Genomic DNA, 56723 nt, shown 5'->3' with positions numbered 1-56723 from the left:
GCCGGCACCGGCGCGCGCAGACCACAGGAAGAGACAATGAACCGACGCGAGTTCCTGCAGGTGCTGGCCATCGCCGGCGCCGGCGGCATGGCCTTTCCCGCCACCGACGCCCAGGCCGCGCAGGCTGCCGGCAAGCTCTACGACGTGCCGCGCTTCGGCAACGTGCACCTGCTGCATTTCACCGACTGCCACGCCCAGCTGCGCCCGCTCCATTTCCGCGAGCCCAGCGTCAACCTCGGCGTGGGCGACTACGCCGGCAAGCCGCCGCACCTGGTCGGCCAGGCGCTACTGCGCCACTACGGCATCGCGCCCGGCAGCGCGCAGGCGCATGCGTTCACGTACCTCGACTTCACCGAGGCCGCGCGCCGCTACGGCAAGGTCGGCGGCTTCGCCCACCTCGCCACGCTGGTGCGGCAGCTCAAGGCCGGCCGGCCCGGCGCGCTGCTGCTCGACGGCGGCGACACCTGGCAAGGCTCCGCCACCGCGCTGTGGACGCGCGGCCAGGACATGGTCGACGCCGCGCTCGCGCTCGGCGTCGACGTGATGACGCCGCACTGGGAAATGACGCTCGGCGCCGAGCGCGTCACCGAGATCGTCGAGCGCGACTTCAAGGGCAAGGTCGCCTTCCTCGCCCAGAACATCAAGACCGCCGACTTCGGCGACCCCGTCTTCGACCCGTTCGTGATCCGCGAGATGAACGGCGTGCCGGTCGCCATCGTCGGCCAGGCCTTTCCCTACACGCCCATCGCCAACCCGCGCTACTTCGTGCCCGACTGGACCTTCGGCATCCAGGAGGAAAACCTCCAGCAGGTCATCGAGCAGGCGCGCGCCAGGGGCGCGCAGGTGGTCGTGCTGCTGTCGCACAACGGCATGGACGTCGACCTCAAGCTCGCCTCGCGCGTGCGCGGGCTCGACGCCATCCTCGGCGGCCACACCCACGACGGCATGCCCGCGCCGGTGGCCGTGAAGAACGCCGGCGGCACCACGCTCGTCACCAACGCCGGCTCCAACGGCAAGTTCCTCGGCGTGCTCGACTTCGACGTCAAGGACGGCAAGGCGCGCGACTTCCGCTACCGCCTGCTGCCCGTGTTCGCCAACTACCTCGCCGCCGACCCCGGCATGGACGCGCTCATCGCCCGCGTGCGCGCCCCCTACGAACAACAGCTCGGCGAAGTGCTCGCGCGCAACACCGGCCTGCTGTACCGCCGCGGCAACTTCAACGGCACCTTCGACCAGCTCATCCTCGACGGCCTGATGGACGTGCAGGGCGCCGAGATCGCCTTCTCGCCCGGCTTCCGCTGGGGCACCACGCTGCTGCCCGGCGAAGCCATCACGATGGAAAGCCTGATGGACCAGACCGCCATCACCTATCCGCACACCACCGTCGCCACCATGACGGGCGAAACCATCAAGACCATCCTGGAAGACGTGGCGGACAACCTGTTCAACCCCGATCCCTACTACCAGCAAGGCGGCGACATGGTGCGCGTGGGCGGCCTGCAATACACCATCGACCCCAACGCCGGCATGGGCCGCCGCATCACCGACATGCGCCTCAAGGGCCAGCCCGTCGACGCCGCCCGCACCTACAAGGTCGCCGGCTGGGCACCCGTCTCGGAAGAGGCCCGCCACGCCGGCAGCCCGCCAATCTGGGACCTGATGGCCCAATGGCTGCGCGCGCGCGGCGAGGTCACGGCCCGGCCGCTGAACCTGCCGACGGTGCGTGGCATGGAAGGCAACGCCGGCATGGCGGCATGATGCACAGGTGATTGATGCGGCGGTGAAAACTACGCTACAATCTCCGCTTACGGGCCGATAGCTCAGCTGGGAGAGCGCTGCGTTCGCAATGCAGAGGTCGGGAGTTCGATCCTCCTTCGGTCCACCAGAATTTCCCTTGTAAAACAACGCACTACGTCTAGCGATGTGGTGCGTTGTTTTGCTTTGGGATGCGGAGTTTTGCACTTCGGGTGTGGCAGATTTGTGGCATCTGACCAACGTGCCACACCTGACGCGGTGCATGACACTGCGCAACACTGCTGCTAGACTTTGCTCGCCTGCTACGCGGGCATACGTACCTGACGCCGTGACTTCACACCCACAAGGCCGGGCTTCGGTGTCGCCCAGGTCAACTACCGGCCAACTGCGCCCTGCGCAGTTGGTTCGATGACTACAGAGCCCCGTCTGTACTGCGGGCTCCCCTCGACATCGTGATTTCACACACACACAAGGCCGGGCCCCGGTGTCGCCCAGGTCAATCACCGAGTAGTCCAACGGCGCAACTGCTCGATGACCCTAGCCGGCTTACTGGGTTATCGAAATAAGACAGTCATCTGTCGCGATGCCGGCCGTCCTCCTGACGGTCGATCAACTGGCGCAATGCCTCCACAAGTCCGTCGCGAGCGTTCGTAGCGACGCTACGCGTAATCCGCAATCCCTTCCCCCCATCTGCCGGCTTCCTGGTACGAGACGGCTGTTATGGCGTGCTGAGGATGTCGAGCAATGGCTGGCGCAACATGTTTCTCTGCCCGCGGGCAACGAAGATTCTTCTGAACCTCAATTGCGGCAATCGCGACGGGGTCGTCCGACTAAGGCAGAGCAAGTTGCCAGGCAGAGGCAACAGAACTTCACCGGAGGTGCCACGAGTCCGTTGCTTAACGTGAGGGTTGGGCGATGACTGTCCTTGCGGAAGATCTGACTGACGTTGCACAACTCAGAGACCTGGATCCGATTGCGAGGCTGCATCAAACAGCTGCCGTCGCGGCCAAGCGCCTGGCGGCAAGAAGGGAAGCAGAGGCGGCCTCACCAACGCAACTCTTCTTACCCGGATTAGAAGATTTTATGCGCGCGATGCCAAACCATCTTGCAAGGTCGAGCCTGTATGCGCCGGTGGCGAGAAAGGAAAAGCGTATTTACAAAGATACTCTGCTTGTCAGTCGTCGCGACGCGGTTATTTGGTTCTCAGGCGAACAGCTTGATGAATCCCAGGCCGACGTTTGGATGCAGGCCATGCATGAGGCATCAAAGGTTCCTCTCGGGATACCCGTCCCCATCAATCGGAAAAAGTTCCTGGAAGCCATTGGACGACATAGCGGTCGTTGGGAATACGATTGGTTGCATCGAACGATGAAGGCGTTGAGCTTCGCTATGCTCTCTATCGAGGTACGAGATGGAGACCGGGTCAAGCTTCAGATCGGTAGGACGCCGAGAAGTAGCGTGCTTCATCTGATCGAGGGCTTCGACCTTGATCCCGAGACCAATGAATACATGCTTCGCATCGATCCAAGGTGGCCTCTCATGTACGGGAATAGAGAGTGGGCCATGATCGACTGGGACAAACGCATGCAAATTGCACAAGGGCAGGATATGGCCAAGGCGTTGCAGCGCCTCATCGCAACGTCAAGCGATGCGACGCAAAGGTTTGAGCTGGGTTGGCTCAAGGCCAAACTTCATTACATGAGCCCAATGCGGAAATTCAAGAAGTCCTTGATGGGAGCAATTCTGGAACTGGAGCGCTTGGAAATCGTGGCGCGGACACGTATCGAGCTGAGCAAGAGAGGAAAGGAGCAAATCTCTTGGAATAAGCTTTAGCGAACGGGGTAGCCTTCCGCGCGGATCGGGGTTGCCTTCCACTTCTTCGGGGTAACGTTCCGCCTTTTCGGGGTTGCGTTCCAGGTCTGTGCTGGAAAGCCAAGCTAGTGTTGGCTTTCCGGGCATCGCCCAACCCCTCTACCTTTCTTCTACCTATCTCTACCGTGGGGAGCTTGTGGATAAGTGCTTTCCGCAGCCTTCGCTGCTCGTGCCAGCCGCTCCCGAAGCGTCAATAGAACTAGTTTCCTACGTATCACCACCCGTCTCGCTGGCTGTCGAAGGAGCGAAATCAGGATCCGACGCTTGTTCCGGAATGTTCTGGGGTGAAGAAACTGTCGGATTTCGCGCTCTTCCCGGATGCGTTCGGCTAGATATCTGCGAGCAGTCATGTGGGTCATGTAGCAAGTAGCTGCAGCGGTAGCGACAGCGGTCAGTTAGGCCGTTCACGGCATGCGTGCGTCTACGCCGAATCGCCCCCCCAGCGTTGTTCCAAATGCTAAACGGCTGCCTCACGCCGAATACACCCCCTCCTGCCCTCCCTGAGGGAAAGGGATGCGCCGGCACATCCGTCGACTCGTCTGGGCGGTTTACGTCGGGCAATAAAGTTATTGTAAAGGTTCGGTAGCATTGCGATAAAGCTCCGATGCTGCATCGATAAAGCTTCCCGAGAATGCCATCGTGCTTGTCTAAAGGAAAAATAAAGGCGAGAACCACAGGCAGGATATGTGAAGTTAGCTAACCGGCAAGCCGGCCAGCTACCTTCGCTTTCCCTCATTCGCGCCAAGGGCGCTCAACGGGAATCCTGCTCTGCGACGCAAACAGCTACCGCCGAATTTTTTTAGCCGCTAAAGTTTTGGCCACGGTCCTCGTCGACTTGCCAGCCGGTGGCCCAGACTGGACTCAGACGATCGAAATTTGCGCTCGAAGTCCCTTGTTCACCCGAAAGACGCACCTACGCGGCGTTGGGTACACCGGCGGCTGGGCTGATCTTCACGATTTCTTGCACGATGCGTATGTGATGCGCATCAAGGGACTGGATCGTGCCACCGAAGGCTTGAGCACATGCCTTGGCGGCATCGAGGAAAAACAGGCTCGAGAACATCGTCATCATTCGGGAGTAAGCCCAAGCCTCCGTTCCCAAGCGCACTTGCACGTCTTGCGACATCTCCTGGGAAATGAGGTAGTTGATCGTGTCCTCGCCGGTTAGATGACATGCACCACTGAGGCGGTGGTAGCACTCGAAGTAGGCCTCCTCGCGACCCAAAGCCTGAAATCGATGGAGCAATTGCTTTGGCCAAGGGGAGCTGGATCGCTCCGCTGCCAACCCACAGTGGACTTCGGCGCCCTCAAGGTACGTGGTTAGCGGTCCAAGCAGGCTCTGACGGATGTCGATGCGATCGAGCACTTCAGGCGGAGCACTGTCCGCGATTAGCTGCCTCCAGTCGGTGAGCTTCTTCTTGTGCTCGGATACCCACGAATGAAGAAAGTTGAGCAGCATTCCTGGATTCCCTTTCGCAGCAAGATAGGTCACGTTGATGGCGCCCTCAATGACGGTGCGGCCCAGGACCTCTGAGCTAGCAGGTGACCCCGTTACACTGGCGACCAGCATTGCCTGCGCATGCTCGTACGTGCGGGAGAGTAGATTGAACAGCGTCTGCGCTCGAAAGCCCACCGCTGGGGTGTCCCAGTCATCGCCCCAAACGGCCGCGTACGCCTCGCTCTGAGCGTCGTATATTGCCTCAATCAACGGTGCGGCTTCGCTGAGGTTGAGAGTCTTGTCGATCTTGAATGCATTTGCGAAATGCGGTGATGTGATTGGTCGTCATGCTGGACATTCTGCGGGACAGTAGGGTGACGAGATTAACGCAGTCTGAGGTCCTGTTTGGGCTCACCAACCACAAGCACTGTTCGGTGTGTACGAAGATTGCCCAGTTCTTCTCGTGTTTCCAAGCTTCGTTCTTCGAGTGTCAGGTGGCGCAAACGAAAGCCTCCCACGTCATGCCGCTCATACAGCGCAAGCAGGTAAGCTTCATGTGAGGCGTGACGTTAAGATGCAACATATCTCCTGGTCGCAAAGATGAGCTCAACAGGCGCCGGAAATTCTCGTCAAAGCTGATCAAGCCGAGGTCGAACATCCGGTCGAGATTCAGGATGAGAAGCAAGTCGTTTGCGACGTCGAGGCGCTCACGCGCGGTCTCGCATTGACTCCAGGGCTTGATGTGGCTGGTTACCAGAACGGCCGCGACTCGGCAGCCAGTGACAGAGCAACCCTTCCAATGCGCGAAGAGCGCATCGCGATAGGCGTCCTGGCCAATCCTCGAATTGGCGAGCGTGAACTGTTGCGTTTCCACTAGCGTCGCCGGCGCGACGATGGATCTCGATTGAATCGTAGCTAATCGGTAAGCCGGTCATTTAACTTCGCCGCCCGTTCGCGCAAGATGCGCTCAAGGGGGCCGGCCCAGTGGGGGCCGGCTACCGCCGCCTAATTGTTAGCCCTCAACGATCTGTGCTGGGCCGCTTGAAACTTGCGGGTTGGTAAATCTGTAGCGCGGCCCGCAGCGGTCTCCAACGCGCTCTTCAGCTGCTAAAGCTTGTGGTGTCTATAGAGGCTCGTCGGCCTACGTGGTGTTCGGAATTGCCGTGGAAGGGGCCAATTAAAGTCCGGCGCAGCTCCTCTTGGCGTCAATGCGTGGCTCCGGGCTTCTTGGCGCTGCCCTGGCGCGTAGGGCTCGCCGCGTCGTAGATGAGCACCGTAAGCTGCTCTGATATGCGCGTGATGCCCCTTTTTTCAGAGTTGGTAGCCCCTTCGCAGGAACGTCCGTGGACAAGCGCTGGACATGCCTCATCGCTGGATGTCCTATAAGCTATTGATTTACATATATTTTTTGCACAACAAAGAAAATCGAGGGGGCAATGGTAGTATCGGTAATAAATTAAGCTGTGTGACATCGACCACCACCATGCATAGTATCGAAGACTACTTGGAAGCCGAGGGACCGCAGCTGTCCTCCTCAGTGGCGGCATGGCTTGTGTCGCAGGGTGTCTCAGCCGATGCCGCTCGCAAGCGAGTTTCGCGCATTAGGCCCCCAATTCGGACATTCCCAGTGCCGCTTCTGCCAAAGGGTGCACGCTTCATGTATGCGGAGGCTCAGCGTACTGAAGAGCGATTCTGGCAAGCGCTTCAGCGGGACCTTCGAAGTACAGGCTCAGTGTACGGAATGGCGCTTGATGGCGTGCTTGCGCGCCGGGGTGCTGTGGAATCGAAAGAGTTTTCGGTCGTAAGCGGTGCCACCTGCCGCCCGGTAAAAAAGCAGGTCACGGCCGAGACAGTGTTGGACCGATTAAACTCCGCCGGGCTGCTGTCTGAGAGACACATCGGGGATACTCGCGTCGTGGTAGTTGGACGTTACGAAATTGGTCATGCTGACGTCGATGGCATGAAGCCGCGTGGTGTAGCCGAGCGAATCATCTTGGACGGGCTCAGGGAGTGGGCACGCCGCATTGGTGCCGCGTCGTACAATCAGATTCGAATTCGAGGAGAACCAGAACTTGAACCTATTCAGCAGTTCAATTTCGACCTAGCAGGTCCCAGCTATCTGTTGTCGCTACGACGCGGCAAGGTAGCCAATCCCGGCTTCTTGGTCGCCGATGTCTTTTCGGAAGGGATACTTGATGAATACCAGGTTCGTTATTTCGTCAGGAAAGCCCAAGCATTGCACGCAACCCTTACTGGAGGCACGGTACTCCCGGTTCTAGTTGCAGATGGGTTTACCGGCCAGGCGTTGACCACCGGGCATGCAGCCGGAGTGCTAATGGCCACGCCGAGTGCTCTCTTCGGTCCGCGCGTCGGCCAAGCACTCAAAGCTTTGCTTGAGACAATGAACCGCGCGGCGGCCTATGCCTCTTCGGACTCGTCCGACAGACTCGTAGGGCTCATCAACAATCTAAGCGAAATCGAAGGCCGCGCAGGCAACCTCCGCGGGCCACTATTTGAGCTGATGGCCGCCTATCTCGCGAGGCGGGACGCAGTTTCCATAGACATGGGCATTCGCGCAATGGACCCCAAAAGCGGGGCCCAGGCCGACATTGACATCTTGAAGATTACCGCCCAAAAGGCCGACTGCACTGCAATCGAGTGCAAGGGCCGCGAGCCAGGAGGAGAAGTCACGGACGCTGAGGTCGGCAAATGGTTGTCGAAAATCCCCACGATGCAGGCTCACCTCAGGACACAACCCCATCTAAGAGAAGCCAACTTGACGTTCGAATTGTGGACTTCGGGAGAATTCTCTACGGATGCCCGCGCGCGGCTCGAAGCCGAACAAAAAAAACGGACGAAATATCCGATACGGTGGAAGAGCGGCTCAGAGATTCTGGCGTTGGCCATTGAGCACAAGGAAAAAGCAGTTGCAAACGCTCTGCGGGAGCACTTCCTCAAACATCCCCTGAGTGGGGTGAAGCCGTAGCGGTACCGGCCACGGCGATGGAAAGCCTGGCGAAGCCGGAGGTGTGGCTTCCTCCTACCCGCACTCCGAGTCCTCACATCTGAAAGCTAGCAATCAACTAGAGTTGTCTTACATCGATAGAAACTCGCGAGACGTTCCAAGCGGATACGTCGCCTGGCTTTGCGATCGCAGGTTCGAAGAGTGCAAGATTAATTCCGTCGCTCATCGAGCTTCGATACACAACTCCGTTCCACCCTGCCTTTTTAATAAACTCACAAAGGTACTGACTCGGCACATACTCAACCGCGGCCCCTTGCGGCACCACCGGTCGCGTTAGCTCGTCCCCGAGCCTCTCCAAGAAAGCGATATCGCTTCGAAGGGCGCCGATTTTATCCTCGTCACCGATCTCAAAAGGAGAAATATGTTCCTTTGGAGCGCGCAAATCGACGAGTCGCAACGTCGCTGGATCTATTAAAAAATCCGCGACAGAAACCAATTCCCCCGTGTGCGGCCGAATTTCTGCAATAGCCGTCTGCGGAGATGATCCAATATAAAGATAGGGTATTCCGGGCGGATTCGCCCGGCCGTGGGATGCTACCCGACCTGGGGGTGCTCCCATCTGATCAATAGGGAAAACTACTTCACCGGGTTGTATGCGAGCCCGATACCAGCGAGTCGGCATATTTTCAGCCCTTAAAAACCCTAGCAGTTCTTCTAGACGCCCTTTATCCAATTGCGCATCGGGGAAATATCGATTGGTATTTCTCAATTCATCGCGAAGCTTCTCCCAGCGAACCAATCGGTCGCTCTTGAATCTTTCGGATGGGATAAATGTACGGCGCCCAATATCGTCGATGCCCGTGATAGCGGCCAAAAGGTCTTTTGCGCGAAAATCGTCCATCCGCGGATGGCGAAAAATAGCCCAATCCGTCCGCATCCACTCGACAAGCCCTTTTCCCGCCGGATCCTCGTCATAGATGTTAATTACCGCAGAGAAAATATCACCCAAGCCTTCGGGCTTGGCCAGGAGGACGTTCTCTGTATCGCAGTAACTACACCTGCCGTTCGCTTCAGCCTTGGATGGAAATATTCGATCAAGTCCGAGATCGCCGAAACAATTTGCGCAACAACGCATCCGAATCACCGATCAAGATAGTCCGCTAACGTCTCAATATGATGCTGCATTGAGAGTTTTTTAACATATCCCAAACCAGGATAATGCCCTTTGCGATGTAGTTCGCGGAACTCCTGAACGGCTTGCGTTTCCAAGACTGGGCTGTCTGGCCGGTCTAGTTCTATTATCATCGCCCTCAGCGCTTCAGCAAATTTCCCCGCTGGGTCAGTCGGAGTATCTTGGCGTTCTGAAAGGAAATGATGCACGAACATTGCATCGTCATTGTTCGAGTCAATGAAGGTCAAATGGATGGCGATGGCATAAGCCGGGCCTCCACCTTCAGAAAAATCGTCACCAACCGTCAAGTAGTCGCCGAACCCGTTCATTCCCTCCTCTTCATATGTGACGTGAAGATCCGAGAAAAATTCGACAGGGGGGTGGTCCTTATTTCGCCGTTTCTGAAAGCCATCTCTAACGAGAATTTGCTGATTGCTTCGAAAATTTCGACGATAAAGCCGACCGGACTGATCGTCCAAGAAAATATGTCGTATCTCCCCAACCCTGCGACCGAGTTGGTCTGCAAGTTGCACCCCTTCAGTAAACCCGGCGTGAATTAACGTCGGATTCGCTCTTTCGTGGAGCGCGAAGCAGCGAAGAGCATCTTCGATCGTTGTTTGCTCTTTTAGTAGAATTCCCGGCGAGATACTAGCATTTTCGGCGTATTGATCCTGCAGCAGCGCAGTAATTCCGTCGCCGCGACCTGCGTGCTCACCGTGGTGAGGGTTGACAATAACAATCGCTCGTCCATCCTTTTCAAGGAGGGCGGCAAGCGCACGGTCGAGTCCTGATAGCGCTTCTCGAACTGGCTCAATTATTGGAGTAAAACCCGATTCAGAGATAAGTTCTGCATTTTCTCTGATAGTAATAAGTTCGTACTGCTTTCCACGAAAATAGGGATGGTACATTTTTTACTTATAACCAGCGAAGTGCTCGTTCGAGGGGGGTATTAACCGCGCGTATCAAGTTGTCATGCAATTTCCTAGGCAAATTCAATGTCAATGCGGCAGCGTGTAAAGAGCGGGGTAATTTCTCTACCAAATAGCCCAGAGGTATCAGGCTACGGGACGACTTTAGGACTTTCACCATTTGTTCATGTGCTGCCGTAGGATCCAAACATTCAAATTGCGCTCGGAGTGCAGAATGTAACTGCGTATTTGGCACTGAGGGAATCTCAACGCCAAGATTGCTCAGGATCTGCTTTGCCTCGCTGATGCGAATCGACTCGAATAGTGCAACGGGAGAAACTCTGCCTGGCGCGTTTTGAGGCTTCCTAACAGTTGTAATTCTATGTCGTCCGCACAAAGCCAGCACCCCAACATCGGTGGGGGCAAGCTGTAAAGTTCGATCGATAAACTCTTCCGACGCGATGACGCACACTTGGGCGAATACTTTCCGGTATGCGTCCAATTGGCTTTCCAACCGTTTAAGTGAATCCCGCTCCGACTTTATCTCGTAAACCGTGGCAGTGCCGTTGAGTATGATCAAATCCGCTCTCGACAGCCCCACGCGGAACTCCGTCAACATCGACGCCGTATTTAGAGAATGCCTTCCAAGTAAAATCTTGCTCGTCAGAGCTGACTTATAAATATACTCGTCGCGATTGCCAACAGCGCGTAGAAACGAGAACACTTCATCGAACGCATCAGCTACGCTGAGGCCGCGATCCATGCCCTGTACGCCCGTCTCATTCAACAGACGGGCGAACAAGGCGGACTCCCCCTTCTTTGACATCTCTTTGATGACTGCTGAAGAAAACATACGAGATGCCGCCGAAAGCTGGATCTCTGTTGGATTCACGGAGTGTCCCTTAACATTTCAAAATTCCGCTATCAATGGTCTAGGGAGGAGGTTTCCCTTCAATTTCAAGGGCTTGCGACAAACAAGCCTCGTTGACCGTTCAGCCGATTTTAGGTGGCTTCACGACGTATGTCACGGCGACGTCGCATGACGACCTCACGCAAACTTCCTTGTCAAATCCTCCGCGCGAGGGTGGTAGTAGCGCATCAGCATGCGCGGATCTCGGTGGCCGGTGATCTTTGTCAGTTCGTGCAAGGGGAAGATCGACGCCAACCGCGACGTGGCCTCATGCCGCAGATCGTGAAACCTAAGGTCGGCCAAGAATTTAGGGGCCGCTTGCAGGTTTGCCGCCTCACATTCATCAAGATAGAGCTTGCGCGCCCGCGTCACGGCGCGCTCGAAAGCTCGAGTTACCGCATCAGCCCGAATCGGGAAGACAAGCCCAGTCCCCACGGCGGCGCGCCTTCTTTCTTGTTGGAGCACGCCTAAGACGTTGACGGCGCGAGGTGAGAGGGGCACATCTCTAGTGCTCCCGTTCTTTGTAGCAGGCAGGTGGGCCACACGCCTATCGAGGTCGATGTGCTCCCATTTTAACCCCACAATCTCCCCACGCCGCATTGTGGTTTCTACGGCGATCCAAATGATTGCCGGGAGTTGCCGCGACTCACTTGCCGCGACTACGCGCTCAAGCTCGCCTTCATTGGTTCGACGTTCTGAGTCAGCGTCAGACATGCACTCCGTCTGAGCGCTCGGTGCGCATATCGCGATTCGTCGGGTCCGACCATTGTTGGGTGCTGGCTTACGGACTAGCTCGACTGGATTGGAAAGGCTTTCCATACCCCATTCCTTACGGGCGACATTAAACAGGTGCGATAGGACAGCTAGCCTCCGGACGACAGTGGCTGGCTTGTACAGCTTCAGCCACTCATCTCTGACGCCAGCAATGTCCGCACTCCGTACGGTTGCGAGGGCGCGTCGGGACATCGGAAGTCCCATCCAGGTACGGACGACTGATCGCTCGGGATCTGCTCCTCGCTTACTTGGAAGTACTTCCCTTTCATAGCGATCAAGGGCCTCATGGAGCGAAGTTGCCTCCGCCTCCGCCCGGCTCGTCCATACTCCACGCGCCATCTCTGATTCGATTACCGCCGCCCAAGCCTCTGCCTCCGCCTTGCTATTGAAGGTTTTGCTCTACGCGGGGTATCCCTTCCGGCGGATCTGAGTTTCCCACTGGTAGGGGCCACGCTTGCGAATTGTTGCCATGCGTCAGGCGTCTTCTGGTTCACTGTGGCAAGATTGTGGCAAATAAGCCAAAATGACGCTAGATCTATTGCTGCATATGAGTGGACTTTTAGATTCGCAATGCAGAGGTCGGGAGTTCGATCCTCCTTCGGTCCACCAGGATTCAAAGTCAAAGGCCAACCGCAAGCGGTTGGCCTTTTTCATTGCGCGCCCGCCATTGTGCACAAGCGCGTACCCACATCACCCGCCCTCACGCCCCTGCGCGCAGCGGCTGCGGTAATCCGCCTCCAGCGCATGCGCCGCCGACTCGCGGGCCGCGCTGGGGCTGGTCAGCCCGGGGATGGCCTCGATGGTGCGCCGGGTGCCGACCAGCGACTGCTGTGCCTGCGCGGCGCGCACTCTCTGCAGCAGCGCTTCGCACGCGGCGCGCACGGATTCGCTGTCTTCGCCGGCCGCGGCGGGTGGCATGCGATAGGGCGTCTCGCCGCGCTGCACCGCGCTGGAGATGGCGTCGCTCACCGCGGCGCTGGCTGCGGTGGGCATCGTCGGCTGGGCATGGACCGGGCCGGCCAGCCCCAGCAGGGGCAAGGCGAGCAGGGCGGAAATGCAAGGCACGCGCATCACATCGTTCTCCACCGGCAGCTTGGGCTCTTTCAGTGTAGGCGTTCGCGCACTTGGGCACAGGACAATTGTGTCCGCATGGACACGCACAGCCGCGCATCCGGCGCCTGACCCGCAATGCTGAAGTCTCGACCATAGATACCAGCGCACCCGATTGTGGATAACTACGCCGCCGCCTGGGGATAAGCGTGCCGGAAAGCTGTGTCCCGGCTGGGGGCGGGCTGTGGGACGTATACGTACAACTTCGCGGCGGCGGAAGCCGCCCAGGCATACGTTTCGAGATATCCCCGTGCCTAAGGGTATTCCCTAGTGACTTATCTTTTCCGCAAGTCACTGACTGGAAAGGGAAAAACCGGCTTATCCACGCGGGAAGGCCATGTTTACCTACTACTACTATCTATGTATACGTAAACAATACAGAAAGACATAAGGCGACCATTGCCGGGAACGGACGTAAACGAAGCGGCGCGGCACATATGCACCCCTTGCCCGCCTGTTTCTGTTTACGTCCGTTCAGCGCGGAACCTTGAATGCCTTGCGCGCCCGCAAGACTTCCTCGCGCGTGGTGCAGCCGTCCTGGTGGTCGTTGACGAGTCCCATCGCCTGCATCAGTGCGTACATGGTGGTGGGCCCGACGAAGCGCCAGCCGCGTTTCTTGAGGTCTTTGGACAGCGCCGTGGATTCGGGCGAGATCGCCATCGTGCGCAGGACTTCGGGCGTCAGCACCGTGGGCCGGCTGGCCGGGTCGGGCTCGAAGCGCCAGAAATAGGCGGCCAGCGAGGACTCGGTTTCCAGCAGCTCGCGGGCGCGCTGCGCGTTGTTGATGGCCGCCTCGATCTTGCCGCGGTGGCGCACGATGCCGGCGTCGCCGAGCAGGCGCTGGATGTCCTTCTCGCCGAAGCGCGCCATTTTCTCGATGTCGAAATTGGCGAAGGCGCGCCGGAAAGCTTCGCGCTTGCGCAGGATGGTCAGCCAGCTCAGGCCGGCCTGGAAGCCCTCCAGGCAGAGCTTCTCGAACAGGCGGCGGTCGTCGTCGACGGGGAAGCCCCATTCGTGGTCGTGGTAGTGGCAGTAGTCTTCCAGCGTTCCGCACCAGCCGCAGCGCTGGCGTTCCGGCGGGGTGGCTTGCTTCCTGGCAGGCATCGTCGGGTTTCTCTTCTCGGCATGAATGCGCCATCTTAAGGCGGCGCGGCGGCGCTGTCGTGTGCGCGCCGCGGCACGGGCATTTTGATACGATGCGTGCCAGCGGCGTGCGCGCCCGACCCCTCAACTTGTGAACATCGACATGGAACCACGACTCGCCACCCTGGAAGACGACGGCTGGCAGCTCGACGACGGCGAAGCCATCGCCGAGGCCTATCCCGAGACCTTCTGGGTCCCGCCGCCCGAAGTGCGCCAGGCGCTGCAGCCGGGCCAGGCCGTCAAGCTGATCTTCCGCATCCTGACCACCGACGAGCAGGACCGCGACGAGCAGCACGTGGAGCGCATGTGGGTGGTCGTCACCGGCCGCGAGGGCGATCTCTACCGCGGCGAGCTCGACAACCAGCCCTATTGCACCGACGAGATGGCGCCCGGCATGCCGCTGTGGTTCGCGGCGCGGCACGTCATCAACATCCACGGCGACGACGACGACAACGAGACGTAGCCGGCAAAGGCGCGAGCGCCATGCCGCCACGAAAGCAAAAAGGCCAACCGCGCGGTTGGCCTTTTTTGTGTCAGCGTGCGCCGGCGGACCTGCGTGCCGGCCCGCCGCGTCACTGCAGCGGCTTGCCGGTGCGGTCGTGCATGAACAGCAGCGCGATGAAGCTCACCGCGGCGGCGGCGATCACGTAGTAGGCCGGCGCCAGCTTGCTGCCGCTCGAGGTGATCAGCCAGGTCACGATCAGCGGGGCGAAGCCGCCGAAGATCGTCACCGCGAAGTTGTAGGCGAGCGACAGGCCGGTGGAGCGCACTTCGGTCGGGAACTGCTCGGCCAGCACCGCGGGCGCCGGGCCGGTGAAGGCCGCCAGCAGGATGCCCAGCACGATCTGCACCTCCAGCAGCGTCTGCGTGGTCGGCGAGACGTTGAGCCAGTGGAACAGCGGATAAGCCAGCACGCCGATGGCCAGCGCCACGGTGCCCAGCATGCGCTTGCGGCCGACGCGGTCGGACAGCATGCCCATCAGCGGGCACAGCACCAGGATGATGGCGCCGCAGATGGCGGTCGACTGGAACGTGGCGCCCAGCGGCAGGCCGAGCTGCTGCTTGGCGTAGGACGGCATGTAGAACACCAGCACGTAGGTGCAGACCGTCCACAGGATGGTCACGCCGAGGCCGGCCAGCACTTCGCGCGGGTGGTCGCGCAGCACCTGCGTCAGCGGCGAGAACTTGACCTTGCTGGCCTTGCGTTCGGCGCGGCGCGCCTCGAACGCGGGCGGCTCCTCGAGGTGGGAGCGGATGTACATGCCGACCGGGCCGATCAGCAGGCCGAACAGGAACGGGATGCGCCAGCCCCAGGCGTCGACCTGCTCGGGCGCCAGGCCGTTGATCACCAGCGCGCCCATCGCCGCGCCGAGCATGAAGGAGATGCCCTGGCTGGCCTGCTGCCAGCTCGCGTAGACGCCGCGCTCCTCGTCGGGCGCGTGCTCGATCAGGAACGCGGTGGCGCCGCCGACCTCGCCGCCGGCCGAGAAGCCCTGGATCAGGCGGGCCAGCACGATCAGCGCCGGCGCCCACAGGCCGATCGACGCATAGGTGGGGGCCAGGCCGATGATGGCGGTGCCGAGCGCCATCATCAGGATGGTCAGCGTCAGCGCCGCCTTGCGGCCCACGCGGTCGGCGTAGACGCCGAGCACGATGGCGCCGACCGGGCGCATGAAGAAGCCCACGCCGAAGGTGGCGACGGTCAGCAGGAACGAGGTGAGGTCGTTGCCGGTGGGGAAGAACAGCTTGGCGATGATGAGCGCGAAGAAGCTGTAGACGGTGAAGTCGAACCACTCGAGGCCGTTGCCGATGGTGGCGGCCAGGATGGCCCTTCGTCGCTGGGCTTTGGAAATGTCCGGAATCCGGGAGTTGGCAGCGTTGGCTTGCATGATGCTTTTGGTGCGATGGGAAAGGATTGCGGTCCGTGCCCGGCGCGGGCGCCGGGGCGGACGGAAAGGCAGCATGGTAAAGGATTCGCCGGCCATGCCCCGCGTGGGCGCCTTCGGGGAGACATCCAGGAGGCCTCCGGATGGCGCGGCGTACCCCGCGTGTGCCCGCCAGATTACACCCGTATGACACGGGCATGCAGCGTGGCAAGGCGGGCAGGCGGGCGCGCGGCAGCGCTGCCGGAGTACCGGCGGGACGCCGGCGCGACGCCTTCAGCCGGCGCGGTGCGGGGTGTGGTCGTGGGGCTCGGCGGCGGCGTCCGCCTGCGATTGCCTCGGGTCCTGCGGCGCGGCGTCGCGCCGGCGCGTGAACCACAGCCACGCGGCGCTGGCCAGCCAGCCGGCCACGAATACCGTGTCGCCGCCGTGGTTGAGCAGCGCGGCGACGTTCGGCAGGTTGAACAGGTCGGCCAGCCACGGCGCCGGCAGGCGCGCCGCGATCCACAGGAGCACGGCCGGTCCGCTGGCATACACGCCGGGCCGCCACCAGTTCGCATGGGGCAGTCTCGGGCTGCGGGCGGTGCGCTTGACCACGATGTTCTCCGGACCGGACGCGCCGGGGCGCGCGTCGTCACCTTGGGCTGCGGGGCAGGCCGGTGCGGGACCGCGCCCCATGCCTGCCATCATAAGCCGATTGCCAGGGGCATGCCGGACTGTTTGAAGCGTTGTGTGGGCCACCCCACGCTCATGCGCCGGCACGGGGGCGCGCCGGCTTCAAGATTTTTGACGGAGGTATCCGCAAATGGCCGCCGCCAGCGGCGCCGGGCTTTGCCACACTGGTGCGTATCCATGAATCAGAAGGCAGACATCATGCTTCCCGCCATCTATGTGTCCCACGGCTCGCCGATGCTCGCGCTCGAGCCCGGCCCCAGCGGCGCCGCGCTCGACGCGCTCGGCGAACAACTGCGCGCGCGCCGCCCGCGCGCGGTGCTGGTGATCTCGGCGCACTGGATCTACAGCACGCTGGTGGTCGGCACGCGCGAGCGGCAGGAGGCCTGGCACGACTTCGGCGGCTTCCCGCGCGCGCTCTATGAACTGCGCTACGACGCGCCCGGCTCGCCGGCGCTGGCCGGCCGCGTCAAGGCGCTGGTCGAGGCCGCGCGCGTGCCCGGCGCCGCGGTGGTGCTGGAGGACGAGGACCGCCCGCTGGACCACGGCGCGTGGATGCCGCTGCGGCGCCTGTTCCCGGCCGCCGACGTGCCGGTGGTGCAGCTCGCGCTCAACCCGTACCTGCCGCCGGCGGCGCAGATCGAGATCGGCCGCGCGCTCGCGCCGCTGCGCGGCGACGGCGTGCTGGTGATGGCTTCGGGCAGCTTCACCCACAACCTGCAGGAAGTGTTCGGCGCGGGCGGGCGGCGCGAGCAGCACGGCGGGCCGGCCGAGCCGTACGTGGACGCCTTCCGCGGCTGGATGGTCGATGCGCTTGGCGAGGCGCTCGCCAGCGGCGACACCAGCCGCATCGCCGACTACCGCGCGCAGGCGCCCTACGCGCGCCGCGCGCATCCGACCGACGAGCACCTGCTGCCGTTCTTCGTGGCGCTCGGCGCCGCGCTGGGGCCGTGCGATGCCGCGCCGGCGCCGCAGCCCGCCGCCGTGGCGCGCGTGGCCGACGACGTCACCTACGGCGTGCTGGCGATGGATACCTTCGTCTTCGAGGGGCTGGGCGCGCGCATGCCGGCGGCGCTCGGCGCCGCGGCCTGAACCGCGCCATCTGCGGCCCGGCGCGCTATTCGCCGGTGTCGCGGGTATTGCGGGTATTGCGGGCGCCGAGGTAGGGCCGCGCCAGGCGCGCGCCCGCCAGCGCGATCCAGCCCATCGTGAGCGCCACCACCCCGAGCCCGTAGCGCAGGCTGCTGGCGTGGGCCACGCCGCCGATGATGACCGGGCCGAGCAGCAGGCCGATGTAGGCGAAGCGCGCCACCCGCGCGATCGCCTCGGCCGGCGCCACGCCCGGCAGGCGCGACGCCGCCACGAAGAACACCGGCACCATGTTGGCCGCGCCCAGCCCCATCAGCGTGAAGCCGGCCAGCGCCGCCAGCGGCACCGGCCACAGCAGCGCCAGCGCGATGCCGGCGAAGGCCACCCAGGCGCTGATCCTGAGCGTGCGCGCATCCGTCCAGCGCGCGCGCAGGCGGTCCCCGCCGAAGCGGCCGCAGGCCATGCCGGCCGAGAAGGCGGCGTAGCCGGCGCTGATCCACGCCGCCGGCGCCAGCGCCACGTCGCGCATGTAGACGCTGGTCCAGTCGTACATGGCGCCTTCGCCGACCAGCCCGAGAAAGGCCATCACGCCCAGCAGCCAGAGCGCCTTCACGGCGTGGTCGCGGTGGTGCGCGGACGGCGGCTGCACCGGATGGTCGGCCAGCAGCCACGGCGCCACGCCGGCGGTGACGGCCGCGGTCAGCAGCGCCATGCCGGCGGCGTGCGCCAGCGGCGGCACGCCCAGCCCCATCAGCAGCCCGCCGGCGGCCGCGCCGGCCATGCCGCCCAGGCTGAACATGCCGTGCAGCGCCGACATCACCGGCCGCGCGCGGCTGTTCTCCACCGTGGCGGCCTGCGCGTTCATGCCGACGTCGAAGGCCGCGTTGGCCATGCCGAACGCGATCAGCGCCGGAATCAGCAGCGCGAACGACGGCATGGCGAGGATGGCGGTCGTGGCCACCGCGTACACCAGCCCGCTCAGGCGCGAGGCGCGGGCGCTGCCCACGCGCGCCACCCAGCGGCCCACCGGGCCCATCGCCGCGATGGCGCCGCCGGCCACCGCCAGCATGGCCAGCGACAGCACCGCGTCGGACAGCCCGAAGCGCGCCTTGATGGTCGGGATATGGACGCCCCAGGTGGCGAAGGTGGCGCCGTTGACGAAGAACAGCGCCATCGTGGCGCGCGCGGCGTGCTCCACGCGGCGCGCGCTGTGCGTGGCGGCGGAGGGAGGGGAAGCGGACGGGCGGGTCAGGCCGGCGGGGGAGGAATCAGGCATGTTGGCGAAGGGCGCGGACAGCCGCGCCGGTGTGGCGCGCCGTGCCCCGGGGAGCGCTGCGGAATGTTCGAGCCCCGCATCGTCGCACATCGGCCGGTCGCGCGCATGACGCGCGCGGCCGGCCGGACTACGCCGGCATCGTTCCGGTTTCATCCCGGCGGCATGCGTGTTTCACGCCAGCACGTTACGCCAGCACGTTACGCCAGCGCGGCATCGGCCGCGCGCAGCAGGCCGCGTTGCTGCAGCGCGAAGGCAAAGGCGCCCAGCGCGGCCAGCGCCAGCGCCACCATCACCCACAGCATCAGCCAGTAGCCGCCGGCGGCGCGCCACAGCAGCGCGCCCAGCCACGGCGCGGCGGCCTGCATCAGCAGCACCGGCGTCATCATCAGGCCGTTGAGCGTGGCGTAGTGGTGGCGCGAGATCAGCTCCGGCATGGCCATCGCGCGCAGCATGGTGTTGATGCCGTTGGCGCAGCCATACAGCAGCGCCGCCGCCATCAGCCACTTGCCGTAGCCGAGCGCGAAGCACAGCAGGCCCACGCTCATCACCGCGTAGACCGGCAGCGACAGGCGCAGCGGATGGCGCACCGGGAAGCGCATCATCACCAGCCGCCCCAGCACCTGCGCCGGGCCGATCAGCGCCGCCACGATCAACTGCTCGCCCAGCGGCAGGCCCTTCTCGGTCAGCATCGGGATCAGGTGCGCGCCCAGCAGCGAGGCGATCACGGCCAGCGCCGTGAAGGCCAGCACCACCGCCCAGAACACCGGCTGGCGCAGCGCCACGCGCGCGATGCCGGGCGGCGCCGCGCCGGCCTGCGGCACCGGCGCCGGCGCGGCGGCGTAGCTGGCATGCGCCACGTAGCGCAGGCGCGCGTGCAGCGGCGCGCAGACCAGCAGGTTGAGCGCGGCGAAGCACACCAGCGTCTCGCGCCAGCCCAGGTGCAGCACCAGCCATTGCGCCAGCGGCACGAACACCGTGCTGGCGAAGCCGGCCATCAGCGTCACCGTCATGATGGACTTCTGGTAGCCGTCGCCGAAGGCCTGGCGCAGCACCACGAAGGCCGGCTCGTACAGCGTGGTGGACATGGCCAGCCCGAGCGGTATCCACATCAGCAGGAAGACCGCCGGGCCCGGGCTCCACGCCCACAGCAGCAGCCCGGCGCCGGCCAGCGCGGAGCCGCTGGCCATGACCACGCGCGCCGGCACGCGGTCCAGCAGGCGGCCCACCGCGAACGAGCACATCGCCCACACCAGCAGGCCCAGCGAGTAGCCGCCGGCGAGGAAGGGTTTGGAGTAGCCCAGCGCCGCGCTCATCGGCCCGATGAAGACGGTGAAGGCGAAATACAGCGTGCCCCAGGAGATGGTCTCGGTGACGCCGAGGGTCCAGACCAGCTGGCGCGGCGAGATGGGCGGGCGGCCCGAGGCAGCAGAGTCGGCAGCGGTGGAAGCCGGGCGGGGCGCCGGGCCGGGAGCAGCGTCTTGAGGTGTCATGGCGCGCCTGGCGCGGCGGCGGGGGAAGCGGGAATTGTAGGGGGAAGCGGGCCGCATGCCTAGTTCGCGTCACCCGTCATGTCTGCGTTGGCGGCCCTTTCAGCTCGACCACGTTGCCGTCCGGATCGCGCACGTAGATCGACGGCCCCTTGCCCTCGGCGCCGAAGCGCATCTCCACCGGCCCCGGCGCCACGCCATGCGCGCGCAGATGGGCGCCCAGGGCGTCGGCGTCGAACGGGTCGAGGCGCAGGCAGAAATGGTCGAGGTTGCGGCCTTCGGCGCCCGGCCCCGCGCCGCCGGCGCGCCCGAGCGGGCCGTCCAGCGTGACCAGGTCGATCAGGCCGCTGCCGGCGCGCAGCTGGGTCAGGCCGAAGGCGGGCTGCTCGCGCTCCACGCTGCAGCCCAGCACGTCCACGTAGAAGCGCCGCAGCGCCGGCACGTCGGCGCTGCGCAGGACCAGGTGATCGATGGCTAGGATGCGGAACATGATGGCCTGCCGATGGCGCGATGCGCCTACAAATCCGGGATCAGCCGCTTGCCGAGGCTGACCGCCTCGTCCTGCGCGTACCCGAGGCTGCGGTAGAAATCGATCACCCGGTGGTTGCCGGTGCGCACCAGCAGGTTGATCTTGGGGCAGCCGCGCTCGATCAGCAACTGCTCGGCGCGCGCCATCAGGCGGCGGCCGTGGTCGCGGCGCTGGTGCTCGGGATGCACGGCCACGTAATACACCCAGCCGCGGTGGCCGTCGAAGCCGATCATGGCCGAGGCCATCGGGCGGCCGTCCACCTCGCCGACCAGGAACAGCTCCGGCTGTTCGGTGAGCTTGCGGGCGATGTCCTTCTTCGGGTCGTTCCACGGCCGGGTCAGGCCGCAGGTTTGCCACAGGGAAACGATGTCGGCCTCGTCGGCGGGCCGGTAGGGGCGGATCTGCATGCTGCTGGCTGTGCCGCGCGCGGCGGCGGCAATGTTGGATCCTTGACAGTGTAGCCGCGAATCCTGTGCCAGAATCGGCTTCACCCATATCAAGACGACGGGACCAACCCGCAAAGGAGACAACCCCATGAGTGAAACCGCCGCGCCCGCCCGCGCCACCTTCAGTCATATGGAAAACGGCACGCGCGAGGACTGGGCCGCCATTTCCGCCGAGTTCATGCCGTTCGCGCAGAACCTGGCCGACCGCGTGCTCGCCCATCTCAAGCTGCTCGACGGCGATTGCGGCGGCTTCCCCATCGACCGCCTCGCCCACAGCCTGCAGACCGCCACGCTGGCGCACCGCGACGGCCGCGACGAGGAATACGTGGTGTGCGCGCTGTTGCACGACATCGGCGACACGCTCGGCAGCTTCAACCATCCCGACATCGCCGCGGCCATCCTCAAGCCCTTCGTCAGCCCCGAGAACCTGTGGATGGTGGAGAAGCACGGCGTGTTCCAGGGCTACTACTTCTTCCACCACCTGGGCCTGGACCGCAACCTGCGCGAGCAGTTCCGCGACCAGCCCGAGCTGTTCGCGCGCACCGCGGAGTTCTGCGCCAGATACGACGGCGCCGCCTTCATGCGCGACTACGACAACCTGCCGCTGTCGTTCTTCGAGCCGATGGTGCGGCGCGTGTTCGCGCGGCCGCGCAACTCGATGTACGTGAAGGAAAACGAGACGACGCTGGCGCAGCCGGCGTGAGGGCGTGAGGGCGTGACGATCGGGCTGGCGGGCGCCGGCCCTGTCCCCTCCCCTCGGCCTCTCGCCCGCGGAGCGGGCGAGAGGAGAGGAGCATCGGCGTTTTTCCCCCTACACCTCAAGCCACCCGCTGCGCCGTCTCCGGATGCCGGAACTGTTCCAGCAGCGCCGCCCAGCGCGTGCGCACCTTGGCGAGGTTGGCGTCCTTGACGTGGCCGAAGCCGCGGATGTCGTCGGGCAGGTTCGCCAGCGCGACCGCGGCCGCGTGGTTGGCCGCGCTCAGGTCGCGCGTCAGCTCGTCCAGCAGCGCGCGGTATTCGCCGATCAGCGCGCGCTCGGTGCGGCGCTCGGCGCTCCTGCCGAACACGTCGAGCGGGCCGCCGCGCAGGCCCTTGAGTTTCGCCAGCAGGCGGAACAGGGTCATGGTGGACGGGCCGAACGCGCGCTTGACCAGGTGGCCCTGTTCGTCGCGCCTGGCCAGCAGCGGCGGCGCCAGCCAGAACTTCAACTGGTAGTCGCGCCCGGGTTCGCCTTCGAACTGGCTGCGCAGCTTGTCGAGGAAGACCGGATCGGTGTAGAGGCGCGCGACCTCGTATTCGTCCTTGTAGGCCATCAGCCTGGACAGGTTGCGTGCCACCGCCTCGGTCAGCGGCAGGGGTTTGCCGCTGCCGGCGATCTCGCTCTCCTTCGCGCGCACGCGGTTCACGGCGTCGCGGAAGGCCTGCGCGTAGGCGGCGTCCTGGTACGCGGCGAGATGGTCGGCGCGGCGCGCGATCAGCTTCTCCAGCAGCGCGCCCGACGACGTGGGCAGCCTGACCACGTCGGCGCCTTCGGCGGTGCTCTGCAGCTTGCCGGTGAGCGACAGCACGTGCTCGGGGTCGTGCGCCATGTGGCGGCCCCAGTCGAAGGCGGCCTTGTTCTTGTCCACCTGCACGCCGTTGAGCTCGATGGCGCGCACCAGCGCGTCCAGCGACAGCGGCAGCCAGCCTTTCTGCCAGGCGTAGCCGAGCACCAGCGGGTTGGTGTAGATGGTGTCGCCGAGCAGCGCCACGGCCAGGCCGCTGGCGTTGATGAAGTCGCAGGCGTCGCCCACCGCGTTGCGGATGTCCTGCTCGGCGGACAGGCCCGGGAACTGCCACTTCGGGTTCTTGATGAACTCGGCGGTGGGCGTCTGCGCGGTGTTGACGATGGCGCGCGTGCGGCCGGCCTGGGTCTTGGAGATGACGTCGTCGGTGGCGCTGACGATGGCGTCGCAGCCGATCACCAGGTCCGCCTCGCCCATCGCGATGCGGGTGGCGTGCAGCTCCTCGGGGCGCGCGGCGATCTGCACGTGCGAGAGCACGGCGCCGCCTTTCTGCGCCAGCCCCGCCATGTCGAGCACGGTCACGCCCTTGTTCTCCAGGTGCGCGGCCATGCCGAGCAGGCCGCCGATCGTGACCACGCCGGTGCCGCCCACGCCCGTGACCAGCACGCCGTAGGGATGGCCGAGGCCGGGCAGCGCCGGCTGCGGCAGCGCCGGCAGGTTGTCCATCGACACGCCGTGGCGCTCGGGCTTCTTGACCTGCGCGCCCTCGGCCGTGACGAAGCTCGGGCAGAAGCCGTTGACGCAGGAGAAGTCCTTGTTGCACGACGACTGGTTGATCTGCCGCTTGGTGCCGAACTCCGTCTCCAGCGGCTCCACCGACAGGCAGTTGGACTTGACCGAGCAGTCGCCGCAGCCTTCGCACACCGCGTCGTTGATGAAGGCGCGCTTCGCCGGGTCGGGATAAGTGCCGCGCTTGCGGCGGCGGCGCTTCTCGGTGGCGCAGGTCTGGTCGTAGATCAGGATCGTGCAGCCGGGCACTTCGCGCAGCTCGCGCTGGATCTTGTCGAGCGCGTCGCGGTGGTGCACTTCCACGCCTTGCGGCAGCCGGATGGCGCCGGTGTATTTTTCCGGCTCGTCGGTGACGATGACGATCTTTTTGGCGCCTTCGGCCGCGACCTGGTTGGCCACGTCCTGCACCGACAGCTTGCCGTCGATGGGCTGGCCGCCGGTCATGGCGACCGCGTCGTTGTAGAGGATCTTGTAGGTGATGTTGACGTTGGCCGCGATCGCCGCGCGGATCGCCAGCAGGCCGGAGTGGAAGTAGGTGCCGTCGCCGAGGTTGGCGAACACGTGCTTGTCGCCGGCGAACGGCATCTGCCCGATCCACGCCGCGCCCTCGCCGCCCATCTGGCTGAAGGTGCTGGTATTGCGGTCCATCCACACCGTCATGTAGTGGCAGCCGATGCCGGCCATCGCGCGCGAGCCTTCGGGCACGTTGGTCGAGGTGTTGTGCGGGCAGCCCGAGCAGAACCACGGCTTGCGCTCGGCCGCCACGCGCGGCACCGCCAGGCTCTTTTCCTTGGCGTCGATCACCGCGATGCGCGCGGCGATGCGCGCGCGCACGTCGGACGGCAGCTCGAACTTGTCGAGCCGCGTGGCGATCGCGCGCGCGATGATGGCCGGCGACAGCTCGTAGTGCGCCGGCAGCAGCCAGTTGCTCTGCGGGATCGACCATTCGCCGCCGGCGTTGTCCTTCTCGTCGAACTTGCCGTAGACCTTGGGGCGCACGTCGTCGCGCCAGTTGTACAGCTCTTCCTTGAGCGCGTACTCCATGATCTGGCGCTTTTCCTCGACCACCAGGATTTCCTGCAGCCCCTCGGCGAACGCGCGCGCGCCGTGCGCCTCGAGCGGCCACACGCAGCCCACCTTGTACAGGCGGATGCCGATGCGCGCGCAGGTCTGCTCGTCCAGGCCCAGGTCGCACAGCGCCTGGCGCGTGTCGAGGTAGGCCTTGCCGGCGGTCATGATGCCGAAACGCGCGTGCGGCGAATCGATCTCGATGCGGTCGATCCGGTTGGCGCGCACGTAGGCCAGCCCAGCGTACCACTTGTAGTCGAGCAGGCGCGCTTCCTGTTCCAGCGGCGGGTCCGGCCAGCGGATGTTGAGGCCGCCCGGCGGCAGCGCGAAATCCTCGGGCAGCACGATGCGCACGCGGTGCGGGTCGAGCGCCACCGAGGCCGACGATTCCACCACGTCGGTCACGCATTTCATGGCTACCCACAGCCCCGAGTAGCGGCTCATGGCCCAGCCGTGCAGGCCGTAGTCGAGGTATTCCTGCACGTTGGACGGATACAGCACCGGCAGGCCGCAGGCCTTGAAGATGTGCTCGGACTGGTGCGCCAGCGTGGAGGACTTGGCGGCGTGGTCGTCGCCCGCCAGCACCAGCACGCCGCCGTGCTTCGAGGAGCCGGCCGAGTTGGCGTGCTTGAACACGTCGCCGGTGCGGTCCACGCCCGGCCCCTTGCCGTACCACATGCCGAACACGCCGTCGAACTTCGCGTCCGGGTACATGTTGACCTGCTGCGAGCCCCACACCGAGGTGGCCGCGAGGTCTTCGTTCAGGCCGGCCTGGAACACGATGTCGTGCGCGGCCAGGTGCGCCTTGGCCTTCCACAGCGACTGGTCCAGCGCGCCCAGCGGCGAGCCGCGGTAGCCCGAGATGAAGCCGGCGGTATTGAGACCGGCGGCGCGGTCGCGTTCGCGCTGGAGCATCGGCAGGCGCACCAGCGCCTGCGTGCCGCTGATGTAGATGCGGCCGCTTTCCAGCGTGTATTTGTCGTCCAGGGAAACGTTCTCGAGCGCGCGGCGGATGGCGTCGCTGACCGGCGGAGTCAAGGGGGCATTCATGGGTGCTCCTCTATGGGGAATGCAGTCGGGATCGCCGACTCACTTCAGTTGTGGGCGGCCGCCCGCCGCCTCTTGTGAAGGCGTGGAACGACCGTGTCTCTTCGCAGCATGGTAGCACCGGCCCAAAAGGCGCGGCACCTTGCGTCGCAGCAAAAAATGCGCCCGTCGCCGGCGCGCTTTGCGGTGCCGTCACGGCTTCGCGTGTACACTGCGCTGCAAACAGCTTGCACAACGAACGGGCAGATGCGGATCGTGCGCCATATCCTGCGGGAGCGCGCCGCGGTGCAGCCGCCCCACCCGAGGCCGACCGGCCTCCAGGACCCTAAATGACCATTTCCTCCCGCCAGGGCACCGCGACCCTGGCCGTGCTGATCGACGCCGACAACGCGGCGCCCGCCATCGTAGAAGGCCTGCTGGCCGAAGTCGCCAAGTACGGCGTGGCCGCCGTCAAGCGCATCTACGGCGACTGGACCAAGCCCAACCTCGCCGGCTGGAAGGAGCGCCTGCTCTCGCACTCGATCCAGCCGATCCAGCAGTTCCGCTACACGGTGGGCAAGAACGCCACCGACAGCGCGATGATCATCGACGCGATGGACCTGCTGTACACGGGCCGCTTCGACGGCTTCTGCATCGTCTCCAGCGACAGCGACTTCACCCGCCTGGCCTCGCGCATCCGCGAGCAGGGCCTGACCGTGTACGGCTTCGGCGAGCGCAAGACGCCCAAGCCCTTCGTCACCGCCTGCGACAAGTTCATCTTCGCCGACGTGCTGCGCGCCGCCGACAGCGATGCCGACACCGACGCGGAAGCCGACGGCGTGGCCGCGCCCGCGCGCAAGCGCAACAGCGGCGAGCTGCGCCAGGACTCGCGCCTGGTGCGTCTGCTGCAGAACGCCGCGCAGGCCGTGTCCGACGAAGAAGGCTGGTCCACGCTGGGCAGCATGGGCACCCACATCGCCAAGCAGGCGCCGGAATTCGACTCGCGCAACTACGGCTACGGCAAGCTCTCCGAGCTGGTGGCGGCCACCGGCCTGTTCGAGGTCGAGACGCGCAACGGCGGCAACAACAAGACGCTGTGGGTGCGCCTCAAGCGCCGCGCGAAGGCGGGCGAGGGCGAGAACCGCCCCGCCGAGAACCGCCCGGCGGAGGCGCGCCAGCCGGAGAACCGCCAGGACGGCCGCCCGGCCGAAGGGCGTGACAATCGGGACAATCGGGAGCACCGCGACAACCGGGATAGCCGGGACAATCGCGAAAGCCGTGAAGGCCGGGACAACCGCCAGCCGGAAAATCGCCAGCCGGAAAATCGCCAGCCGGAAAGCCGCCCGGTGGAAAACCGGGAGAACCGAGAAAACCGGGACAATCGCGACAACCGTGAAAACCGCGGCGAAGCGCGCCAGGGCGAGAACCGCGACCATCGCGAGAATCGTGAAAACCGCGAGGGCCGCCAGGGCGAGGGCCGCGACAACCGCGACAACCGCGACAACCGCGACGGACGCGAAGGCCGCCGTGGCGACAACCGGCGCGGCGAAGGCCGCCAGGGTGCCCAGCAGCCGCACGGCGCCCGGCCGGCGCAGGCGCAGCAGCAGCAGCCCGCGCTGCCGATCCAGCCCGCGCCGCGGCCCGGCTTCGCCGCCGAGGAGCACGAGGAAGACGAAGTCCCGTCGTTCGTGGTCGATCCGCTGGACGCGCTCGGCATGGCGGATGACGATTTCGACGATGCCGACCCGCAGGCGGACGCCGACGCGGACGGCGACACCGCTGCCGACGGCGCGCGCCGCCGCAAGCCGCCCCGTCCCGAGGTCACGCTGAGCGAAACCCCGTGGCCGATGGACCGCTCGATCTTCGTCGCGCCCGCCGCCACGGTGATCGCGCCCGTGGTCGAGGAGCCGGTCGCGGTGATCGAGCCGGTCCGGCCGGTCCGGTCGGCCGAGCCCGTCGAAGTGAGCCGCGAGGCCGAGGCAGCCGCGCCGGCGCCGCAGGCCGAGGCGGTCGAGGAGGTCGAAGAGGTGGCGGCCGTGGCAGCGGCGCCGGTGGCGCAACCCGCCGCCGCGGCACAGGTTGCCGAAGCCGGGGAGGCCGTCGAAGAAGCCGCCGAAGAAGCGCCGGCGGCCGAACCGAAGGCCAAGCCCAAGGCCAAAGCCAAGCCCAAGGCACCGGCCAAGAAGGCCGCCGCGCCCGCCAAGAAGGCGCCGGCTGCGAAGAAGGCCGCGCCCGCCAAGACGGCCGCGCCTGCCAAGACGGCCGCCAAGAAAGCCGCCGAACCGGCAGCCAAGAAGGCCCCGGCCAAGCGCGCACCGAAGAAGACCGCCAAGGCCGCCGAATAAGCGGTCCCGCACCACCCCTGTCGGAAAAAACGGCGCCGCAAGGCGCCGTTTTACGTTGTGGACAAGGCCGGCCCGCTACCGCACCAGCTGGTTGATCTCGATGATCGGCATCAGCACCGCCAGCACGATCAGCAGCACCACCACGCCCATGCTCAGGATCAGCAGCGGCTCCAGCAGGCTGGTGAGGAACATCGTGCGCCGCTCCAGTTCCTGGCCTTCGCCCTCGGCCGCGCGCTCGAGCATGATCGGCAGGTTGCCGGTGGCCTCGCCCGAGCGGATCAGGTGCACCAGCACCGGCGGGAACTGGTTCTGCGCGGCCAGCGCGCGCGCCAGCGAGGCGCCTTCGCGCACGCGCGTGGTGGCGTCGTCCACGTTGTCCTTGAGCGCCACGTTGGTCAGCGTCTCGCCGGCGGCCTGCAGGCTGCGCAGGATGGGCACGCCGGCCGACACCAGGATGGCCAGCGTGCTGGCGAAGCGCGCGGTGTCGTAGCCGCGGATCAGCTTGCCCACCAGCGGCGCGGTCAGCAGCCAGCGGTGCCACGACAGCCGCACGCCGGGCTGGCGCAGCAGGCTGCGGATGCCGAGCGACACCGCGACGATGAAGGCCAGCGCGGCCCACCACCAGTTGCGCACGAAATCCGACAGCGCCAGCATGATGATGGTCAGCGTGGGCAGCTTCTGCTTGGTGTTGGCGAACACGCTCACCACCTGCGGCACCACGTAGGAGAGCAGGAAGATCACGATGGCGAAGGCCACCACGGTGACGATGGCCGGGTAGGTGAAGGCCAGCCGGATCTTGGAGGTCAGCGTGTTGCGCGTCTCGATGTAGTCGGCCAGCTTTTCCAGCACCAGGCCGAGGTGGCCGGAGTGCTCGCCGGCCGAGACCAGCGCGCGGTAGATGTCGGGGAAGTCGCGCGGATGCTGCTGCAGCGCCAGCGACAGCGAGCTGCCGCCCATCACCTCGGCGCGGATGCCGGCCAGCAGCTCGTGCACGTAGCGGCGCTCGGCCTGGTCGGCCAGCGCGGCCAGCGCTTCGTCCAGCGGCAGGCCGGCCACGATCAGGCTGGCGAGCTGGCGCGTGAACAGCGCCTGCTCCTGGGTGGACAGGCGCCGCACGAAGGACGCCGTGCTGCTTTTCTGCACGCCGCCCGCGCCGGCCAGCGGATCCACGTTGAGCGGCGTGAGGCCGCGCGCGCGCAACTGGCCGCGCGCCTGCTTGGGACTGTCGGCCTCGATCACGCCGCGGTCGGTCTTGCCGGCGGCGTCGACGGCCTCGTAACGGTAGGCGGGCATGGCTGGTTTCCGTGTCCGGGCTAGTCGCGCGTCACGCGCAGGACTTCTTCCAGCGCGGTGGCGCCGCTGTCGATCCAGCGCTGCGCGTCGCCGCGCATGGTGTGCATGCCGCGCGCCAGCGCCGCCTGCTTGATCTCGGATTCGGGCGACTGGCGGTGGATCATGGTGCGGATCTCGTCGTCGACGGTGAGCAGCTCGTACACGCCCATGCGGCCCTGGTAGCCGGAGTGGCCGCACTTGTCGCAGCCCACCGCGTGCCACACGCGCTGCAGCGGCTTGCCCTGCGCGAGCAGGGCGCCGGCTTCCTCGGGCGTGACTTCAATCACTTCCTCGCGCTTGCAGTGCGCGCACAGGCGGCGTACCAGCCGCTGCGCCAGCACGCCGAGCAGCGACGACGACAGCAGGAACGGCTCGATGCCCATGTCGACCAGCCGCGTCACCGCGGAAGCCGAATCGTTGGTGTGCAGCGTGGCCAGCACGAGGTGGCCGGTGAGCGAGGCCTGCACCGCGATCTGCGCGGTCTCGAGGTCGCGGATCTCGCCGATCATCACCACGTCCGGGTCCTGGCGCAGGATGGCCCGCAGCGCCTTGCCGAAGGTCATGTCGATGCGCGGGTTGACCTGGGTCTGGCCGATGCCGTCGAGGTCGTACTCGATCGGGTCCTCCACCGTCATGATGTTGGTGGTGCGCGAATCGAGCCGCGACAGCGCGGCGTACAGCGTGGTGGTCTTGCCCGAGCCGGTCGGGCCCGTGACCAGCACGATGCCGTGCGGCTGGCGGATCAGGTCGTCGAAGCCGCGCAGCGTGCCCGGCGCCATGCCGAGCTTGGCCAGGTCGAGGCGGCCTGCTTCCTTGTCCAGCAGGCGCAGCACCGCGCGCTCGCCGTGGCCGGTGGGCAGCGTGGAGACGCGCACGTCCACCGGGCGGCCGCCCACGCGCAGCGTGATGCGGCCGTCCTGCGGCAGGCGCTTCTCGGCGATGTCGAGCTGGGCCATGATCTTGATGCGCGAGATCAGCGCGCCGTGCAGCGCCTTCTTCGGGCGCACCACGTCGCGCAGCGTGCCGTCCACGCGGAAGCGCACCACCGAGGACGACTCGAACGGCTCGATGTGGATGTCGGAGGCGCCTTCGCGCGCGGCCTGCGTGAGCAGCGCGTTGATCATGCGGATGATGGGCGCGTCGTCCTCGGACTCGAGCAGGTCTTCCACGGCCGGGATGTCCTGCATCAGGCGCGACAGGTCGACCTCGCCTTCCACCTCGCCCACCACCTGCGCGGCGCTGCCGCTGTCCTGGCGGTTGTAGGCCTCGGACATGGCCAGCTCGAGCGCCTCGGGCGTCAGCACGCGCAGGCGCAGCGGCCCGTGCACGCGCGTGAGCTCGGCCAGCGCCGCCGGCGAGGTGCCGCTGCTGACCCACACTTCCAGCCCGTCGGCGCGCTGGTGCGCGATCAGCAGGCGCGCCTCGCGCGCGAAGCCGTAGGGCACCAGGCGCGCGGCCAGGGTCGAGGGCGGCTCCGGCGGCGCGGCAGGGGCGGTGCTAGTTGGCATGGCGTGTCTCAGTTCGCCCCGCGCGCGGCGTCCACCGTCGCGTTGCCGAGATGGATGCCCGGCGGCAGCGGGGTAGCGTCGGGCGCGCCACCGGCCGCGCCGGCGGCGCTGGCCTGGCCCCGCGCGCCGGCATTGTCGGACGCGCCCGGCACGGGCTGCTGGCGCGTGAGCGGCAACGTCTGCTCCAGCGGCAGCGGGCCCGGCACCGGGCCGCGCGAACGCGGGTCGACGAACGGCGCGGCCGGCGCGTCGGCCGGCGGCAGCACCGGCGTGTTGGTGTCGCGCGTCATGGTGTTGGGCGAGACGTAGCCCTGCTGCAGCCCGCGGATGTAGTCGTAGCGGTCCTGCGTGAGGCGGTCGGTGGCGCCGGCGGTGCGCATCACGTAGGGGCGCAGGAACACCAGCAGGTTGGTCTTGCCGCGGTTCTTGTTCTCGTAGCGGAACAGGCCGCCGATCCACGGCAGGTCGCCCAGGCCGGGCACCTTCTGCACGCCGTCGCCGTAGGTGTCCTCGATCAGGCCGCCGAGCACGATGATCTGGCCGTCGTCCACCAGCACGTTGGTCTCGATCGAGCGCACGTTGGTGGTCGGGCCCTGCGTCAGGGTGGCGGTGCCCGCCACCACCGAGGACGACTCCTGGTAGATCTGCATCTTGACCAGCCCGCCGTCGGTGATCTGCGGCTTGACCCGCAGCGTGATGCCGACGTCCTTGCGGTCGAAGGTCTGGAACGGCGTGACCGAGGCCGAGCTGCCGGTCTGCGCGTAGGAGCCGGTGGTGATCGGGATGTTCTGGCCGATCAGGATCTTGGCTTCCTCGTTCTCCAGCGTGATCAGGTTCGGCGTGGACAGCAGGTTGACGCTGCCGTCGGTGCCCAGCGCGCGCAGCAGCGCGCCCAGGCCGACGGCCTTGTTGACGATGCCGAGATTCAGGCCGGCCAGGTCCGGCACCAGTCCCGACGCCGAGGCGATCGCCGAGGTGCCGTTGGCGGCGATGCCGGCCACGGCGCCGGTCAGGTTGATGATGTTCTGGCCGCCGGTGCCGAAGTTGGTGCCGGCGAACACGTTGGTGTTGTTGCCGCTGGAGCTGAGCAGGCCCTGCCACTGGATGCCGAGCTGCCCGGTCTGGGTGGACGACACCTCCACGATCATCGATTCGATGTAGACCTGCGCGCGGCGCAGGTCGAGGTCGTCGATCACGGCGCGCAGGTTGCGGTAGACCGGCTCGCTGGCGGTGATGATGAGCGAGTTGGTGGACGGGTCGGCCTGGATGATGCCGCCGGTGGTCGGCAGGTTGTTGGTGGCGAACGAGGCCGAGAAGGCCGAGCCGCCGCCCGAGCCGAAGCCCGATCCCGAGCCGGACCCGTAGCTGCCGCTGCCGCTGCTGCGCGAGCCCGTGGTGCCGCCGCTGTACTGGCCGCTGGTGGACGTGGAGGTATTGAGCAGGCCGCCGGCGCCCGTGCTGCCCGTGCCGCCCGCGCCCTGCTGGCTGGTGCTGAACGAGCTGTCGGCGGCGACGATGGCGCGCAGCGTCTGCGCCAGCTTGGTGGCGTCGGCGTTCTTGAGCGGCACCACCCAGATGTTGCCGGGCCGCGCATAGGGCTGGTCGAGCTTCTCGATGAGCTGGCGCGCCTGCTGCAGGCGCGCGCGGCTGGGCGCGCGGACCATCAGCGAGTTGCTGCGCGGCTCGGCCACCACGGTGGTGCGCAGGCTGGCGTCCACGCCCGGCGCGCCGCCCGCGGTGCCGCCCGCGGCGGCCGGGTCCATCAGCTTCTGCAGCACCAGCGCGGTGTCGCTGGCGATGGCGTTCTTGAGCGGCACCAGCTCGACCTCGCCCGAGGCCGGCGCGTCGATGGCGGCGATGATGCGGGCCAGGCGCTGCAGGTTCTCGGCGTAGTCGGTGATGACCAGCGTGTTGTTGCCCGGATAGGCGGTGATGGTGTTGTTGGGCGCGATCATCGGCCGCAGCACCGGCACCAGGTTGTTGGCCGACTCGTAGTTGAGGCGGAACACCTGGGTCACCACCTGGTCGCCGCGCGAGCGGCCGCCGCTGACCACGATCGGCGAGCCCTGCAGCTTGGCGTCGGCTTCCGGCACCACCTTGGTGAAGCCGTTGCTCTCGACCATCGCGTAGCCCTGCATGCGCAGCACCGAGCCGAGCGTCTCCAGCGCCTGCGAGCGCGACACCGGCTGCTCCGTCACCAGGTTCACCGAGCCCTTCACGCGCGGGTCGATCACGAAGTTCTTGCCGGTGGCCTGCCCGACCGCCTTCACCACCGATTCGAGATCGGCGTTGACGAAGTTGAGCACGACCTGGTCGCGGTTGCGCGGGGTCAGGTCCGGCGGCTGGCCGGGCTGGGCCGGCTGCGCGGACGCGGGGACCGGTTGCTGGGCCCACAGCGGCGCCGGCGCCAGCAGGGAGAGGCCGCACAGCAGCGCGGTCGCGCGGGCGCAGCAGGTCTTGAACGAAGGTCGTAGGGCTTGGGTTTTCATAATCGGTTCCGGGCTGCGGGGGCGGTGCGCACAGGCGCACCGGCCGCCTGGGTCAGAAGCGCAGCCGTGTCACATTGTCCTCACGTCGTCCCAGCAGGCTCAACAGGCCCACCAATTGCGCGGCGGCGTCGGGGTCGGCATTGGCCGTGCCTTCGAAGCGCGCCTGGCGGCCCAGGGTGCCGCTGCCTCGCAGGTGCAGCGGCCCGGCAAGGGTTGTCAGTTCCAGCTTGCCGGCGGCGCCGGCCCAGTCGATCTCGGCCCGGTAGCTGCCCAGCGGGCGCACCCGGCTGACGGCCGATGATACTTGCTCGAGGCGCAGCGTCAGGTGGCCGTTCAGGCCGCCGCCGCCCTGGCCCGCGCCGCGGAAGAAGCGGCCCTGCAGCATGGACCAGTCGAGCCGCATCCGGCCGTCCGGGCGCAGCGTGTTGAACGGCGCGCCCACGCCTTCGAGCAGCGACGCCGGCAGCCGGATGGCGCCGGCCTGCGCGCTCCAGCCCAGCGGCGTGACGGCCACGCCGACCGGGCTGCTCATCGCCTCCGAGTGCGTCACCGCCAGGCGCAGGGTGCCGCCGAGCAGCGGCCAGAACGCCACCGACCATTGCAGCCGCCCGGGCAGCACGGTGGCGGTCTCGCTGCCGGCGCCGGCGGACAGCGCCAGCGTGGCGCTGCCGTGCCACAGCGAGCCCTCGGCGTCGGCCAGCAGCACGCGGCGCTGGCTCCGGCTGGCGATGCCGTCGGCGATCCAGGCCGCCGGAAACGCCGCCAGCACGGTCAGCGCGACCGTGGCCAGGCCCAGCGCGAGCCAGCCCACGCTGCGCCAGCCGCGCGGGCGGCGCACGCCGCGGCGGGCCAGCCGGAGGGCCTCGAGGCGCGCCATCAGCCGCGCCCGCCGGGGCTGGCGGCCGGACCTTGCAGGGTGGCCGTGACGTTCACCAGCGCGGTGGCGCCTACGTAGACGATGCGGGTTTCGGTGATCTTGAGCCGCTGCTGCTGGCGCACGTCCTGCAGCCAGCCCGCCACCGCGCCGAACGGCACCTTGTCGAGCTGGAGCTGCACGCCGCTGTCGCCGGTGCTGGCCAGCCGCGTGGCCTTGAGGCCGTGCTGGGCCAGGCTGTCCTGCAGCGCCTGCGAGAGCGCCTCGCCGCGCAGCGACGGCGCCGGGCTGGCGGACAGGCTGCGCGCTTCCTGCGCCAGCGTCTCCATCTCGGCGAGGTCGGTGCGCAGCTGCGGCAGGCTGCGCTGCAGCCGGGCGCGGCCGTCGGCGGCGGGCTCCCACAGCACGGTGTAGCCGATCACCAGCGCCAGCACGGCGCTGCCGGCGGCGAGGATGGCCTGCTCGCGCGGATTGCGCGCCGACCAGAACGCCTGGAAGCGCTCCTGCCAGCGCTGCGGCACGCGCGGGCGCAGGCGCGCCAGCCGTTCGGCGGTGCGGCGGCGGGCGGCGGCGGGCTGGGATGCGGTCTGTTTCATCGGGTTCACTTGGCGGGGCGCGCTCACAGGCTCGGCTTGATCGACCAGCGCGTGCCGGCCGGCGCGTTGCCGCGCGCGGCGTCGGGCTGGCTGTCGTCCGGCTCCATCGCCAGCCCGGACTGGCGCGCCGCGCTGCGCAGCGCCTCGGTGTTGGTGCCGGGCTTGAGGGTGGCGAACAGGGTGCGGCCGCGGTATTCGAGCGCCAGCAGGGCGTCCGGCGCGAGCTGGCGGGCGGCCTGGCCGAAGCGGTCGGCCAGCGGCAGGAAGTCGTCGGGCGTGCTGCGGCCGCTGGCCAGGCGCAGCTGGTCGACCTGGCGGCGCATCTGCAGCGGCGGGTCGATCACCACCGGGATCTGCGGGAAGGCGCTGCGCAGCGCCTGTTCCTGGCCTGCCAGCAGGCGCTTTTCTTCCTGGCCGAGCATCAGCCACTGCGCGTTCATGCCGGCCAGCTGCACCAGCAGCAGGCCGGCGGCCAGCGCCAGCGGCAGGCGCCAGGCCAGCAGGTTCCAGCGGTCGGCGCGGCCCTGGGCGAATTCGAACTGGGCCAGGTCGAGCGTGGGGTCGAGCAGGCTGGCCTGCGCGCCCGCGATCCACACTGGCCAGCCGAGCGCGCGCGCGCCCGGCGGCGCGGCCTGGGCGAGCGCTTCCGGCGCGGCGTACCAGTCGCCCGCCGGCGCCAGCGCCTGCCAGGCGCCGAGCGCGTCGTCGCCGAGCAGCAGGCCGTAGCCGGCGTGCTCGCCGCTGCGCACGGTCAGTTGCCAGAAGCGGGAGGCCGGCGCGGGCGCGGGCACGGCCGGCGCGCCTTCGGCTTCGAACAGGGGCGAGGCGCTGGTCAGGGTGGCGGCTTCGAGCGCCAGCGCGGCCATCGGCGCGGCGGCGTCGCTTTCGGCGTCGTCTTCGTCCTGCGGCAGCGGCGCCGGCAGCGGCAGGCACAACTGCGCCGGCAGCACGTGGCGGCGGCGGTGGCGGTGCCCGGCGAAGGCGTCCATCACCGCGCGCAGCCAGGCGCGGTCGGCCACCATCAGCAGGCGCTTGCGGGCGCCGGCGGCGGCCTTGGCGACGGGCGCGTCCAGCGCCGGGCCGACCGCGATGTGGCTGAGCTGGGCGTCGGCGGCCAGCACGTCTTCCACCAGGTTGGGCAGCGCCAGCTTGAGGCGCGCCGGCGCCAGCGGCGGCACCGTGGCCGGGGTGAGCAATACGTCGCTGGCGGCCATGATCAGGACCAGGCGCTCGGCGGCGGGCAATTCGGCGATGGGAGCGTGGCCTTCGCGCAACAACTGCGGCGCCGCCTGGGCGCCCTGGCGGCGGCCACGGCCGGTGGCGGCCGCGCGCACCAGCGCGAACGGCAGCGAGCCGAAGTGCCAGGGTTGCGGCTGATCGTGCGGCCTGTGCGGCAGGCGGACGTACAGGGTGGTGCTCAAGATTTCCTTGCTACAGCGCCAGCAACGGCGTCAATGAACGATGGCGGGGGAACAGGCGGCCCGCGCGGCGGAGCGCTCCGCTGCGCGAAAGACGCCGGCTGCGATGCTGCCGGCGGCACTGGACAGGCGAAGAAGCGCAAGACCTTGGACTACCGCTTCCGCCGGGCCGGAGCATACCTTGCCTGTGTGACGAATTGGCGTCAATACGTATCTGTATGACGGCCGCTCTCAAACGCCCGCCGGCCCCGGCTGCAGGCGCCTTTGGCGGCAGTTGGCGAGCCTTCTTGCGGGGCCTTTCGGGTCCCCCTTCCGGCCCCCTTTCCTGCCGTTTCTCAGTACCCCTCCGGCACCCTCCCGCGGCGGACTCAGCGCTGCTCCGGCATGCGGTCGAGGTCGCGCACCCACACCACCCGCGTGGTGTTGGCATTGCCCATTACTTCGCCGCGATAGACCAGCGATACCTGCATGCGGGTGGCGCGCTCGTGGCGGATCAGGCCGTAGACTAGGAAATAGTGGGTGCGCACGTCGAGCGTGCTGGTGGCGCTGTTGGGGTCGGCCTGCGGCGCCAGCGTGCGCAACTGCGATTGCAGGTCGGTGATGTTGTTGAAATAGGCGCGGTCGCGCTGGCGCACCAGTTCGCGCGCGCGATCCAGTGGCAGCTTGTCGATCACCGCGGACAGCACCTCGGCCTCGGCGGTGTTGCCGTTGACCAGCGTGCGTTCGGGCAGCAGGTCGACGAAGGGCTCGAGCGCGGCCACGATGTTCGGCGTGTAGCCCGGGATGGCGAGCAGGTCGTCGATGCCGTCGGGCGCGCGCAGGCCCGGCCGGCCGCCGCCGTCACCATCGCCGCCGCTGCTGCCGCTGCCCATCGCCGCGCTGGCCAGGTAGCGCGCGGTGGGATCGGCCAGCGCGGCGTTCAGGCCGAGCGTCTGCAGCAGGCGGCGGTAGACCGCCACGCCGGAGGGGTCGATGGTGGCGATGCGGCCCTGCGACTCGCTGGTGCTCCACAGCACCAGGTTGCTGAGGTTGAAGCGGGCCTGGGCGTCCTGGATGCGGCCCGAGAGGAAGGAGGTCTCGCCTTCCTGGTCGGTGCGCAGCGCGGCACCGAGGAAATCCGACAGCCGGGTCTCGGCGATGGGCACGGCCCAGGGCTCGCCGAGCTGGTCCACGCTGGTGCGGCGCTGGTCGTCGCGCAGGATCAGGCGGGCCCAGTCGACCGCGGCGCGCTCGATCCAGGTGGCCTGGGCCAGCAGGCGCTGGTTCTCGATCGAGCGGATCTGCACCTGCTGGCGCCACAGCATGCCGGACACGATCACCACCGCCAGCGTCACCACCAGCAGCGCCGTGACCACGGCCGCGCCGCGCTGGCGGCGCGGCGCGCGGCGGCGGACGGGAAAGGGCGGGCGCTTGCTCATAGGCCGGTCATGCAGATCTTCTGGAAATAGCGCGGCGCGTCGCCGTCGCCCATGCGCGCCGAGAGGCTCAGCTCGATGGCGCGCACCGCCGTGGCGGCCACGCCGAGGCTGGCGCCGGCGGCGGAGGCGGCCGCCGCGCTGGCGCTGGCATTGCCGCTGAGCAGGGCCGCGGCGATGCGGCCGTTCTCCGACTGCCAGCCGCCCGGCTCGACCCACGCGCGCGCGGTCAGGCCGTCGGCGTCGCCGACCAGCGGACGCATCAGGTTGCCGCCGCCGCCGGGCTGGCGCAGCGCCTGCAGCGCGGCCTGCACCGCGCCGCGGCTGTCCGCCGGCGGGCTGGCCGCGCGCACCACGGTGTCGCCGTCGAGGCGGTAGGCCACCACCTGCCACTCGGTGGGGCGGCCTTCGTCGCGGCGGTCGCGCACCATCAGCAACTGGCCGGTGCCGATCTCGACCGGGCTGCGCTGCAGCAGCACCGGGCTGGAGAGGTGCTCGCAGTCGGACTGGAACTGCCCGTACAGCAGCTTGAGCGTGTTGAGGCGCTGGTCGTGGTCGGTCAGGCGCTCGCGGCTGCGCGTCATGGCGTCCAGGCCGCGCCAGGCGATGACGGCGATCACCGCCAGCAGGGTGATGGCCACCAGCATTTCCAGCAGCGTGAAGCCGCGCGTGCCCGCGCGCGGGCACGGCCGGGGCCGCCGTTCAGAGCAGGTTGCGCGTTTCATTGGGGACGATGGTGACGAGCCAGGCCAGGCGCACGGATTTGTCGGCGTCCGACGGATAGACCGCGATCTCGACGCGGCGGAACGACGGGTTGGGCGTGCCCGAGACGGTTTCCTCGCAGTACAGCAGCACGCCGCCCTGCGGGCAGGCGTAGCCGCGCGTGCCCGGTTCGGGCCAGGTCTTGGACAGGCGCAGCGTGGCGAGGTGGTTCTCGGCGCTCCACTCGGCCAGCATGCGCGTCTGCAGCGCGCTGCCGGCCTCGATCATCGAGCCCATCGCGCGCATGGCGGCGGTCAGCGCCACGGCCAGGATGGTCAGCGCGACCAGCACTTCGATCAGGGTGAAGCCGCGCCGGGCGCGGCGCGGGCGGCGGGTGGAGCGGGGCGTCATGGCATGCTGGCGAAATAGCGGCCGGTGCCGTCGCCGGCCACGTCCACGCGGGTGTCGCCGCGCACCAGCACCACGTGCTGGGGACCGTCGATCAGCTCGCGCCCGAACACCAGGCGCGTGCCGTTGTTGCCGCGGCCGCCTTCGGTCACGGCCACGTTGTCCAGGCGCAGGCGCCAGTTGGTGGGGGCGAACACATCGGTGGCGAGCGGCGTCCAGCCGGCCGGCGTGGCCTGCAGGAAGTGCCAGCCGGTGACGTCGGCCTCCCAGGCGATCGGGCGCGCGCGCAGTTGCGCTTCCTCCTGCGCCAGTTCGAACAGGCGCGCGATGCGCTGGCCGTCGTCGAGCACGCGGCCGCGCTCGTTGGGCGAGGCGTTGACGGCCACCAGCGAGATCACGATGCCGGCGATCACCATCACCACCAGCAATTCCAGCAGCGTGAAGCCGTGGCTGCCGGGCTGGCGCCGGCGGCCTTGCGGCCTGGGGGTCATGGCTGCACGCCTGCCGCGTTCATGGACGATGCGCCCTTATTCCCAGTTGCCGATGTCGGCGTCGTTGGCGCTGCCGCCGGCCTGGCCGTCGGCACCGAAGCTGAACACGTCGATCTCGCCGCGCACGCCCGGGTTCAGGTACTGGTAGGGATGGCCCCAGGGATCCTTGGGCAGCTTTTCCAGGTAGCCGCCGCCCTTCCAGTTGTTGGGGATGGGCTCGGTGGTGGGGCGGGCCACCAGCGCGGCCAGGCCCTGCTCGGTGGTGGGATAGCGGCTGTTGTCGAGGCGGTACAGCTTGAGCGCCTGCATGATCGAGGAGATGTCCTGGCGCGCGGCGACGATGCGGGCCTCGTCGGGGCGGCTCATGATCTTCGGCACCACCAGCGCGGCCAGCACGCCGAGGATCACGATCACGACCATGATTTCGATCAGGGTGAAGCCGCGCGCCTGGCGGCGGGAAGGGCAACGGGACGGGCGGCGGAAAGAATCGGAGAAACTGGCAGCGAACCTACGCATCATGGATAGCCTATTTGGAATATCTGGTGCAGCGTCCCGGACCTCGAACGCGGGGGCGCTGCGGCTGGCCGGACAGTATAACCGCCACTTGATGACGGCTTTGTGAGCGCATGCTCGCACGGACGGCCCGGTGCGGGCATGCGCGGGCCGGTCGCCAGGGCGCCGCGCGGGCGAGGGGCAGACAGTTGTCATGCGGCTCTGGTAGGCTTGGCGCTTTCCCGTCCTTGCAGCCCCATCCCGTGCAACTTTCCATGCGGCCCGCCTTTCGTTTCGACCCGGCCGGACTCTGGCTGCCGCGCCTGGCGGCGCTCGTGCTGTTCGTCGCGCTGTGCGCGCTGGCCACGCGCTGGGTCCTGACCTTCAGCGCGATGAAGACCATCGCCGTGCCGCGCACCGCGCGCGTGGCGCAGACCGAGGCGGTGGAGACCGGCGCCGCCGGCACGCTGTTCGGCGGCGCGGCGCAGTCGGGCGTGCGCGACGTGCAGCTGATCGGCGTGGTCGCCGAGATCGGCGGCGGCAGTGCCAACGTCGGCAACGGCGGCGCCGCGATCCTCTCGCTCGACGGCGGCCCGCCCAAGGCCGTGCGCGCGGGCACCGCGCTGTCGCCGCAACTGCGGCTGGTGGAGATCCGCGACCGCGGCGTGGTGATCGAGCGCAACGGCGTGCGCCAGGAGATCGCGCTGCCGGTGCCGGCCATCGTCACGCGCGGCCCGGCGGCGCCCGCCCAGCCGGCGCTGCCGGCCGGCGCCGCGGCGCCGCTGTCCACGCCGATGCCGGTGCCGGCGATGCCCGCGCCGATGCCGGCTCCCGCGCCGCCGCCGCAGTCCGCCCAGCCCGCCGGCGTGCCGGGCGAGCCGGCTTCCGCCAAGGACTGAGCCGCGGCCGATTATTTACCAATGCTTTCAGCGGTTTACGGGAACGCCACCCAACTGTGAGCCGCGTAACAACGTATTAGAGGATCCAACTTTCGCCCCCGTCATGCGTTCTAATCGTTACCAGTCCACCTGAGACGAAAAAGGAGCAAAGACATGCAAGGCAATCTCAAGACGCGTTCGATCCGGAATTTCATGGCCGCTTCGGCGGTGTTCCTGGCGATGGGCGGCACGGCTTTCGCCCAGACCGCGGCACCCGCGCCGGCGGCGCCGGCCCCGGGCGCACCGGCCATGCAAGGCGGCATGCGCCACCACATGGAGCACGGCGGCATGTGGATGAAGTCGATCGACACCGACGGCGACGGCGCCATCTCCAAGGCGGAGGCCGACGCGCTGTTCGACAAGATCGACACCAATCACGACGGCAAGCTCGACAAGAGCGAGCTGGCGGCCTACCACAAGGCCGGGATGGAGCAGCGCCGCGCGGCGATGCAGGCCGACTTCGAGGCCCGCTTCAAGGCGGCCGACAAGAACGGCGACGGCGCGCTGACCAAGGCCGAGGTCCAGGCCGGCTTCCCGCGCCTGGCACGGCGCTTCGACCAGCTCGACGCCAATCACGACGGCAAGCTGACGATGGACGAGATCCGCGCCGCCATGCAGAAGATGCACGACCAATGGCGCCAGCACGGCAACCGCGGCGGCGCCTCGGCCCCGTCGAGCCGCGGCGGCTGATCCGGCCCCGGCGGCGATCCCGCGGCGCTCCGGCGCCGCGGGCACGGGAAAGCGCGACCCTTCGGGGCCGCGCTTTTTTTCGTGGTGCCGGCCCCGGCGCTGGTGGCCTTGGCACCATCCTTGCCTTCCCAACGCTCGCGCCCCGGGCGCCCAGTTCCAGTGCACGGCGGCGCGCCGCGGCGGCATCCTGCACCCGGAAGGCCACCGCGCCGGTGCCGGGAGGCGGGGCGCCAGCGATCGGAATGGAGGGTTGTGGCCGCCGCGCGGGAGGGGCGCGGCGCGGCGAGGGGGGAGAATGACGGCAGGCACAAGGTCCGGAAGCACACAAAAAATTGCATACTTGTGCACAGCTTGCTAAATTTGCGCAAAAAAATTGCCGTCAAACATATTGCGGAGCAACAATATCGTGAGCAAGGTGGAACTGGACAAGATCGACAGGAAGATCCTGGAGGTATTGCAGACCAACGGGAGACTGACCAACCTGGAAGTGGCCGAGCGCGTGAACCTGTCGCCGAGCCCTTGCCTGAGGCGCATCCGGCGGCTGGAAGAGATCGGCGTGATCCGCCAGTACGCGGCGCTGCTGGAGCCGGGCAGGATCGGGCTGGGGCTGCTGGCCTACATCAACGTGCGGCTGGAGAAGCACGGCGGCGCGCCCAAGGGCAAGGCGCCGCTGGACCTGTTCCGCGCCGCCATCGCGATCTGGCCGGAGGTGGCCGCGTGCCACGCGATGACCGGGGAGATGGACCTGCTGCTGAAGGTCTACGTGGAAGACATGGAGCACTTCGCGCGCTTCATGAAGGACCACCTGCTGGCGCATCCGGCGGTGATCGACGTGCGCTCGAGCTTTGCGCTGGAATGCATCAAGGACACCACCGCGCTGCCGGTGGCGGGCAACTGAGCGCAATCGGGCGCCGCGGTGCGGTTGGTGCGGTCGATGCGATCGGCGCGGCACCAATGAAAATGGCGCGCCGGGCGGGCGCGCCATCGGGGCCGGGGCGGCAGCGGCGTCAGGCCGTGCGCTTTTGCGGCAGCATCGAGCGCCAGAAGCGCAGGCCGAAGCGGCGCGCGTCGCGCAGGTTGCGGCGGACCATGTAGTCGAGGTCGGCCACCTGCTCGTCGAGCGCCTCGGTCAGGCGGCTGACGGTGTCGGCGGGCGGCAGTTCCAGGTAGGCATCGGCCTCGCCGTAGGCGTACTGCACCTTCATGCCGGCCTTCTTGGCGATGTGCATCATGGCGGCGTTGCGCGACAGGCAGTGCATGTACAGCGTGCGCACGTTGCTGTTGCGGCCGTGCATGGCGGCGCGCTCGAACAGCGCGCTGCCGATGCCGCGCCCGCGCGCGCTCTGCGACACCGACACGCCGAACTCGGCCACGCGGCCCTGGCTGTTGTCGCGCAGGTTGGCGAAGTGGCCCACGCCGATCAGTTCGAGGTGCTCGTCGTAGACGCCGAACACGGTGTCGTGGTCGAAGTCGATGCTGTCGACATAGGCCTCGATCACATGGTCGCCAACCGACTGGCCAAAACGGAGCAGGCGATCTTCCTCGCCCAGGGCGAGGAAATGCTTGAGCAGACGCGAGCGGTGATGCGCAGCCAGCTCGCGCACCAGCGTGGTGGGGCGATGCGAGGCGTGCGCGGCTGCGGATGCGCGGCGGAGATCTTCGTCGGATACGGCCCCGACGGCCTTGCTCAGTTCGAGCGGATTCACTTTGTTTTCCTTGCGACGTATTCAGGTATAAAAATAGCACTCAGCAGGTGTCAGGCCACGCACTTTCGGCGCCGGGCCGGGCAAGGCGGGCAAAAAAGCCCGAAAAGCCTGGCCCAAGGGCAAACACTATCTTGCTGCATTGCAAAAAGTATTGTAGTGGAATTGTCAGCCTGACGTAAGGTTCGGAGGCGATCCAATTGGTTGTATTTTGTAATTTTTGTATATCTCCAATGAAATCAAAGACTTGACGTGTGCTTCATGATGCCGCAGGGTGCCGGGCATGTGGATTTGTTGCAACGCCGCATAATGCCGTGTCCACATCGCCGCCCGGCGGCGGCGCCGTTGCCGCGGCCCGGGGAGGGTCCCGGGCGCGGCCGCATGTGAGTCTCTGTTCTCTTCAATGCCGGCGATGCCGCGGTTCCGGACCGCGCGCCGCACGTTTTCCAGGATTTTTCGTGGACCCAAAGGCCGAGCCCCCGATTCTCGTCATCTATGCCCACCCCAGGCCGCGCCTGTCGCGCGTCAACCGGCCGCTGGCCTCGGCCCTGCAGGCCCTGCCCGCCGTCACCGTGCACGATCTCTACCTCCGCTATACCGATTACGACATCGACGTGGTCGCGGAGCAGCGCGCGCTGGCGCGCGCCGCCACGCTGGTGCTGCAGTTCCCCGTGCAGTGGTACAGCATGCCGGCGCTGCTCAAGCTCTGGATGGACGAGGTGCTGGAGAGCGGCTGGGCCTACGGACCGGGCGGCACCGCGCTGCGCGGCAAGTCCCTGCTGGTGGTGGCCAGCACCGGCGGCCACGCCGATTCCTACGGGCCCGAGGGCACGCACGGCCACGGCATCGACGAATACATGCTGCCGCTGGCGCAGACCGCCGTGCTGTGCGGCATGAACTGGCTGGCGCCGCTGGTGCTGCATGACGCCAACCAGGTGGACCAGGACGCGCTGGCCGGGCATATCGCCCGCGTGTCCGGCGTGCTCGGCGCCGCCGGCGCCGTCGCCGGCTGAGGGGGCGCCGTGGAACAACACGATTTCCTGGTGGCCCTGGTGGTCTTCCTGGTCGCCGCGGTGGTGGCGGTGCCGCTGGCCCGCCGCTTCGGGCTGGGCGCGGTGCTGGGCTACCTGCTGGCCGGCGTGGCGATCGGCCCGTGGGCGCTGCGCCTCGTCACCAACGTCGAGGCCATCCTGCATTTCTCCGAGTTCGGCGTGGTGCTGATGATGTTCGTGATCGGCCTGGAGCTGGAGCCGAAGAAGCTGTGGGAACTGCGCCGCGTGATCTTCGGCTACGGCGGCGCGCAGATGGCGGCCTGCGCGGTGCTGATCGGCGGCGCCGCGACGCTGGTGGGCGCGCCGTGGCAGGTGGCGCTGGTGGCGGGGCTCGGGCTGGCGCTGTCGTCCACCGCCATTGCGCTGGCCACGCTGACCGAGCGCAACCTGTTCGGCACCCCGGCCGGCGCCGCCGGCTTCGGCATCCTGCTGTTCCAGGACATCGCCGCGATCCCGATGATCGCGCTGCTGCCGCTGCTCGCGGCGCAGGGCGCGCAGGCCGGCACCGCCGCGGCGGCGGGCGCGGCGGGCTGGCTCGGCGCGGCCAAGGCGGTCGGCGTGATCGGCGCCGTGGTGGTGGGCGGGCGCTACCTGGTGCGCCCGGCGCTGAACTTCATCGCGCGCACCGACATGCGCGAGATGTTCACCGCCTTCGCGCTGCTGCTGGTGGTGGGCATCGCGCTGATGATGGACGCGGTGGGCCTGTCGATGGCGCTGGGCACCTTCCTGGCCGGCGTGCTGCTGGCGGACTCCGAGTACCGGCACGCGCTCGAGGCCGACCTGGAGCCGTTCAAGGGCCTGCTGCTGGGGCTGTTCTTCATGGCGGTCGGCATGTCGATCGATTTCGGCGTGCTGATGCAGGCGCCGGTCATGGTGGCGGCGCTGGTGGCCGGGCTGGTGGTGCTCAAGACCGCCATGCTGACCTTGCTGGCGCCGCGCTTCGGCATTGCGCGCGGCCAGCGGCTGCTGTTCGCGCTGCTGATCTCGCAGGGCGGCGAGTTCGCCTTCGTGGTGTTCGGCGTGGCCGGCGGCGCCGGCCTGCTGCCGCCGCGCACCGAGGCGCTGCTGGTGCTGGTGGTGGCGCTGTCGATGGTGGCCACGCCGCTGCTGCTGCTGGGCTACGACCGGCTGGTGGCGCCGCACCTGGCGCGCCTGGCGCGGCGCCCGGACGACGTGATCGAGCCGCAGGACAACCCGGTGCTGATCGCCGGCTTCGGCCGCTTCGGCCAGATCATCGGCCGCCTGCTCTACGCGCAGGGCATCGGCGTCACCGTGCTGGACCACGATCCCGACCAGATCGAGTTCCTGCGCCGCTACGACTTCAAGGTGTTCTACGGCGACGCCACGCGCATGGACCTGCTCGAGTCCGCCGGCGCCGAGCGCGCGCGCATCCTGGTGGTGGCCATCGACGGCATGGAGGACAGCCTGGCGCTGATCGACAACGTGCGCAAGCGCTTCCCGCACCTGCGCATCTACGCGCGGGCGCGCCACGTCTCGCACGTCTACCAGCTCAAGGATCGCGGCGTGGAGCTGTTCGAGCGCGAGATGTTCGAGGGATCGCTGCGGCTCGGCCGCAGCGTGCTGGAGGGGCTGGGCTACGACCCGGTCGAGGCGCGCTCGGTGGCGCTCCGCTTCCGCCGCCACAACATCGCCGCCATCGAACGCTTCTACCCGCACTACACCGACCAGAAGAAGCTGGTCTCGCTGGCGCGCCAGGCGCGCGACGAGCTCGAGGAAATGTTCCGCCAGGACCGCGACCAGCGCCGGCGCCGGGAGGAAGAGGACTGGTCCTGACTGGTGACGGGCCGGCGGGCGCGCCGCGCGCTAGGCGGCCTCGCGCGGCGCGCCCGGCAGGCCGCCCGCGAGCAGGTCGATCACCATCTCGGCGAAGTCGGCGTAGGACAGCTTGCCGCCCGGCTTGAGCCAGGTGAAGGTCCAGTTGATCATGCCGAACACCGTCATGGTCAGCGCCGCCTGGTTGTCGCGGTTGACGCGCTCCGGGTAGGCGCGGCGCAACTGGCGCGAGAAGGCAGCCACCACGTCACGCTCGCGCTTGAGGATCTGGTCGCGCTGCTCGTCGGCCAGGAACTTGACGTCGTTGACGAGCGCGACGTGGCGGGTTTGCGAGGTCTCGTACTCGGCCAGGAACGCGCGGATCAGGCTGGCGAAGGTTTCCTGCTCGCTGCTGCCGCGGCGTCCGGCCTCGGCTTCCACCTCGGCCACGATCAGCATCAGCCGGCGCGTGTAGCGGTCGAGCAGGTCGAACAGGATCGCTTCCTTGCTCTCGTAGTAGTGGTACAGGCGCGCCTTGGAGGTGCCGCAGGCGGCGGCCAGGTCGGCCATCGAGGTGCTGGGGTAGCTGCTGGCGGCAAACGCGGCGGCGGCCAGGTCCAGTATCTGCTCGCGCTGCGCCTCGAAATCGGGTGCCTTGGTACGGGCCATGTAAACGTCCGCTTGTATCCGCTTGTCTTGGGCTTGTGGTCGGCTCGGGGGCTTGCGGCCTTATTCGCCGCCGGCGGACGGATTGCGGCGCAGCTCGCAGGTCTGCAGCGAATCGGCATTGCCGCGCAGCACCAGCTGCCCGGCGCCGATCAGCTCGCGGCAGCGCCAGAACACGAACCAGTCGCTGGCCAGCAGGCCTTCGATGGCGCCCATCACGGCGTCCACCACCTGCGCGGCCGGCGCCCATTCCTGCGGGGCGCGCTCCAGGATCACGTCGTCCACCGAGTGGTAGGCGGCGGGCACCAGCGTGTTGCCCTTCCACAGCCGCACGTCGGCGTTTTCCTTGACGTTCTGCTGCCACTCGTAGCCCAGCCGGCCCAGGCGCAGCACCGAGACCGGCGCGATGGTGGAAAAGCGCCGCGCCAGGCGGGCCGCGGGATACATGCCGATGGAGGCCAGGTTGCCGTGCGCGGGCGTCTCGAGCTCGCGCAGGTCCATCGCCACCTCGTTGATGCGCTGCGGCGACTGGTACAGATGGAACACCACCCGGCGCAGCATCAACTGGTCCGAGGCGCTCTGGCCGTGCCAGATGGCGATCTCGGTCTCTTCCTTGCGCAGGGCATGCAATTGGTCCAGCGCCTGCTGCATCTCGGCGGCGAAGTCGATGTCGCTGCGCGGCGCCACGCGCTGCCAGAAGCCGGAGCGGATGAGGCCGCTGCCGTCGACGTCGGCGATCGGGCCGACGGCGAGGTCGTCGCGCAGCACGACGACCGGGTCGGGCCGGGCGGCCTGGGCGAGAGCTTGCCGCAGCGTATTGCCCGCTACGTCACCGTTGACGACATGGATATATTGCATGGCGTGATTGTATATGGATGCGCGGCGCGGCTGCTTCCATTTTGATCACGCGTGCGTGTGCGCCCGCACGGCCGGGCGTTCCCGCGCGGGCCGCCGCCGCGCGTCCGGCGAGGACGTGGCGGGCACGGGAGGCGCGCGTTGTTCTCGTCCTCACCCGCCTAGCCGCGCGGCGCGTCCCGCAGCAGGGCCGCGAGCGCCGCGCCGAGCTCGGCCAGCGCGCCGCCCCAGTCGCGCATCGCGGGCTGGCGGAACAGGCGCATGCCCGGATACCACGGCGAGTCCGCGCGCCCGAGCAGCCAGCGCCAGTCGGGCGAGTACGGCAGCAGCAGCCAGACCGGCTTGCCGAGCGCGCCGGCCAGGTGGGCGACGGCGGTGTCGACGCTGATGACCAGGTCGAGGTTGTCGATGAGGGCGGCGGTGTCGGCGAAGCTGGCGAGTTCGCCCGAGACGTCCAGCAGTTGCGGCAGCGCCGCGAGCGCGGCGCGGTCGGCCTCGCGCAGGTCTTTCTGCAGGCAGACGAAGCTGGCGTCGCCGGCCAGCAGCGGCCCCAGCTGCTCCAGTTTCAGCGAGCGGTTGCGGTCGTTGCGGTGCCAGGTGCTGCCCGACCAGGCCACGCCGATGCGCGGCCGGCGGCCGCCGGCGGGGCTGGCATCCAGCCGCGCGCGCCACGCCGCGCTGCGTTCCGGGTCCGCGCGCAGGTAGGGCGCTGGCGGAATGGTCGCGAGGCTGGTGCGGAAGGCGAGCGGCAGGCTCATCAGCGGGCAATGGCAGTCGAACGCCGGCAGCGGATCGCCCTCGGCGACCAGTTCGGCGACGCCGGGAAAGCCCTGCAGCAGCGGCACCAGCGCCGGCTGCACCTGCAGGATCACGCGCGCGCCCAGGGCCGCCACGGCCGGCACGTAGCGGACGAACTGGATGGTGTCGCCGAAGCCCTGCTCGTTGTGCAGCACGATGGTCTTGCCCGCCAGGCTGCCTTCGCCCAGCCACGGCTTGCCGGGCAGGCGGTGCACCGGGCTGCCGTCCAGCCAGCGCCATTCGTACTCGCGCCAGCCGTGCTCGAAGACGCCCGTCAGCAGGTTGGTCTGGGCGCGGTTGCAGCGCGCCAGCGCGTCGTTGGCGTTCAGCGTGACGGCCTTCTTGAAGTGGCGCATGGCTTCGTCGAAGCGGTGCAGGTCGCGCAGCGCCACGCCCAGGTTGACGTAGCCGCCGGAGAAATCGGGGCGCAGCTGGATGGCGCGCTGGTAGCACGCGATCTCTTCCTCGAAGCGGTCGATCTCGCCGAGCGCCTTGCCCTTGTTGTACAGCGCCTCGAAGCTGTCCGGGCGCAGCTTCAGGGCCGCGTCGAAGGCGGCCACGGCGGCCGTTCCGTCGCCGCGCGCGGCCAGGGACAGGCCGAGATCGTGATGGGCCTCGAAGAAGTACGGCCGCAACGCCAGCGCCTGCGAGAAGGCGGCGATGGCCGCGTCGTGCTCGCCCAGCTTCTGGCGCGCCACCGCCAGGTTGTAGTGCAGCTCGGGCGACGCCGCGCCGGCCTGCGCGGCGCTTTCGAGATGCGCCGCCGCGGCGCGGAAATCGCCCTGGTTGCCCGCGGCCAGCCCCAGCAGTTCGAGGGCGCCGCCGTGGCCGGGCTGGTGCGCCAGCAGCGCTTCGAGCCCCGCGCGGGCGCCGGCGAAATCCCCCGCGGCGAGGGAACGGCGGGCTTGGTTGATGACTTGAGTCTGGTCCATTGGCAAACGCTTTGGCCGGGCGGCGTCGGGAAATCACGGCCGCGGCGGCAGTCTAAACATGGAAGGCCGCTGCGCCACGCCGGCCCTACCGCGCCCGCGCCGCCGATGCCCTGGAGGGAAACTGGGCAGGGCGCGGGCAGCGGACGGAGGGCGGCCGCGGCGGCAGCATCTTGAGCAAGGAGGCAATTATGCAATGCGCTTTCCCTGACAGGTACTGCGGCGCCAGGCTGTGCCGCCGCCTCGCCTGGCTCGCGGTGTGGCTCGTGCTGGCCGCGCTGGCGTTCCTGCCCCGGCCCGCCGGCGCCAGCAACGAGTTCGGCGTGCGCGGCGATGGCGTGCGCGGCATGCGGGTCTAAGATCCGCCGATTACCTCGACGCCGTGAACCGCGGCGACTCGCTCCGGGTGCTCGCGCCGGACCGCATGCCGGTGTCGCGCCCGGGCCGCTACCTCGTCATCGTCGATTCGGGCATGCGCGCGCCGGATGCGCAGACAAGTGCGCTGCGAGGCGAGTAGTATCGATGGCGGCCGGCGCACTGGCGCCGGCATCACTTCCAGCGAATTCCCAAGGAGCGAATGGCAATGACGAATGCGGCATACAAGAAGATCGTGGTGGCGGTGGACGGCAGCGCCACCTCGGACCTGGCGCTGACCGAAGCGATCCGCCTGGCGGTCAGCGGCGAGGCGGAGGTGCTTGCCTTGTACGCGGTGGACAACAGCCAGATGCTGTTCGATGCCGCCTACTACGATCCGGCGCCCATCCAGCAGGCGCTGACCGAGAGCGGCGAACGCGCGCTCGCCGCGGCCGCCAAGCGGCTCGAAGCGCAAAAGGTGAGGCACGAAGTGCGTCTGGTGGAACCGCAGACCTCGCTCGGCGACATCGCCGGGTCCATCAACGAAGCCGCGGCCCAGTGGGGCGCGGACGTGATCGTGATCGGCACTCACGGCCGGCGCGGCGTGCGCCGGCTGGTGCTGGGCAGCGTGGCGGAGTCGGTGATCCGCCAAGCCACCGTGCCGGTCCTGCTGGTGCGGGGCCAGGCGGCGGAAGGCTAGCAGCGGCGGCACGCGGGCAGGCCGCCCGCGCCGCCGTGTCTGCCCAGCGTATCTCGCCTGTCCGGCTTATCCGGCGAAGCGGATATGGCCGCTTCGCAGCACGATCTCCCTGGCCTGGGTCAGTTCGAACAGGCCCTGGGCAATGTGCTCGATGCGTTGTCGGTTGCTGGTGAAGGCGTGCACGAGATCCTCCTCGCGCGGCGAGCGCGCGCCGAAGTGCGTCTCGAGCGCTTCGGCCGTGATCGAGTAGAGCGTGGGCTTGCCGTTTACCGTGGCGGGGCAGGAAAGCGTCAGGCTGGCCGCGCAATAGGCGGGAACGCTGCGGGGAAACGAGATCTCGGGCATGGCGCGCCTCACAACGGTCGCTGAAGGATGCCACCATTCTAGGAGATCGCGCCGCCGGGCGATGCCGTGCCGGGGCGGGCGTGCTTGATTGCCGTCAATCCTGCCGCCAACCGCGCCGTCAGCCAGGATGGGGTACGCGCCGGCCGCCAGCCGCGGCAATGCCGGCCGCCAGCCGGCCCGCCGTGGCGACCGCCGCGTCGGCCGCGTCCGCCTGGGTGGCGGCGAAGGCGGCCTGCTCGAGCAGGAAGCGGTCCAGCGCCGGCTCCGCGGCGGCGCCGGCCGGCTGCGCCGCGGCCGCGCGCGCCGGCCCGCCTTGGCCGGGATGCGCGGCCAGCGCCGAGAGCCGGCCCGCCAGCGTCTGCAACACCCCCTGCGTGGCGGGCAGCGGCGCGCCCGCGCCGGCTTCCGCCTCCAGCCCCGCGCGCACCACGCCGGCCAGCGCGGCCATGCGCCGCGCGGTCAGGTGCAGCCCGGCATAAGCCGCCGCCAGTTCGGGAAGGAGTTCGCCCTCAGCCTGTTGCAACGTGAGCTCGGCCCGCGCCGAGGTGCGGCCCGCGGCGATGCGCAGGCTTTCCAGGCGGGCGGGCGTGGGCGCGGGCGAGCGCGTGGGCGAGGTGGTGAAGGCCACGGCGCCGGCAAATGCCGCGCGCAGGTACGTCGCGTTGGCGGCGAGCGCCTCGAGGCCGTGCCGGCGCACCCGCGACAACTCGGCGCGCGGCGCCAGCACGTAGTAGCTGGCCAGCGCGATCAGGCAGCCGAGCGCCGTGTCGATGCCGCGCAGCGCCGCGAAGTGGCTGCTGTCTTCCGCCGGCGCCCCCACCCACGAGAACAGGATGACCGCCGGCGTCAGAAAGAAGGCGAACAGCGCCGGGCTGCCGGCGAGCCGGAAGATGTAGGCGGCGGCCAGGCACGCCGCGCTGATCGCCAGCGCCAGAGGTGCCGCCGGATGGGCCAGGCCGATCGCGCAGGCCATCAGCGCGCCCGCCAGCGAGCCCGCGAAGCGCAGGAACGAAATCCGGCGCGTGGTCTGCAACTGCGGGCTCAGCACCATGATGACGGTGACGGCCACCCAGTAGCCGTGATCCACGCGCAGCAGTTGCGCGGGCAGCAGGCTCAGGCTGCCGGCCAGCGCCAGCCGCACGGCGTGGCGCGCCACGCGTGCGTCGCGCGCGGTGTGCTCGGCCAGGGTGGCGCGCCAGCGCTGCCAGCGCTGGCGGAAGGCCCGGCGCGGCCGCCGATGCGCGCCGTGCCAGGCGGCAAAGGCCGGGTAGCGGGCCAGGGCGGCCAGCGCCGACTGGTAGAGGGCCGGCGCGGCGGCGTTGACCAGCGGCGCGTGCAGGCGCCGCAGCTCGTGGGCCAGCGCCGCGCACAGCGCAAGCAGGTCGGGCGTGCTGCGGGCCAGCGCTTCCTCCACCTGCAGGCGCAGGTCGGCGACGCAGCGCTGCAGGTGCTGCAGCGGCAGGGCGGTGGCGCCGACCTTGCCGGCGGGGGCCGGGAGCGCGGTGTCCATGCGGCCGCGCAGTTCGGCGGCGACGATCAGCAGCGCGAAGATCGCGTCGGCCAGGCTGACGACGTAGGCATAGCGCATCCGCGCGAGCGGGTCGCCCAGGCCGCGGCGCGCGCCGATCGCGAGATGCGCCGCCTCGATCCTTTCCCGGATGTCGCGCTTGCAGGCCGCCGCGTCGCCGACCGGGCCGGCGCCGGCAAGCTCGGTGGCAAAGCGCAGCAGCGCGTCGAAGACCGCCATCACCTCCGCGCGCGGGCGCCGGTCGGGCGCGGAACGGATCAACACCAGGCACATCAGGCAGGCGAATACGCCGCCGAGCAGGAATTCCTGGCTGCGCTCGAACACGCGCACGGCCAGTGCGGCATCGTCGACCGGCTGCAGGCAGGCGGCGATCAGGATCACGTAGAGCAGCTTGGCCGACAGGGCCGGCCCGGGCCCGCGGGTTTCCGCCAGGCCCGCGGCCAGCCCGGCGGCGGCAACCACGGCCAGCGCGGCCAGCGGGGAAGCGGCCACCGCCGCGCCCAGGGCACATGCGGCCGTGCCGCCCACGCCGACCGAGCCGAGGGCCGAGAGGCGGTCGCTGGCGGTGCCGGCGCGGTCTGCGAGGCAGGTCCAGAGCGAGGCCGTGGCCGCCCACAGGTAGCCCGGCTGGCCGGTCAGCCAGCCGATGCCGGCCAGGGCCAGGAACGAGAAGGCGTAGACCAGCCCCCGTTGCAGCATCGGGGTGTCGGGGCGGGGCAGGTGCAGCGCGGAAAACATGTCGACGAAAGCGGGGCGGGGGCGCCGGTGGGGTACGAACGATGGATCGACTCTAAGGCACGGGCATGTTGCGACGCAACATATCGCGCCCTCCGTCATGTTTCGCACTGCCTTGGTGCGAGCCTGCCTTGCTGCGGTGCGCAAAATACGCGCGCCGCGCCCGCGTGGGGCAGGCTGGCCTCCAGACGCCGGTACATCGGCGTTTGAGCGCGAATTGCCGCCGCAGGGCCGAATTTCGGGCAAAAAAAACCCGCGCAGTTCATGCGCGGGTTGGAATCCACCGAGGTGGTGGAGGAGACAGACTCCACTATATACGATTTGTTGCGACGCACCAAGCGCGACGTTATTCAAGCGTGTATTGCTCCACAAACATGTTGCTTTTTCACAACGAAGCAGGGGCTGGCAATACAGAGGCTGGATTTTTCGTTCGATGCCTGCGGCCTTCGCCCGCTGGGAGTCGGGCACTCAGGTGAAGAACAGGTAGGCAATGGCCACCGCCGCGCAGAGGCCGGCTAAGTCGGCGAACAGGGCGCAGGCGAGCGCGTGCCGCGTATTGCGGATGTTGACGCTGCCGAAATAGACGGCCAGCACATAGAAGGTGGTTTCGGTCGAACCCTGGATGATGGCGGCGAGCTTGCCCTGGAACGAGGCCACGCCATAGGTATTCATCACATCGATCATCAGGCCGCGCGCGCCCGCGCCCGATAGGATCTTCATCAGGCCGACCGGCAGCGCGGGCACGAACGCGGTGTCCAGCCCCAGCCAGGCAACGCCGGCGGCGAGCCCTTTCATCAGCACGTCCATGCAGCCGGTCACGCGGAACAGGCCGATCGCCACCAGGATCGCCACCAGGTAGGGAATGATCTGCACGGCCACGCAGAAGCCGTCCTTGGCGCCGTCGACGAACGCATCGTAGACGTTGACGCGGCGCACGGCCCCGCAGACCAGGAACACCACGATCAGGGTGACGATGAATCCGCTGCCGGCCAGTGCCGTGATCGTGCTGACCTGCTCGGGCGGAGCATGGCGCAGCCACAGGAACAGTCCGCCCACGGCGGCGGCCAGCAGGCCGAAGGCGGCCAGCACGGCGGGCTTGAGCAGGTTGAGCCGCTGCGCCCAGGCCACGGCCAGCAGGCCGGCCACGCACGAGACGCAGGTGGCCAGCAAGGTGGGCAGGAAGATGTCGGCCGCGTTGAAGCCAGGCAGGCCCTGCTTGATGGCGATGGCCTGCCGCATGGCGATCACCGAGGTCGGGATCAGGGTCAGTCCGGCCGTGTTCAGCACGATGAACATGATCTGCGCGTTGCTGGCCGTATCCGGGCGCGTGTTCAGCGACTGCAGTTCCCGCATGGCGTTCAGGCCGAGCGGGGTGGCCGCGTTGTCCAGCCCGAGCATGTTCGCCGAGACGTTCATCATCATGGCGCCCTGTGCCGGATGGCCCTGCGGCACGCCGGGGAAGAAATGGCGCAGCAGGGGGCTGACGGCGCGCGCGAAGACGTCCACCACGCCGGCCTGCTCCCCGATCCGCATGATGCCGAGCCACAGGCTCATCATGCCGGCCAGCCCCAGCGAGATCTCGAACGCGGTGCGGGCGTTGTCGAACAGGCTGGCCAGCATGGCGGGGAACACCGCGGTGTCGCCGAGCGCCAGGCGTACGCAGGCGACGATGAAGGCAAGCAGGAAAAAAGACAGCCAGACGATATTCAGTGCCATCGATGCGCCGGGGTTTGGAGAGATTCAGCTTCGCGCATCATAGCGTGACGGATGGGGCGCCCGGGCCGCGCGCGCGCCGGCCGCGCGGCGCTTGACCCCGCGCAAGGGCTGGGTGCATGGCGGCGCGCAAAAATGGCCTCGCGCCGGTATACAATGCGAACAATATCGCCGTCGCGGCATTGCCCTTCGGGGCAGCGCGGCGGTCCCAGATCCCTTTGACTACCGTCCGCGACGGCGTGCCTGCGCGGCTCGCCCGGCGACGGTGTCTTGCCGACCGAAGCCAGAACCTATGTCCGACGCCCCTGGTACCGAACGCGCTCACGCAGCTTCGGATTCCGCCGGCACCAGCCTTGGCGCCCAGCATTCCCCCCTGTTCGCGCTCGTGACCGACACCCTGCGGCAGCGCATCCTGGCGGGTGAGTACAACCAGGGAGACCGCCTGGTGGAGAACAAGCTTTCCACCGAGCTCGGCGTGTCGCGGATTCCGGTGCGGGAAGCGCTGCGCGCGCTGGCCGCGGAAGGCCTGGTGCGCATCGAGCCGCGGCGCGGCGCGTCGGTGGCGACGCTGTCGCCGAACATCGCCAAGGAAATGGTCGAGGTGCGAGCCACCCTGGAAGGGCTCAACGCCAAGCTGGCCGCGCAGCGGCGCGATCCGCGCCTGCTCTCCGAGCTCGACGACGTCCTGCGCCAGGGCACCGAGGCGGCCGCCAGCGGCCGGACCGAGCGCTTCGTCGAACTCAACTCCCGCTTCCATGAAGTGCTGGGCAATATCGCCGCCAACAGCGTGCTGCAGGACATGGTGCGGACGCTGCGGGAGCGCACCGGCTTGCTGTTCGCGCCGGCCAACGTGCCGCGCGCGCGGCAGAACTGGGAAGAGCACGCGCAGATCCTGCAGGCGGTCATTGCCGGCGATGCCGATCTGGCCGCGCTGCTGGCGACCCGCCATGTCTACAGTGCGGCCAAGGCGGCCGAGGAACTGGCGGAGACGACCCCGAGCGGCGGAGAAGCCCCCCGCACTGGCAGCCCGGCCAAGCGAGGCGGCCGCACTGCCGCGAGCGCCGGCTAGCGCGGAGCCGCAGGCAGGCGTCGGGGCGCCTGGAAGGTATTCGGTATACGATGTGCTGAAAGCGGCACGATCAAAGGCCGGGACGTGAGTAACGTCCCGGCCTTTGATTTTATTGGGCATTTCCGCAACGGAAATGCACCGTTGCGAGGCATGGGCGTGCCCTGTTATGACGCGACGCACCAAAATTTGGTATACTATCGCTTCCGATGAACCACAATAGGGAATGACCATGAACTACCCGACGCCTTCCTATTTCCGGCAGTCGGTCGGCGAGCAACTGCTGGCCCACTACGCCCGGCGCGACGCCGTGCGCCACAGCACGCCGCTCCTGCCCATCCAGTGGAGCGCGCTGCGCGCGCTGTTCCACCGCTCCGGCTCCGGCACGCAAAAGACCGTCTGACGGGAATCTCCCGCCTGCGCGGCGGTCAAGCCATCGCGGCGCCTCTTTTCTCCAGCAGGGACCGCAGAATGGAACGGTGGCAGCGCCGCTCCTGCTCGCAATAGCAGCCAAGCGAAAAGTTCGTCTGCCGCGACAGGGCGGCCAGCAGGTCCAGCGTGCGGCTGGCTTCGGGGTGCGCCATTTCCGCGCGGAAGTGACGCTCGAACTCGCGCCAGCCTTTCTCGTCGTCGTCTTCCTGTATCGCCAGCGCTTGCGCGACGAGATCCGCCGAAGGCGAGAGCTCCGGGTACCAGACGTCGTAATAGTCGCGCGAAGCGAACTCCGCCTTGGGTACGCCGCGCGGCGGCCGGCGCACGGTGCCGATGCGAAGCCCCTCGTCGGGCGCGCGCGGTGAACCCAGCCTCACGATCCGGATCGCCATTGCCGTGTCTCCTCTATATATGGATGTGATGGAAGAGAAAGTATGTGGCATCCACGCATGAATGGGAGTGAGACGGGTCTGATTTGCGGAGCCTTCGCGCCGGCGCGAATTTGTATCCTTCGAGTCTCTTTTTTGGCCGCAGAGAAATCCTCGCAGAAAACGCTTGCC

General features: G+C 67.9%; 48 protein-coding genes, 1 tRNA gene and 2 pseudogenes. 17 read left to right on the top strand and 34 right to left on the bottom strand.

All coding sequences use genetic code 11. The features are described 5' to 3' along the window. The first annotated feature begins 36 nt into the window (after positions 1-36). From soxB to KF708C_RS35440, 3 genes are all read left to right on the top strand, one after another. The gene (gene soxB, locus KF708C_RS04270; protein WP_059410850.1) at positions 37-1758 is read left to right on the top strand and encodes a thiosulfohydrolase SoxB; all 1722 of its coding nucleotides are present in this window, start codon (positions 37-39) and stop codon (positions 1756-1758) included. Positions 1759-1809: 51 nt separating this feature from the next. Further along, positions 1810-1885 (top strand) — tRNA-Ala (locus tag KF708C_RS04265). Between the two features lie 785 nt (positions 1886-2670). Next, positions 2671-3588, top strand: coding sequence for a plasmid stabilization protein (locus KF708C_RS35440; RefSeq protein ID WP_156173725.1), 918 nt, complete (start codon positions 2671-2673; stop codon positions 3586-3588). Between the two features lie 952 nt (positions 3589-4540). On the opposite strand, the gene KF708C_RS04255 is transcribed toward KF708C_RS35440, so the two are convergent. Then, positions 4541-5335: a DUF5677 domain-containing protein gene (locus tag KF708C_RS04255; protein ID WP_059410848.1), complete on the bottom strand. Its 795-nt coding sequence runs from the start codon at positions 5333-5335 to the stop codon at positions 4541-4543. 220 nt (positions 5336-5555) lie between these two features. Then, positions 5556-5939, bottom strand: coding sequence for an HNH endonuclease (locus KF708C_RS04250; protein WP_059410847.1), 384 nt, complete (start codon positions 5937-5939; stop codon positions 5556-5558). An 867-nt stretch (positions 5940-6806) separates the two neighbouring features. Between KF708C_RS04250 and KF708C_RS35435 the strand changes: the two genes are divergently transcribed. Next, positions 6807-8051 carry a hypothetical protein gene (locus KF708C_RS35435; protein WP_197090311.1) on the top strand — a complete coding sequence of 415 codons (1245 nt, stop codon included), beginning with the start codon at positions 6807-6809 and terminating at the stop codon, positions 8049-8051. 97 nt (positions 8052-8148) lie between these two features. Here KF708C_RS35435 and KF708C_RS34330 read toward each other — a convergent pair whose 3' ends face one another. From KF708C_RS34330 to KF708C_RS04225, 6 genes and pseudogenes are all read right to left on the bottom strand, one after another. Next, positions 8149-9039 carry an RES family NAD+ phosphorylase gene (locus KF708C_RS34330; RefSeq protein WP_231586381.1) on the bottom strand — a complete coding sequence of 297 codons (891 nt, stop codon included), beginning with the start codon at positions 9037-9039 and terminating at the stop codon, positions 8149-8151. A gap of 131 nt (positions 9040-9170) precedes the next feature. After that, entirely contained in the window at positions 9171-10109 is a 939-nt protein-coding gene (locus KF708C_RS34325) for a sce7725 family protein (protein WP_082079426.1), read from the bottom strand. A gap of 7 nt (positions 10110-10116) precedes the next feature. Continuing rightward, positions 10117-11001, bottom strand: a complete 885-nt coding sequence (locus KF708C_RS34320; RefSeq protein WP_231586380.1) for a sce7726 family protein — start codon at positions 10999-11001, stop codon at positions 10117-10119. Positions 11002-11157: 156 nt separating this feature from the next. Next, positions 11158-12264 (bottom strand): annotated as a pseudogene (locus KF708C_RS37000) (integrase). Between the two features lie 219 nt (positions 12265-12483). Continuing rightward, the gene (locus KF708C_RS04230; RefSeq protein WP_156173721.1) at positions 12484-12858 is read right to left on the bottom strand and encodes a hypothetical protein; all 375 of its coding nucleotides are present in this window, start codon (positions 12856-12858) and stop codon (positions 12484-12486) included. Positions 12859-13377: 519 nt separating this feature from the next. Further along, entirely contained in the window at positions 13378-14007 is a 630-nt protein-coding gene (locus KF708C_RS04225) for a DNA-3-methyladenine glycosylase I (RefSeq protein WP_059410842.1), read from the bottom strand. A 142-nt stretch (positions 14008-14149) separates the two neighbouring features. Here KF708C_RS04225 and KF708C_RS04220 point away from each other — a divergent pair, with 142 nt between their 5' ends. Further along, a complete protein-coding gene (locus KF708C_RS04220) occupies positions 14150-14509 on the top strand; it encodes a hypothetical protein (protein ID WP_059410858.1) in 360 nt (119 codons plus the stop codon). A 109-nt stretch (positions 14510-14618) separates the two neighbouring features. Here the strand turns inward: KF708C_RS04220 and KF708C_RS04215 are convergent, their stop codons facing one another. Both KF708C_RS04215 and KF708C_RS04210 read right to left on the bottom strand, forming a co-directional pair. Next, complete coding sequence (locus KF708C_RS04215) at positions 14619-15935, bottom strand: MFS transporter (protein ID WP_020206466.1); 1317 nt, start codon at positions 15933-15935, stop codon at positions 14619-14621. Positions 15936-16205: 270 nt separating this feature from the next. Beyond that, on the bottom strand, positions 16206-16526 hold the full coding sequence (locus KF708C_RS04210; protein ID WP_020206465.1) for a hypothetical protein: 321 nt from the start codon (positions 16524-16526) through the stop codon (positions 16206-16208). Between the two features lie 276 nt (positions 16527-16802). On the opposite strand from KF708C_RS04210, the gene KF708C_RS04205 reads away from it, so the two are divergent. Beyond that, positions 16803-17693 carry a DODA-type extradiol aromatic ring-opening family dioxygenase gene (locus KF708C_RS04205; RefSeq protein WP_020206464.1) on the top strand — a complete coding sequence of 297 codons (891 nt, stop codon included), beginning with the start codon at positions 16803-16805 and terminating at the stop codon, positions 17691-17693. 25 nt (positions 17694-17718) lie between these two features. On the opposite strand, the gene KF708C_RS04200 is transcribed toward KF708C_RS04205, so the two are convergent. From KF708C_RS04200 to KF708C_RS04185, 4 genes are all read right to left on the bottom strand, one after another. Beyond that, positions 17719-18966 carry an MFS transporter gene (locus KF708C_RS04200; RefSeq protein ID WP_082079424.1) on the bottom strand — a complete coding sequence of 416 codons (1248 nt, stop codon included), beginning with the start codon at positions 18964-18966 and terminating at the stop codon, positions 17719-17721. Between the two features lie 197 nt (positions 18967-19163). Next, positions 19164-20456, bottom strand: coding sequence for an MFS transporter (locus KF708C_RS04195; RefSeq protein ID WP_231586378.1), 1293 nt, complete (start codon positions 20454-20456; stop codon positions 19164-19166). 76 nt (positions 20457-20532) lie between these two features. Further along, positions 20533-20943 carry a VOC family protein gene (locus KF708C_RS04190; RefSeq protein ID WP_059410841.1) on the bottom strand — a complete coding sequence of 137 codons (411 nt, stop codon included), beginning with the start codon at positions 20941-20943 and terminating at the stop codon, positions 20533-20535. Positions 20944-20969: 26 nt separating this feature from the next. Beyond that, entirely contained in the window at positions 20970-21389 is a 420-nt protein-coding gene (locus tag KF708C_RS04185) for a GNAT family acetyltransferase (RefSeq protein ID WP_059410840.1), read from the bottom strand. 127 nt (positions 21390-21516) lie between these two features. On the opposite strand from KF708C_RS04185, the gene KF708C_RS04180 reads away from it, so the two are divergent. Beyond that, on the top strand, positions 21517-22131 hold the full coding sequence (locus KF708C_RS04180; protein WP_059410839.1) for an HD domain-containing protein: 615 nt from the start codon (positions 21517-21519) through the stop codon (positions 22129-22131). A gap of 115 nt (positions 22132-22246) precedes the next feature. Here the strand turns inward: KF708C_RS04180 and KF708C_RS04175 are convergent, their stop codons facing one another. Further along, a complete protein-coding gene (locus KF708C_RS04175) occupies positions 22247-25840 on the bottom strand; it encodes an indolepyruvate ferredoxin oxidoreductase family protein (protein WP_059410838.1) in 3594 nt (1197 codons plus the stop codon). A gap of 326 nt (positions 25841-26166) precedes the next feature. On the opposite strand from KF708C_RS04175, the pseudogene KF708C_RS36995 reads away from it, so the two are divergent. Further along, positions 26167-27009: pseudogene (locus KF708C_RS36995) on the top strand (NYN domain-containing protein); the annotation flags it as partial. Between the two features lie 1227 nt (positions 27010-28236). On the opposite strand, the gene gspF reads toward KF708C_RS36995, so the two are convergent. From gspF to gspG, 11 genes are all read right to left on the bottom strand, one after another. Then, positions 28237-29454: a type II secretion system inner membrane protein GspF gene (gene gspF, locus KF708C_RS04165; protein ID WP_059410836.1), complete on the bottom strand. Its 1218-nt coding sequence runs from the start codon at positions 29452-29454 to the stop codon at positions 28237-28239. A 20-nt stretch (positions 29455-29474) separates the two neighbouring features. Beyond that, positions 29475-31001 carry a type II secretion system ATPase GspE gene (gene gspE, locus KF708C_RS04160; RefSeq protein WP_059410835.1) on the bottom strand — a complete coding sequence of 509 codons (1527 nt, stop codon included), beginning with the start codon at positions 30999-31001 and terminating at the stop codon, positions 29475-29477. 8 nt (positions 31002-31009) lie between these two features. Beyond that, positions 31010-33490, bottom strand: a complete 2481-nt coding sequence (gene gspD / locus KF708C_RS04155) for a type II secretion system secretin GspD (protein ID WP_082079423.1) — start codon at positions 33488-33490, stop codon at positions 31010-31012. A gap of 52 nt (positions 33491-33542) precedes the next feature. Next, entirely contained in the window at positions 33543-34367 is an 825-nt protein-coding gene (locus KF708C_RS04150; protein ID WP_020205831.1) for a type II secretion system protein N, read from the bottom strand. Further along, a complete protein-coding gene (locus KF708C_RS04145) occupies positions 34367-34960 on the bottom strand; it encodes a type II secretion system protein M (RefSeq protein ID WP_020205832.1) in 594 nt (197 codons plus the stop codon). Before KF708C_RS04145 ends, KF708C_RS04150 begins: the two co-directional genes overlap by 1 nt. A 23-nt stretch (positions 34961-34983) precedes the next feature. Further along, positions 34984-36381, bottom strand: a complete 1398-nt coding sequence (gene gspL / locus KF708C_RS04140) for a type II secretion system protein GspL (protein ID WP_059410834.1) — start codon at positions 36379-36381, stop codon at positions 34984-34986. A gap of 365 nt (positions 36382-36746) precedes the next feature. Next, positions 36747-37796, bottom strand: a complete 1050-nt coding sequence (gspK, locus tag KF708C_RS04135; protein WP_059410833.1) for a type II secretion system minor pseudopilin GspK — start codon at positions 37794-37796, stop codon at positions 36747-36749. Then, on the bottom strand, positions 37793-38518 hold the full coding sequence (locus KF708C_RS04130) for a PulJ/GspJ family protein (protein WP_059410832.1): 726 nt from the start codon (positions 38516-38518) through the stop codon (positions 37793-37795). The genes gspK and KF708C_RS04130 overlap by 4 nt, the downstream gene beginning before the upstream one ends. Further along, positions 38496-38906: a type II secretion system minor pseudopilin GspI gene (gene gspI / locus KF708C_RS04125; protein ID WP_020205836.1), complete on the bottom strand. Its 411-nt coding sequence runs from the start codon at positions 38904-38906 to the stop codon at positions 38496-38498. Before gspI ends, KF708C_RS04130 begins: the two co-directional genes overlap by 23 nt. Continuing rightward, positions 38903-39394 carry a GspH/FimT family pseudopilin gene (locus KF708C_RS04120; protein ID WP_020205837.1) on the bottom strand — a complete coding sequence of 164 codons (492 nt, stop codon included), beginning with the start codon at positions 39392-39394 and terminating at the stop codon, positions 38903-38905. Before KF708C_RS04120 ends, gspI begins: the two co-directional genes overlap by 4 nt. 36 nt (positions 39395-39430) lie before the next feature. Then, on the bottom strand, positions 39431-39910 hold the full coding sequence (gene gspG, locus KF708C_RS04115) for a type II secretion system major pseudopilin GspG (RefSeq protein ID WP_029044209.1): 480 nt from the start codon (positions 39908-39910) through the stop codon (positions 39431-39433). Positions 39911-40149: 239 nt separating this feature from the next. Between gspG and KF708C_RS04110 the strand changes: the two genes are divergently transcribed. The 3 genes from KF708C_RS04110 (at position 40150) to KF708C_RS04100 (ending at position 42412) form a co-directional block, all read left to right on the top strand. After that, positions 40150-40785 (top strand): general secretion pathway protein, encoded by a 636-nt coding sequence (locus KF708C_RS04110; protein ID WP_081651548.1) that lies wholly within the window; start codon positions 40150-40152, stop codon positions 40783-40785. Between the two features lie 153 nt (positions 40786-40938). Next, positions 40939-41514, top strand: coding sequence for an EF-hand domain-containing protein (locus KF708C_RS04105; RefSeq protein WP_020205840.1), 576 nt, complete (start codon positions 40939-40941; stop codon positions 41512-41514). A 406-nt stretch (positions 41515-41920) separates the two neighbouring features. Continuing rightward, positions 41921-42412, top strand: a complete 492-nt coding sequence (locus KF708C_RS04100) for an Lrp/AsnC family transcriptional regulator (RefSeq protein WP_059410856.1) — start codon at positions 41921-41923, stop codon at positions 42410-42412. Between the two features lie 109 nt (positions 42413-42521). On the opposite strand, the gene KF708C_RS04095 is transcribed toward KF708C_RS04100, so the two are convergent. Next, entirely contained in the window at positions 42522-43220 is a 699-nt protein-coding gene (locus tag KF708C_RS04095) for a GNAT family N-acetyltransferase (RefSeq protein ID WP_020205842.1), read from the bottom strand. A gap of 455 nt (positions 43221-43675) precedes the next feature. On the opposite strand from KF708C_RS04095, the gene kefF reads away from it, so the two are divergent. Beyond that, entirely contained in the window at positions 43676-44230 is a 555-nt protein-coding gene (gene kefF / locus KF708C_RS04090; RefSeq protein WP_020205843.1) for a glutathione-regulated potassium-efflux system oxidoreductase KefF, read from the top strand. Positions 44231-44239: 9 nt separating this feature from the next. Next, positions 44240-46063, top strand: coding sequence for a glutathione-regulated potassium-efflux system protein KefC (gene kefC / locus KF708C_RS04085; protein ID WP_059410831.1), 1824 nt, complete (start codon positions 44240-44242; stop codon positions 46061-46063). 30 nt (positions 46064-46093) lie between these two features. Here kefC and KF708C_RS04080 read toward each other — a convergent pair whose 3' ends face one another. The 3 genes from KF708C_RS04080 to KF708C_RS04070 form a co-directional block, all read right to left on the bottom strand. Then, positions 46094-46711 carry a TetR/AcrR family transcriptional regulator gene (locus KF708C_RS04080; RefSeq protein WP_059410830.1) on the bottom strand — a complete coding sequence of 206 codons (618 nt, stop codon included), beginning with the start codon at positions 46709-46711 and terminating at the stop codon, positions 46094-46096. A gap of 60 nt (positions 46712-46771) precedes the next feature. Continuing rightward, the gene (locus KF708C_RS04075; RefSeq protein ID WP_020205846.1) at positions 46772-47566 is read right to left on the bottom strand and encodes a DUF1835 domain-containing protein; all 795 of its coding nucleotides are present in this window, start codon (positions 47564-47566) and stop codon (positions 46772-46774) included. A gap of 158 nt (positions 47567-47724) precedes the next feature. Continuing rightward, positions 47725-49293, bottom strand: a complete 1569-nt coding sequence (locus KF708C_RS04070) for a tetratricopeptide repeat protein (RefSeq protein ID WP_059410829.1) — start codon at positions 49291-49293, stop codon at positions 47725-47727. A 188-nt stretch (positions 49294-49481) separates the two neighbouring features. Between KF708C_RS04070 and KF708C_RS35430 the strand changes: the two genes are divergently transcribed. After that, positions 49482-49649 carry a hypothetical protein gene (locus tag KF708C_RS35430; protein WP_020205848.1) on the top strand — a complete coding sequence of 56 codons (168 nt, stop codon included), beginning with the start codon at positions 49482-49484 and terminating at the stop codon, positions 49647-49649. 224 nt (positions 49650-49873) lie between these two features. Further along, entirely contained in the window at positions 49874-50344 is a 471-nt protein-coding gene (locus KF708C_RS04065; protein WP_059410828.1) for a universal stress protein, read from the top strand. 66 nt (positions 50345-50410) lie between these two features. On the opposite strand, the gene KF708C_RS04060 is transcribed toward KF708C_RS04065, so the two are convergent. The 3 genes from KF708C_RS04060 to KF708C_RS04050 form a co-directional block, all read right to left on the bottom strand. Further along, a complete protein-coding gene (locus tag KF708C_RS04060; RefSeq protein WP_020205850.1) occupies positions 50411-50689 on the bottom strand; it encodes a DUF1488 domain-containing protein in 279 nt (92 codons plus the stop codon). 118 nt (positions 50690-50807) lie between these two features. Further along, positions 50808-52955: an FUSC family protein gene (locus KF708C_RS04055; protein ID WP_059410827.1), complete on the bottom strand. Its 2148-nt coding sequence runs from the start codon at positions 52953-52955 to the stop codon at positions 50808-50810. A gap of 465 nt (positions 52956-53420) precedes the next feature. Beyond that, positions 53421-54668 (bottom strand): nucleoside recognition domain-containing protein, encoded by a 1248-nt coding sequence (locus tag KF708C_RS04050; RefSeq protein ID WP_059410826.1) that lies wholly within the window; start codon positions 54666-54668, stop codon positions 53421-53423. A gap of 289 nt (positions 54669-54957) precedes the next feature. Here KF708C_RS04050 and KF708C_RS04045 point away from each other — a divergent pair, with 289 nt between their 5' ends. Together KF708C_RS04045 and KF708C_RS36360 are read left to right on the top strand one after the other, a co-directional pair. Next, on the top strand, positions 54958-55734 hold the full coding sequence (locus tag KF708C_RS04045) for a GntR family transcriptional regulator (RefSeq protein WP_059410825.1): 777 nt from the start codon (positions 54958-54960) through the stop codon (positions 55732-55734). Between the two features lie 229 nt (positions 55735-55963). After that, entirely contained in the window at positions 55964-56134 is a 171-nt protein-coding gene (locus KF708C_RS36360) for a hypothetical protein (protein WP_196812933.1), read from the top strand. A 25-nt stretch (positions 56135-56159) separates the two neighbouring features. On the opposite strand, the gene KF708C_RS04040 is transcribed toward KF708C_RS36360, so the two are convergent. Next, positions 56160-56555: a DUF488 domain-containing protein gene (locus tag KF708C_RS04040; protein ID WP_020205856.1), complete on the bottom strand. Its 396-nt coding sequence runs from the start codon at positions 56553-56555 to the stop codon at positions 56160-56162. Positions 56556-56723 lie beyond the last annotated feature (168 nt).

It is taken from the genome of Cupriavidus basilensis, from assembly GCF_000876015.1.
GTDB lineage: Bacteria > Pseudomonadota > Gammaproteobacteria > Burkholderiales > Burkholderiaceae > Cupriavidus > Cupriavidus basilensis_B.
This window is presented reverse-complemented; position numbering and strand designations above follow the sequence as displayed.

Coding starts and splice junctions, on each gene's coding strand:
- KF708C_RS04040 (WP_020205856.1), bottom strand. CDS start 56,555: ATGGCGATCCGGATCGTGAGGCTGGGTTCACCGCGCGCGCCCGACGAG.
- KF708C_RS04145 (WP_020205832.1), bottom strand. CDS start 34,960: ATGAAACAGACCGCATCCCAGCCCGCCGCCGCCCGCCGCCGCACCGCC.
- KF708C_RS04050 (WP_059410826.1), bottom strand. CDS start 54,668: ATGGCACTGAATATCGTCTGGCTGTCTTTTTTCCTGCTTGCCTTCATC.
- KF708C_RS04225 (WP_059410842.1), bottom strand. CDS start 14,007: ATGCCTGCCAGGAAGCAAGCCACCCCGCCGGAACGCCAGCGCTGCGGC.
- KF708C_RS35435 (WP_197090311.1), top strand. CDS start 6,807: ATGGCGCTTGATGGCGTGCTTGCGCGCCGGGGTGCTGTGGAATCGAAA.
- gspF (WP_059410836.1), bottom strand. CDS start 29,454: ATGCCCGCCTACCGTTACGAGGCCGTCGACGCCGCCGGCAAGACCGAC.
- KF708C_RS04220 (WP_059410858.1), top strand. CDS start 14,150: ATGGAACCACGACTCGCCACCCTGGAAGACGACGGCTGGCAGCTCGAC.
- KF708C_RS04060 (WP_020205850.1), bottom strand. CDS start 50,689: ATGCCCGAGATCTCGTTTCCCCGCAGCGTTCCCGCCTATTGCGCGGCC.
- KF708C_RS04190 (WP_059410841.1), bottom strand. CDS start 20,943: ATGTTCCGCATCCTAGCCATCGATCACCTGGTCCTGCGCAGCGCCGAC.
- KF708C_RS04215 (WP_020206466.1), bottom strand. CDS start 15,935: ATGCAAGCCAACGCTGCCAACTCCCGGATTCCGGACATTTCCAAAGCC.
- KF708C_RS04175 (WP_059410838.1), bottom strand. CDS start 25,840: ATGAATGCCCCCTTGACTCCGCCGGTCAGCGACGCCATCCGCCGCGCG.
- gspK (WP_059410833.1), bottom strand. CDS start 37,796: ATGAGCAAGCGCCCGCCCTTTCCCGTCCGCCGCCGCGCGCCGCGCCGC.
- KF708C_RS04075 (WP_020205846.1), bottom strand. CDS start 47,566: ATGCAATATATCCATGTCGTCAACGGTGACGTAGCGGGCAATACGCTG.
- KF708C_RS04150 (WP_020205831.1), bottom strand. CDS start 34,367: ATGGCGCGCCTCGAGGCCCTCCGGCTGGCCCGCCGCGGCGTGCGCCGC.
- KF708C_RS04070 (WP_059410829.1), bottom strand. CDS start 49,293: ATGGACCAGACTCAAGTCATCAACCAAGCCCGCCGTTCCCTCGCCGCG.
- gspI (WP_020205836.1), bottom strand. CDS start 38,906: ATGACGCCCCGCTCCACCCGCCGCCCGCGCCGCGCCCGGCGCGGCTTC.
- KF708C_RS04055 (WP_059410827.1), bottom strand. CDS start 52,955: ATGTTTTCCGCGCTGCACCTGCCCCGCCCCGACACCCCGATGCTGCAA.
- KF708C_RS34325 (WP_082079426.1), bottom strand. CDS start 10,109: ATGTACCATCCCTATTTTCGTGGAAAGCAGTACGAACTTATTACTATC.
- KF708C_RS04200 (WP_082079424.1), bottom strand. CDS start 18,966: ATGCCTGATTCCTCCCCCGCCGGCCTGACCCGCCCGTCCGCTTCCCCT.
- KF708C_RS04180 (WP_059410839.1), top strand. CDS start 21,517: ATGAGTGAAACCGCCGCGCCCGCCCGCGCCACCTTCAGTCATATGGAA.
- KF708C_RS35430 (WP_020205848.1), top strand. CDS start 49,482: ATGCAATGCGCTTTCCCTGACAGGTACTGCGGCGCCAGGCTGTGCCGC.
- KF708C_RS04185 (WP_059410840.1), bottom strand. CDS start 21,389: ATGCAGATCCGCCCCTACCGGCCCGCCGACGAGGCCGACATCGTTTCC.
- KF708C_RS04065 (WP_059410828.1), top strand. CDS start 49,874: ATGACGAATGCGGCATACAAGAAGATCGTGGTGGCGGTGGACGGCAGC.
- KF708C_RS36360 (WP_196812933.1), top strand. CDS start 55,964: ATGAACTACCCGACGCCTTCCTATTTCCGGCAGTCGGTCGGCGAGCAA.
- gspG (WP_029044209.1), bottom strand. CDS start 39,910: ATGCGTAGGTTCGCTGCCAGTTTCTCCGATTCTTTCCGCCGCCCGTCC.
- KF708C_RS04045 (WP_059410825.1), top strand. CDS start 54,958: ATGTCCGACGCCCCTGGTACCGAACGCGCTCACGCAGCTTCGGATTCC.
- KF708C_RS04120 (WP_020205837.1), bottom strand. CDS start 39,394: ATGACCCCCAGGCCGCAAGGCCGCCGGCGCCAGCCCGGCAGCCACGGC.
- gspD (WP_082079423.1), bottom strand. CDS start 33,490: ATGAAAACCCAAGCCCTACGACCTTCGTTCAAGACCTGCTGCGCCCGC.
- KF708C_RS04195 (WP_231586378.1), bottom strand. CDS start 20,456: ATGACACCTCAAGACGCTGCTCCCGGCCCGGCGCCCCGCCCGGCTTCC.
- KF708C_RS04130 (WP_059410832.1), bottom strand. CDS start 38,518: ATGAAACGCGCAACCTGCTCTGAACGGCGGCCCCGGCCGTGCCCGCGC.
- gspE (WP_059410835.1), bottom strand. CDS start 31,001: ATGCCAACTAGCACCGCCCCTGCCGCGCCGCCGGAGCCGCCCTCGACC.
- KF708C_RS04105 (WP_020205840.1), top strand. CDS start 40,939: ATGCAAGGCAATCTCAAGACGCGTTCGATCCGGAATTTCATGGCCGCT.
- soxB (WP_059410850.1), top strand. CDS start 37: ATGAACCGACGCGAGTTCCTGCAGGTGCTGGCCATCGCCGGCGCCGGC.
- KF708C_RS04080 (WP_059410830.1), bottom strand. CDS start 46,711: ATGGCCCGTACCAAGGCACCCGATTTCGAGGCGCAGCGCGAGCAGATA.
- KF708C_RS35440 (WP_156173725.1), top strand. CDS start 2,671: ATGACTGTCCTTGCGGAAGATCTGACTGACGTTGCACAACTCAGAGAC.
- KF708C_RS04205 (WP_020206464.1), top strand. CDS start 16,803: ATGCTTCCCGCCATCTATGTGTCCCACGGCTCGCCGATGCTCGCGCTC.